The organism is Asticcacaulis sp. (genome assembly GCF_047605585.1).
In the GTDB taxonomy this organism is placed as follows: Bacteria; Pseudomonadota; Alphaproteobacteria; order Caulobacterales; family Caulobacteraceae; genus Asticcacaulis.
In genome coordinates, this window is sequence record NZ_JASGFK010000009.1 from 1 (window position 1) to 55,680 (window position 55,680).

Genomic DNA, 55,680 nt, shown 5'->3' on the forward strand with positions numbered 1-55,680 from the left:
TGATCACCACTTCGAACTTTGTTACCGTCATTTTTTCTCTTAACTTGACCCAAGGTCTGGCTTGCCCGAAGGCGATCATGACCGTAAGGTCGCCGCCGGCTTACAGCAAAACAAGGAGTTGGCCATGTCCGATCTTGAAACCATTACACAAAGAATCAGCGCGGCTGTCGGAGAAAATTCCGGCCTGGGCAAAATCATCAAGGTCGACTTCGGTGATGCCGGCAAGATCCTCATCAATGGGGCCGTTGTGCCGAATACCGTGACCAACGATGACGGCGAGGCCGATACCACCATTCAGATCGCCATCGATGACCTGATCGCCATGTCCAAGGGCGCGCTCGACCCGATGATGGCCTTCATGATGGGCAAGATGAAGATCCAGGGCGATATGGGCGTCGCCCAGAAACTGGCTCCCTTGCTCAAGGGCGCCTAGGGGCAAGCCCCTGGAACCATAACTTGATAGCGTTAGATCCAATAAGCTATCGGGTATCGGGTGCAGGGCCTGTGGCCCTGCTAACCCGGCCCCTGAGTATTCGGGGGTGACTTGCCAACCACGCGATCCGCCACGAACGGATTGCTCTGGCGCTCGATATTGAAACTCGACATCGGTCCGTGCCCCGGCACGAAACGCACATCGCCCAGCGGCCAGAGCTTTTGCGTGATCGAATGGATCAGGTCGGCATGATTGCCGCGCGGGAAATCGGTCCGCCCGATCGATCCCTTGAACAGCACATCGCCGACCTGGGCAAAGCCCGACGGCGCATGATAGAAAATCACATGCCCGGGCGTATGGCCGGGGCAGTGGATAACCTCCCAGGTCGTTTCCCCCAGGGTCACCGTATCGCCGTCCTTCAGCCAGCGGTCGGTCGTGAAGGTGCGCATGTCGGGTATGCCGTAGCGCTGGCCCATGTCCGGGATGCTGTCGATCCAGAACTGGTCGTCTTCGTGCGGCCCTTCGATCAGCGCGCCGGTGCGTTCCTTCAACTCGGCGGCACCGCCGGCATGATCGGCATGGCCGTGGGTAATCCAGATCTTGTCGACCGTCAGCCCGCGGCGCCTGATCTCGTCGAGGATCGGGTCGAGATCGCCGCCCGGATCGATAATGGCGGCCTTACTGGTTTTCGTACACCAGACCACCGTACAGTTCTGCTGTAGCGGCGTGACAGGGGCGACAAACAGGCGGATGGGCGGTTCTTCGGACATGTAAACTCACAAAAGAAAAGGCTCCGGCACATATAGGCGCCGGAGCCTTGTTTGTCGAATGACGGCAGCCTATTTCAGCTTGTCGTCAACCCCGTGCGCGAAGGCTTCGCCGACGCTTTCCAGGGCTTCCTCGGTAACGTCGATGCCCTTGCCGAGCTTCGAATTCCAGTAACCGTAGAAGATGTAGATAAGAACGCCGATCACCAGGTAGCCGCCGAGGAGATAGATCGGCAGCATGTCACCTTTGGTGGCGCTGTGGATCATCGGGGCGAAGTTCTGCCAGGCCAGGAACAGACACAGGGCGATGCCGATACCGGCCGTCCAGACGCCGCCCGGCACCTTGAACGGACGCTCCATCTCCGGATGCTTGATACGCATATAGATGACGGACAGGCAGACGATCGAGAAGGCGACGGCGGTGCCGAGGCTGACCAGGTCTCCGAGCAGTGAAATGGGCAGGAAGGCGGCCGCGATAGCGATCACCACGCCGAGCAGGATCGTGCCAACCCAGGGCGTCCGGGTCTTGGGATGGATTTTAGAGAAGGCCCCCGGCAGCAAGCCGTCTTTGGACATGTTATAGAAGACGCGGGTCTGGGCATAGCACAGCACCAGCATGACCGAACTGAGGCCGGTCACGGCGCCGATCTTGATCATCAGGCTGATGGCGTTCAGATGGCCAGTGGGCGAGAAGGCAACCGGGAAATCAGCCCAGCTCAGGGCCATGCGATCGATAGCGACAGCGACCGGTGCCGGGCTTGCCAGTTCCTTGTAGGGTACAACGCCGGTCATGACGGCGGCGACGGCCATGTAGATCAGCGTACAGATAATCAACGAACCCAGGATGCCGATCGGCACGTCGCGTGAAGGCTTCTTGGCCTCGGCGGCGGCAGTGGAAACGGCTTCGAAGCCGACATAGGCGAAGAAGATGATGGCCGAACCGCGCAGGATGCCGCTCCAGCCGAACTCGCCGGGTTCGCCGGTCGGCGCCGGAATGAACGGTTGCCAGTTGGCCGGATTGATATAGGACACACCGACAGCGATGAAGGTCAGCAGGACGACGACCTTGATCACCACGATGATATTATTGACAGTTGCCGATTCGGAAATGCCGATGACCAGCAGCAGGGTGACCAGGGCAATGCCAATGGCGCCGACCAGGTTGAAGGTGCCGGTCAAAGGGAAGGTGGTGTGACCGGCCGCGCTGACTGCCTGGACTAGCGGCGTGGCCCACATTGGCGAATCCGCGCCATTGACGACGATATTGGGAAAATTTATCCCCAGTTCGTGCGCGAAACTGACAATGTATCCCGACCAGCCGACTGCGACGGTCGAGGCAGCGACACCGTATTCCAGCACAAGGAGCCAGCCCATGATCCATGCGCCGACTTCGCCGAGCGTACCGTAGGCATAGGTATAGGCGGAGCCGGAAACCGGCAGGATGGACGACAGTTCGGCGTAACACAGCCCGGCTACGGCGCAGACAATACCGGCGATGATGAATGAAATCATGATGGCCGGGCCGGCATTGGCCGAAGCCACCTGGCCCGTCAAAACGAAAATGCCGGCGCCGATAATGGCCCCGACACCGAGCGACGCAAGATTGAACGCACCCAGGGAGCGCTTGAGCGGACTGCGGGCAGCCTCCGCCTGAATCTTGTAAATCGACTTTTTCAGCACAAGCCGATCAATGAAATTGGTCATGCGACCCCTCGCAAATCTTATTGTTATGGCGCCTGGGCCTTATGCCACAAGCGTAAACGGGCCCTTTGGCGGCCCCCTTAATCTTGACGCTATCGTCATATTGTCACTTTGGCAACGGCTTATTAAGTCTGGCGGGCGGCTTCCCCCGGCGCGGGAATGTGCCGTTGCAGGTTGCGGAGCTTGAGTTCAGCAGGCTTTCTGTTACCAACAGCGGCATGTCTCAAACGCCGAAACTGCCCGTCGAAGAAATCTACGCACCGCTGAAAGCCTGGCTGGCGGAAAAGACCACGGCCCTGATCATCGCCCCGCCCGGCGCCGGCAAGACCACGGGCATACCGCTGGCCCTGCTCGATGCCCCGTGGCTCAGGGACCAGAAGATCATCCTGCTCGAACCCCGCCGGCTGGCCGCTCGCGCCGCCGCCGCCCGCATGGCCGAAACGCTTGGTGAGCCGGTCGGGCAGACGGTCGGTTTTCGGGTGCGCGGTGAAAGCAAGGTCAGCGGCAGGACGCGCATAGAGGTTGTCACCGAAGGGATTTTCTCGCGCCTGATCCTCGACGATCCGTCGCTGGACGGCATTGCCTGCGTGATCTTCGACGAGTTCCACGAACGCAGCCTGGATGCCGATCTCGGCCTGGCCTTCGCCCGCGATGCGCAAACCTTGCTGCGTGATGACCTGCGCCTGCTGGTCATGTCGGCGACGCTGGATGGCGACCGTGTGCTGAGCCTGCTGCCGGATGCGGGGCGCTTCGAATCCCTCGGGCGCAGCTTTCCCATCGAAACCCACTATCTCGGCCGCAATCAATCCTTGATGATGGAGCAGGATATCGCTCGCCATGTGGCGCGGCTGTCTTCCAAACTTCGGCCCGAACAGGCGGAAACCATGCTGGTCTTCCTGCCGGGGCAGGGCGAAATTCACCGCGTTGGCCGCTTCGTGGACGAGATAGGTCTGTCGCCGCATATCGACCTGTGCAAGCTCTATGGCGCCATGGATTTCAAGGATCAGGCCCGGACCTTGGCGCGCAATGCTCAGGGCCGGCCCAAGATCGTGCTGGCCACCGCCATTGCCGAAACCTCACTGACCCTCGACCGCGTGTCAATGGTTGTCGATTGCGGCCTGTCGCGGCTGGGACGCTTCGATCCGGCGCGCGGTGTTACCCGTTTCGTCACCGAACGCGTCTCCAAGGCCTCAGCCGATCAGCGCCGCGGCCGCGCCGGACGGACCCAGGCGGGTGACGCCTATCGCCTGTGGGATGCCGAACAGGACCGCTCCCTGATCCCCTTCGCCAAGCCTGAAATCCTGGAAACCGACCTGTCGCAACTGGCGCTGTCCCTGCGACTGTGGGGCGCCAAATCGACCGAGGGTCTGGCCCTGCTTGATCATCCACCCAAGGCGGCGATGGACGAGGCGGTTAAGCTGCTACAGGCCTTGGCGGCACTGGATGCCAACGGCGACATGACATCCCATGGCAGAGCGGTCGCGCAATTGCCGATGGCGCCGCGACTGGCCCATATGCTGATCCGCGCGGCGGAAAGCGGTGCGGCCGAGCAGGGGGGCAACCTGGCCGTGCTGCTGTCGGAGAATGGTCTGGGCGGCAAATCGACCGATCTCGATGCCCGACTGGAGGCCCTGTCACGCGATAAGTCGCCTAAAATTCATCAGGCGCGCAGTCTGGCGCAGAACTGGGCGCGGCAGGCGCAGGGGCTGGTCAGGGCCACCGGAAAGGCTGGTGGGCGCATCCTGTCGCATCACCTGCTGGCGGAATGTTTCCCTGAGCGCATCGCCAAGGCGCGCGGGAAAGCCGGGGAGTTTGTCATGGCCAATGGTCGCGGCGTCTATGTCGACGAGCATGACCGGCTGGCGCGTGAGCCTTTCCTGGCCGTCGGCGATCTTGGCGGTGGCGCCGGGCGTGACCGTATTCTGCTGGCGGCGCCTTTGGGCGAAGGCGAGATACTGACGCTGTTCGACGACCGGTTGGAACGAACGACCGTACTGGAAAAGAGCAATGGCCGCTTTCGTGCGTTTGATCAGGTGCGGCTGGGTGGTCTCGTGCTCTCCAGCAAGCCGCGCGATACGATTCCACCGGAATTACTGCTTGAAGCGGAAGCTGAGGAAATCAAACAAAAGGGATTGAAAGCGCTTAATATTCCGGAAAGCGCACAAAGCTTCAGAGCGCGTGTCGCTTTCCTGCGCAGTCAGGACGATACATGGCCGGATCTGTCGGATGAGGCGCTTCTCTCTGGATTGGCCGACTGGCTAGGGCCCTATGCCGCCGGCAAGTCTATGCTCTCACTGAATGGGGGAGTCATTTCGCAGGCCCTGCACGCCATTCTCGATTATGACCAGCAACGTGCGCTGGACAAACTGGCCCCGGAAACTCTTAAGATGCCGACCGGTTCGAATATTCGCATCGATTATGAAGCCGAAGGCGGGCCACGTCTGGAGGTGCGGGTACAGGAACTTTACGGTACGACCCTGCATCCGGTTATCGGCCCGAACCGGACCCCGATTACGCTGTCTCTGACCTCACCAGCGCACCGCCCGATCCAGATCACAAAGGATTTGCCGGCCTTCTGGGAGGGTTCGTGGGCTGAGGTGCGCAGCGAGATGAAGGGGCGCTATCCGCGTCACGTCTGGCCGGAAAACCCGCGTGAGGCTGATCCGACCACCCGTGCCAAGCCGCGCGGCACCTAGAGGTAATCCTGAAGCGCCTGTTCGCCGTATAAGGGGCAAAGGAGCGCGCTATGATCACCGTCCACCACCTCGACAATTCCCGTTCGCAACGTATTCTGTGGCTGCTGGAAGAACTCGGTCTGCCGTACGACATCAAGGCTTACAAACGCGGACGGAACATGTTGGCGCCGCCTGAACTGAAGGCCATACATCCGCTAGGCAAGGCTCCGGTCATTACAGATGGCGCCCTGGTCGTGGCGGAAACCGGCGCCATCATGGATTATATCCTGACCACCTATGGCCAGGGCAGGTTGGTGCCCACCATCGGCAGTGAGGCCCGTTTTCACTATACCTACTGGATGTATTATGCCGAGGGCTCGGCCATGACGCCGCTTTTGCTCAGGCTGGTAACGAGCGGCATACGCAGTCGCCCCCCCTGGCTGATCCGGCCGATTGCGGCAGGTATCGCCAATTCGGTTGATGACCTGCTGGTTACGCCGAACCTGAAGGTGCACATCGATTTCTGGGAAGATACGCTCACCCGGTCGCCATGGTTCGCGGGAGACACCTTCAGCGCCGCCGATATTATGATGAGCTTTCCGCTGGAAACCGCCGCCAGTCGTGCCGGCGCTTCCGTGAAGCCGCATATTATGGCCTGGCTGAAGACTATCCACGCAAGGCCAGCCTATTGCTTGGCGCTGGAGCGGGGTGGCCCGTACATCTACGCTTAAATGGTGATGCAACCGGCGAAGGTGAAGCCGATGAGCGGAAGGACGACCAGTTTCAGAATCAGGTTTTTCATGGCGATACTCCTTGTGAACGAGGCATCAGGCTAGTTGGGCCGTCATATATTGTAAATGACAAAGGCGCCGCTTTTAGCGGCGCCTTACGACATCGGGTTTATTCAGGCCCGTTTTTTTAACAACCTCTCTCAACGGTTGTTAGAATAGGTAAAATGGTCCGAACCGCTGCGGTCGATGATGATGCAGCCGGAGAGGCTGGCAGCCAGTACGGCGACGCAGGCGAGCTTGAGTGCGATGGATTTCATGTAAAGTCCCCTTTTGAAATGAAAAAATTAGAAGGCCAAGTTTAGAAGGCCAAGTTTAAAAGGATTGCGAACCACTGACCGTGTCGGCCGGCCTTTCATCGGCGGGCGGCGGCGACTTGTCGGAATGGTAGGTATGGTCCGGCGAAACATACATGATGCAGCCGGTCAGAGACAGGGTCAGGCAGGCCGCTACCGTGGCCAGGCAGGTCAGTTTGATAAGAGTGGGTTTCATGTCTATGCCCCTTAAAGGCGCCGGATGCGCCGCGTATGTTCAGCTTATGAATGCCTGTATGAATGGTATATGAACCACTTCCACCTTAATTCTTTTTAATAATCAGCCGGTAATCGCAGTTTCCTGCTGTTCCTTCGCCCAGCGGCTGGCCAGCGGCGTGCAGATCAGCAACTGCAGCGGATGGTAGATCATGATCGGCAGGAGGATCAAGCCCAGGCCGGAGGCATGGCCAACAAAGATCAGCGACGCCATGGGTACACCGGTGGCCAGACTCTTCTTGGTGCCGCAGAAAACCACGGCGGAGCGGAAGGTTGGCGCAATGCCGCCCCGGTCGCACAGCTTCCACAACAACAGTAGCACACCGAAGAACAGGATCAGGGTGGCGGCAATGACCATGAGCATGATGAGCGGGCGGGTGGTACCCCAGATATTGAGCGCGAAAGAATCGCAGAAGGACGTGTAGACCAGCAGCAATATGGTGCCGCGATCGGCCATCTGCGCCAGTTTTTTGTGACGATGCAGCCAGTCGCCGATCCAGCGGCGCAGCAGCTGGCCGATGATCATCGGCAGCACCATCCATTTGAATAGATCGATGAAAACTCCCGTCACATCAAGATGATGACCAGAGGTCTTCAACAGGAGACTCATCCACAGCGGCGTCACCACAATGCCGATCAGGCTGGAAATAGTGGCATTGAAAACCGCCACGGGCACATTGCCGCGGGCCGCCGAGGTCATGGCCACCGAGGAGGAGACGGTGGAAGGCAGCGCGCAGAGATAGAAGAAGCCGAGTTGCAGGTCCGGGCTGATCCAGTGGCCGGCCAAGGCCAGAAAGACCAGTCCGATAACCGGGAAAAGCACGAAAGTGGCCCCCTGGATGATCAGGTGCAGCCGCCAGCGCATCACACCGTCTTTGAGCGCCTTGAAGGACAGCATGGCGCCGTTCAGAAAGAAGATCAGGGCGATCCCCAGCTTGGTCAGCAGTTCCGGATGCAGCCAGCCGCCCTGGGCGCCGGGGCCGGGAAACAGGGCCGCCAGGAGGATGGCGATGACCATGCCGGTGAGGAAGCCGTCTATTTTCAGCTTGCCGATTGTCAAAGGCCCGCCGCCGCATAGATCATGATGCCGGTGGCGACTGACAGGTTGAGGCTGTCAGCGCGGCCCTTCATGGGTATCTTGACATTGGTGTCGCAGGTGGCGGCGATTTCCGGCGTCAGGCCGGATTGCTCGGTGCCCATAACGATCAGGGTCGGCCGCGTATAAGGGGCGGTGCGGTGATTATGCGTGGCGGTGAGCAGGGTGCCGACCACCGAGCCGGTCCAGCGGCCGCGGTCCGCCAGAAAGGCCTCGCGCGTGCATTTGACGATGGGCAGGGCGAAGACCGAGCCCATAGTGGCGCGCACGGTCTCAACCGAGAACGGGTCGACGCAGTCGCCGATCAGGATGACGCCGCCAATACCGGCCGCATCGGCCGTGCGGATGATGGTGCCGAGATTGCCGGGATCGCGCACCTGCTCAAGTGCGACCCAGACATCGTTGGATTGCGGGTCGATATCATCCAGGCTCTTGATCACCTGCGCGAAGACCGCGACGACCATTTGCGGGTTATCCTTGCGCAAAATTTTCTCAAGAATTTCGCGTGTTACCTCCAATACCTCACCCTTCGCCTTCAGGGTCTCATCGATGGCGCGCTTCAGCAACGGATGCTGGTCCGCATCTTTACCGTAGACGAGTGTCAAGGGCGCGAAGCCCTGGTCGAGCGCGTCGATGATGATCTTCAGGCCCTCGGCCAGGAACTGACCGGTCGCCTCGCGCTCCTTGCGCATATGCAGGGCGCGGATATCCTTGACCGTCTGATTGGTCAGAGAGGTAATCTGCTTAATCATGCATCCACCTCGCGAAGAAGCTCAGGCCAATCTCACGGGGCGCTATATCCGCCGGCTTCATGCCCTTGGGCGGCTTTATGTCCTCGATCAGGGTCAGCTCGCCGTAATCGACACGGCCTCCACGTTGGGGCCCAACCGCTTCGGCCATCAGATGCGCCAGAGCCGGCCCGGAAACACGGGCGGCATAGGCATTGAGCAACAGGAATGATGCCTCGTCGCTCAAAAGCTGAGCGCACAGATTCACCATCTCCGGCAGGTCTTCGAACAGCCGCCAGACTTCGCCGGTCGGGCCGCGGCCGTATTTCGGCGGGTCGAGGATGATGCCCTCATATTTCGAACCGCGCTTGACCTCGCGCTGGACGTATTTGCGGGCATCCTCGCAGATCCAGCGGACCGGCGCGTCACTCAGGCCGGATAGCGCCGCGTTTTCGCGCGCCCAGGCAACGGCCTTTTTCGAGGCATCGACATGGGTGACACGAGCGCCGGCAGAGGCGGCCACCAGGCTGGCGACGCCGGTATAGCCGAAGAGATTGAGCACACGCGGACCATCAAGCTTGGCGATGGCAGCCTTCTGCCAGGCCCAGTTTGCGGCCTGTTCCGGGAAGAAGGCCAGGTGACGGAAATTGGTAAAGCGGCCATGGAATTTCACCTTATCCCACGAGAGCGTCCATTGCTCGGCCGGGCGGCGCGAAAAGCGCCAGTTGCCTTCGTCTTCCTCGCCCTGCGGATCGAAGATGGCGTCGGCCTTGTCCCACAGGTGCGGATATTTCGGTGTCCACCAGCATTGCGGTTCCGGGCGGATGACGAGGTAGTCGCCATAGCGTTCCAGCTTGCGGCCGTCGCCGGAATCCACCAGGGCGTAATCAGCCCAGGCTTGGGTGCGCAATATGGTCGGGGTATCGGTAATGATCATGCCCAAGGCCATAAGCGCAAGCCTGGCCTTCGTAAAGGGGCCGGGGCGCAAAAACCGGCGTTTCCGTATCGGGCGCATGCTCGGTCTTGTCCCAATGGAAGGGCTTGGCAATCAACTGGTAGGAAGCGAACAGGGCCGCTACCGATTGGAGGCACCAGTAAAACGGCGCGCCGATAATATCGAGGGCACTCAGCTGAATCCCGGCTCGGCGAGCACCAAGCGCCAGGGCGATCTGTCCGCTGAGCGTGCCGAAGAGAAAAAGTGTCAGATCGAAGCCGTTCAATACGAGCAGGGGGTGCGCCGGATCCGCGATCTGCTGCAGCCCGGCCAGCAGCAGGTCGGCACAGATTAAAAAGGTGAAGGGCGCATAAACCAGGGCGGCAGCGATGCTTAACCCCACGCCAAGACACAGACCCGTCCAGACGTGCGGCTGGAAGCCGGTGGCCAGGCGGGTATGCACGCACAGGGTTTGCATATACCCCTTAATCCAGCGCGTGCGTTGCGGCAGCCATATCCGGCTCAAAGTGGGCGGCGTTTCCACAGTCGGGGACATAATCAGGCCGGTGCGGTAACCCAGCCGGGCCAGACGAAAGCCCAGGTCGGCATCCTCGGTGACGTTGAAGGCGTCCCAGCCGCCGGCCTGGCGCAGGATATCGGCCCGGAAGTGATTGCTGGTGCCGCCAAGCGGAAAGGGCAGGCGCAAGGCATTCAGCGCCGGCAGCAGGATATCGAACTGGACGGCGTATTCGGCGGTAAATTGCCGGGCGATAAAGCCTTGGCCGCCGGCGGGGCGCAGGGGCGCCTGAAGGCAGGCGAGATCTGTCGCTCCAGCAGCAAAGGCCCTGGCGGCTTCGCGCAGTTGCTCCGGCGCTGGCCGGTCCTCAGCATCATAGATGACGATCAGATCGCCGCATGCCTGTTCGAGGGCATGGTTGAGCGCGCGCGGCTTAGTGCGCGGAGTGCCGGGCGGCACCCGGACCACGCGGGCATAGGCTGGCAGTTGGCAGGCCTCGAAGGCGGCGAGGGTTTCCCGATCGTCGGCTTCCAGCGCGAACAGGATTTCGAGACGGTCGCGCGGATAATTCAGCGCCATCAGGGCGCGCAGCAGTTGCGGCACAATCCCCGCCTCCTGATAGAGCGCGACGATGACGCTGTACGCCGGCAGGTTTTCATTAACGGCGATTCCCGCGCCGGTTTGTCGGGGTGGGCGGACAAAACTGGCCGCCAGCCGGAACAGGGCGTTGGCCATGAAGGCGCTCCACCCCAGCCAATAGAGACCATTCAAAAGCCCTGAAGGTGCGCGGAAGATGAGGAAAGTGCCCACCAGGATCAGGAAAACAAACGCGCAAATCTGCCCCCGGCTGAGACGTATGCGAGCGGATAGGCTTGTCGGCAGGGGTACGATCTTCTCTGGCCTGCGCCAGGGTAGACTGGCACCTGATGACGTGTGCGGGAAAACCTGCTTAAAAGGCATCTCAGCCGAATCCGGTCGCAGCCATTTTTCGGCAAAGGCCTGACGCAGGTGATCGCTTTTAAGATGTGGTTTCATTTTGAAACGCCCCCAGGTAATATAAGGCGCATTTTTTTGACTTCGGATGAACCAATCAGGGGTAGGTGGCGGTTAGAAAAATACCTCCCTTGGTTGTGCTTTGGCGGCACGCTGTGCCTTGTGCTGACAGGTCTGGTCGTGTGGGGACTCCGAATGGCGGCCGCGCCCGATCCGATGATGAAGACGCAGCGCCCGCTACGCGTGGCGTCACTCGATGGCTGCGCTGATCAATATGTGCTGGGGTTAGTGCCGCGTGCTCAGATCGTGGCGGTCTCGGACCGGGCGGGTCTGCCCGATTCCTACTTCCGTGAGCGGGCGGCTAGCCTGCGGCGGACACAGCCGCGCCTGGAAACCATACTGGCCCTAGATCCCGATGTCGTGGTGCGCACCTGGGGCGGCGATCTCGACCTTATCAAGGCGCTGGAAAAGCATCATATCCGGATCGTCAATATCAATGACATCACCAGTTACGATCAGGCCAAGCCGGAACTATTCCGGGTCGCCGCCGAACTGGGCCAGCCGGCCGGCGCCGGTATCGAGGCGCATCGCTTTGACTTGGCCATGGCGGGCATAAAGCCCGTGGGCGCAGGTCGCACAGTGCTCTATTATACACCGGGCGGTTACAGCGCCGGTCCTGACACCATGATCGGCGACATGCTGCAAAGGCTGGGTTTCAAACTGGAGACTCAGACTAAGGGTTTCTATTATCTGTCGCCGGAGGTGCTTTTGAGCCTGAAGCCTGACGTTTTCGCCCTGGGGTTCTATGACGATCATTACGCCATGCGCCGGGTGCCGGGCCGCAATCCGCTTGTGCGCAAGAAGATCGCCGAGTCGCCGAACTTCACCCTGCCGCGCCAGGCCATCAGTTGTTCCGGCTGGTTCACCGCCTATGACCTGAAGGAACTGTCGCAATCGCCCCTGACTGGCAGTGGCGGCGAGCAGGTGGTGCCATGAGGCTGTCGCTCAGAGTCCTGTCCATCATACTGGGCGTCTCGATCGCCGTCCTGCTGGTCATACTCATGTTGTTCGGCGATGTGAGCCTAAGCGGAGATATGTGGCTCGATGCCCTGGTGCGCTGGAAATCCCTTCCGGCCGAAATCGTCTGGGGCATCCGCCTGCCGCGCAATCTGGCGGCCGTGGGGGTGGGGGCCATGCTGGGCATGAGCGGGGCGCTGATGCAGGGCCTGCTGCGTAATCCGCTGGCCGAGCCGGGTCTGCTGGGCGTCTCTGCCGGCGCCGGTCTTGGGGCAGCATTTGCTATCGTTTTTGGCTTTGGCCTGGTGCCTTTCGCAGTAGAAGGCGCGGCCTTGGCCGGTGCAGCGGTTGTTGCCGTTATATTGATTGTTTTTGTTCAGCGTTTCCCGCAGCGTCAATCGTTGATTCTTTTGGGTGTGGGTCTGTCCAGCTTGTGCGGCGCCCTAATGGCGCTTGTGCTTAATCTGGCGCCATCACCCGTGACAAGATCTGAAATCCTTGGGTGGACGATGGGGTCTGTGCAAAACCGGAGTGGGTTCGATGTGGTGGTTTGCCTGGTTGGGCTCGCGGTCGCTAGTAGCCTGACATTCGGATTGGGCAAAGGGCTGCGTTTCCTGACTCTTGGCGAGGAAACCGCCCGCTCGATGGGGGTGGACATGACCCGCCTGACCCAGGTGATCGTCATCGGTTCCTCACTGCTGGCCGGATTGTCAGTCTCGGTGGCCGGCGTGATCGGCTTTGTCGGCCTGGCCGCGCCGCATTTCGTCCGTGCCTGCGGGATCAGGGACCCGTACCTGCTGATCTGGCCCTCGGCCCTGACCGGGGGGCTGCTGGTGCTGGTGGCCGATGGCCTGGTCAGACTGATGCCACCGACCGCCGACATCCATCTGGGTGTCCTGACCTCGCTGATCGGTGCGCCCCTGTTCGCCATCCTGGCCTACAAGAGCGCCAGAAGCTGGATGCAGGACTGATGCCCAACCTCGTCATTCAAAATGTGAATGTAAAACTTGGCAAGGAAACCGTGCTGAGAGACATTTCAGCCGAACTGGCGCCTGGCAAGCTCTATGTGCTGGTCGGGCCGAACGGCGCCGGCAAGACGACCCTCCTCAAAGCCATGGCCAGCCTGTTGCCGTTGCAATCGGGCATGATCAGCTATAACGGCCTCGACCTGGCGGTACAGCGGCCCGGCGTGCGCGCCGAACATATCGCCTACCTGCCGCAGGAACGTGGCATCGCCTGGAACCTCTCGTGCGTCGATGTCGCCGCCCTGGGGGCGCAGCATCTGGCGCCGGATCTGGCGCGCCAGAAGGCCTTTGCCGAACTGCAAGGACTGGGCCTGCAGGAAGTCGCCGATCGCGGCGTCTTTGGCCTCTCCGGCGGGCAAAGGGCGCGGGTCCTGCTGGCACGGGTACTGGTCAGCCGTGCGGATGTCCTGCTGCTCGACGAACCCCTGATTGCCCTCGATCCGGCCTGGCAAAGGCAGGTGCTGGTCAGGCTGAAACAAAGGGCCGAAGCCGGCCAGACCGTCATTCTCAGCCTGCACGACCTTCATCTGGCGGCGCAGTTCGCCAATACGGTCCTGTTGCTCAATGGTGGCCAGCTGGTGAAGATGGATACGCCGGAAAATATCTTCACCGCACGCCTGTTATCCGACGTCTTTCATCTAAAAGGCGAGCTGGTGTCACAGGACGGTCAGACTGTCCTCCGACTGGAAAGCCTGCCTCTGCTTTAGTCTTTCTTCTTTTTCTTCGACGCCTTCTTGGCCGGTTCGGCCTTCTTTTTCTTGGCGGCTTTTGTTGTCTTGGTCGTGGTGACGGTCTTTTTGACCACCGGCGCCGGCGCGGCCACCGGGTTCGGCACAGGCGCCATGGTCACCGATGCAGGTGCGATGGCGCCGGGCGTCGGGGTTCCGGTCAGCTGTGCGGCCGCAGCGGCATTGGTGGTGATGCCCTTGTTATAATCGGCATAGCTGATCGGCGCATCAGGTGAAGCGACATCGCCGAATTCAGGCCCGGTGAAAGGTCCGATCGGGCCGGGGAAACCGCGCTGCACATCGGCCATGGCGGTGAGCGGCGCCGTACCGCCATTCAGGCGGGCGCGATAGATGCGCATGTTTTCCGTCACGCGCATCATGTAGTTTCGGGTTTCGGTGAAAGGATGGCATTCGATGAAGGACAAGGGATCGGCCGCCGCGCCGCGCGGATCGCCGCAATCATTGACCCAGGTCTGCATCCGGCTGGGACCGGCATTATAACCGGCGGCCGCCATGATGTAGGAACCGTCGAACTTGTCGACCAGCTCACCCAGGTGATACTTGCCGAGCGTCATGTTGTATTCCGGCTCGTAAAGCGCCGCATCGCCGCTGTAGCCGATGCCGAGGCGATTGGCGACCGCCCGTCCGGTGGAAGGGATCAGCTGCATCATGCCGCGCGCATTGGCGCTCGACCTGACACTCGGATCGAAGCTCGATTCCTGACGGGTGATGGCCAGCACGAAGGCGGCCTCCGGTCCCTGCACATTGGGCACCGAACGCAGGGGATAGCCGCGCTCCGGCAGGTAGAAGCCGCGCTGCATGGAGACGCGCGCAACCTTCATGGCCATGAGTTGCGAATCGTATTGCCCGACCAGATCGACCAGCAGGGCCTCTTCCTCGGCATTGGGCATGACATCGTCGAGATGCAGCACCAGGGCGCGGAACAGGTCAAGCTCCCCGGCCTGGCCGAGCAGGCGCGCCGCCTTGATCATCTCGCGGCCTTCGAAGCGGGCGCGATCTGCGGCGCTTGGCACCGGGTCCTTGCCGAGCGTGATGGTCTTGATGCCGGCCTTTTCCGCCGCCATCTGGCCGTAAAAGGCATAGATGTACTGACCGCCCTTTTCATAATAACGCTGGGCCAGGGTGGCGTCGGCATCGATACCGTTCAGCGCTGGATGATTGCGGGCTTCATAGGCCCGGCCCAGCCAGTAATTGGCGCGCCCCTGCGTTATCGGCGAGGTGCCGGCGGTAGACAGCGCCTGGAAGTGCTGAATGGCGGCATCTATATCGTTCAGCTTTACCAGGGCCATCCAGCCGGCGAAGAATTCCGACTCGGCCATGCTCTCGCCGGGATCGAAACCGGTATTATTCATAGCGTCATAGGCGGCGCGATAATTGCGCGCCTTGAGCGCCGCCTTGAAATAGGCCAGGCGAAGGCCGTAGAGCTGGCTGGCCGCTTCCGGACTGGCTGAGGCGGGCGGCAGGTCGGGCAGCAGCTGGAAGCCCAGCGCCTCCAGTCCCTTGCCATTCAGGTACTTGGCGCGAGCGAAGGCCAGGGCCGGATTGTGTGGATCGCCGGCCAGGGCCGCCTGATAAAGCCCGTCGGCAGCCGCCGAACTGGTGCGCATGGCGACGACGGCATTGGCGACATCGGCATCATGCTGGCCGGCATAGACGGTCATGTCACGGATCGCCTGCGAATTGGCGTTCTGGTAGTTCAGTTCCAGGCACAGTAACCGCGCCCTGTGGTCGTCCTGAGTGAGATAGGTGCCGAAGGCCTGGTAGAAATTGGCCTGGGCAATGGAATCAAACACCTTTGTCCGCCACCAGCTTTTCGCCAGGGCGCGGGCATCATCGGTGCGCGCCAGGTTGCCATAGGCTGAGATCAAGGCCGAGGCGCCTTCGGTGGTCTGCGGTGGCGCGCCCTTGAACCAGTCGACGATCTGCTGTGCCGTCATGCCGGACAGGCCGATCAATTTCTCCGCGGCGATCTGGCGTTTGCTTTCGCGCGGCCAGCCCCACAGGTCGCGCCGGGCGGCATCGAGCGCGGCGAAGCTATAGATATTGCCGTCATTATTGATGATGGTCCAGGTGACGATTTTGCGCGCCACCGGATTGCTGAGGCCGGCGGCCAGCGAATCGGCCTGGGCGAAATTGCGTGACTTGACCGCCGCCAGGGACTGTTCCAGCAGGTCCATGTCGTTGCCGGAAAGGCCGGACGGAATATAGGGCCGCGCCGTATCGGGCATGGGCGTCGGCATGGTGGCTTGCGGCACGCCGTTCACCTCCGGCGCCGGATCGTCCTGGGCGGCCACGGGGTGCAGGGTGCCCAGGGTGAGGGCGCTGGCGCCCGCGATCAAAAGGGTCTTGCGAAGAAAGGGATGGAGCTTATTTATTTGGCGGTCAGTCGGGGTCATAAGGGTCCTGTCATTGGGCCAAAAAAGGTATGGCCGAACTATAGGCGATAGTTTCTTTTTAGAAAGCCATTGCGGCGGATGCTTTGTGTATCTATGGCTATTTTTACATATTCCCAAGCCACAGATGGCCGAAAAGCCACAACTTTCCGTGTTTGCGGTGAGACGAGAGTAGACGAATGACCGATATATCTGCCCAGCCCCTGTTTCATGGTGTGATTACCGCCCTGGTGACGCCGTTCAAGGACGGTGAGGTGGATTATGCGGCTTTCGAGAAACTGATCGAGCTTCAGATCGCCGCCGGCGTGCATGGCGTTGTGCCGGTCGGCACCACGGGTGAAACCTCGACCCTCAGCATGGAAGAGCACCGCAAGGTGGTCGAGCTGTGCGTGCGCAAGGTGGCCGGACGCATCAAGGTCATTGCGGGCGCGGGCTCGAACAACACCGCCGAGACCCTGGAACTGGCGCATCATGCCAAGGCTGTCGGCGCCGATGCGGTGCTGGTAGTCGCGCCCTATTACAACAAGCCCTCGCAGGAAGGTATCTATCAGCATTTCAAGGCCTTGAACGACTCGGTTCAGATTCCGGTTCTGCTCTATAATGTACCCGGCCGCACGGTGGTCGACATGAGCAATGACACCATTGCCCGCCTGGCGAAGCTGCCCAATATCGTCGGCATCAAGGACGCCACCGGCGATCTGGAACGCATCAGCCAGCAGCGCCTGCTGATCGAGGGAGATTTCTCTTACATCTCCGGCGATGACCCGACCCTGCTTGGCTATCTGGCGCATGGCGGTCATGGTGTGATCTCGGTCACCTCCAATGTGGCGCCGGCTCAGGTCGTGGCCATGTACGAGGCCGCGGCACAAGGCGCCTTCGATACGGCCCGCCAGTGGCAGGACAAGCTGATTACCCTGCATAAGGTGCTGTTCGCCGATTCTTCGCCATCGCCGACCAAGTACGCCATGAGCCGTCTGGGCATCTGTACCGATGAGGTGCGTCTGCCGATCGTCGCCTGTTCGCAGGGCGTGCGGCCACTGGTCGATCACGCCATGGTTTTGGCGGGGCTTGAGGTGGAGCCGGCCTGATGGCGGAACTGACCACCAGCAAGACGATCGCCGATAACCGGCGGGCGCGCTTCGACTATTTCCTGGAACAGAATACCGAGGCGGGCATTGCCCTGACCGGCACGGAAGTGAAATCCCTGCGCTCCGGCCGGGCCAATATCGCCGAATCCTATGTCAGCATCGAGAACGGCGACGAACTGTGCCTGATCAATGCCGATATTCCGCCCTATGGTCACGCCAATCGCTTCAACCATGAGCCGCGCCGGCCGCGCAAGCTGCTGCTGCACCGCAAGGAAATCAGCCGCTTCATGATCGCCATCCAGCGCGAGGGCATGACCATCATCCCGACCCGGCTCTATTTCAATGACAAGGGCATGGTGAAGCTGGAAATCGCCCTGGCCAAGGGCAAGAAGAACCACGACAAGCGCGAGGCCACCGCCGAACGCGACTGGGCGCGGGATAAGGCCAGACTTATGCGCGACAAGGGTTAGTCAGCAAGGTTAAGAGAGCCACGGAAAGCACGGACAGTCGTGCTCTGCACGTCACACGGAAAAACACGGAAATTCTTAGCGTATCAACCGTGAGGGCGGCCTGGCCGTCTAAAAGAAAGAGCTTGTTCGCAATCTATAATTTCTGATCCTTATCCGTGTTTTTCCGTGTCGCTGCCTGTAAGGGCAGCGCTTCCGTGCTTTCCGTGGTGAACCTTACCTAAAGCACGCCGGGAAAGGCCCCGCCGTCGATCAGAAGGCTCTGGCCGGTAATATAGCCGGCCTGAGCCGAGCAGAGAAAGGCGCAGGCCGCCCCGAACTCATCCGGCTCTCCAAAGCGTTTGGCCGGGATGGTCTGCCGGCGCTCGTCGCGGATGATCTCGATATCGACGCCGCGCTGCTCGGCATTGCGTTGCTGGCCCGATTGCAGACGATGGGTATCGAACGAACCTGGCAGAAGGAAGTTGATGGTGACATTGGCATGGGCCACGCTGCGCGCCACACCCGCCAGGAAGCCGGTCAGGCCCAACCGCGCGCCGCTCGACAGGTCGAGACCGCCCAGCGGCATCTTGACGGAACCGGAGGTGATGTTGACGATGCGCCCGAAATGCCGCGCGACCATGCCGTCGATCACCCGCTGCACCAGCTCGATCGGCGTCACCATATTGCCGGTCACGCCTTCCAGCATGGCGGCGCGGTCGATCTGGCGGAAATCGCGATAGGGCGGACCGCCATTGTTATTGACCAGGATATCGACCTGCGGCACAGCGCTGATCAGGGAGTCTTGGGTCTCTTTCTGGCTGACATCGCCTGCCACCGGGATCACCTCGGCGCCCGTCAGCGCGTGGATCTCGGCCGCCACCCGTGCCAGTTTTTCCGAATCACGGCCATTTATCACCACCAGGCAGCCGGCGCGCGCCAGTTCGATGGCGCAGGCCTTACCCAGACCGTTGCTCGAGGCGCAGACAAGGGCATGGCGCCCCTTCAGTCCCAAATCCATGAATTAAATCCTGTGCTCCGAAATCGACAGCAGATTGCCGTCCGGGTCCTTGAACCATGCCACCTTGTCACCACTGGGGGCGGTCCAGATCCCATGCGCGGTTTGCGCCTCGCCGAGCCAGTCGTAAAGCTCGAATCTGATATCGAGCGCGGTCAGGGAGAAGACCTTGTCCTCGATATGCGTCACCTGGAAGCCGAACACCGTATAGGGCGCCACATAGAGCTGGGGCGGCCTGGTCAGCCGGATCAGGGTGGAGCCCGAGCGCATCACCAGGGCGTATTCATCCTGACTGAAGACCGTCAGGCCGAGCACGTCCTCGTAAAAGGCCCTGGCCTTGTCGAAATCACTGACGGCGAGGAAACCCATCGGTGTGGCGTCGCTTAAAGGGCGCGAGCCTGTTGCGACGGGGTTGTTGAGGTTGAGACCAAGCATGAGCGCATACTCCGCAAATCATACCGCTCATACTGACCGCATCCGGCGTAAAAAATCAAACCGGTATCAGATGCCGTCGTCGTAATCGTCAGCGCCAACGAACTTGGGCGCATTGCCATGGCTGGTGCGCGGCCGACCGACCACGGAGGCGAGGTCGGCGAGGTCGACGAAGGTATCGGCCTGGCGGCGCAGTTCGTCGGAGGTCATGGGGGGCGACGACTTGACGGTCGAGACAACAGTGACGCGCGCGCCCTTGCGCTGGACGGATTCGAGCAGGCGGCGGAAATCGCCGTCGCCGGAAAACAGTACCAGATGATCGGCGTGATCAGCCATTTCCATCATGTCGCAGGCGATTTCGATATCCATGTCACCGCGCCAGCGCTTGCGACCCTGGCTGTCGGTATATTCTTTGGCGGTCTTGGTGATCAGGGTGAAGCCGTTATAATCCAGCCAGTCGACCAGCGGCCGGATGGGCGAATAATCGTCGCCTTCCACCAGGGCGGTGTAATAATATGCGCGTACAAGAATCCCACGTTTACGGAATTCGTCGAGCAGCTTGCGGTAGTCGATGTCAAAATTCAGGGCCTTGGCGGCTGAATAAAGATTGGCACCGTCAATAAAAAGGGCGATACGATCAGTCGGATAAAAGCTCATAGCTCTACGCTATCCTGTAAATGTGCAGTTAAAATGGCAGGCAAAGATAAGAATATGTCCGTTTTTATTGCTTACGGTTCCAACCTGTTGTCCGCCCCCGTCACTGCATCGCAGGCTTTCGCGTCGGTTGTCAAGGCGTTGCAGGAGAGGGGACCGGTTGTGAACAGAATTTCACGGTTGTGGGTCTCAAAGGCCTGGCCCAATCCCGATGACCCGCCCTACGTCAATGCTGTCTTGCAAATTAAAACTGATATTCAACCTGCTGAATTAATGTTACTTTTGCACGAAATGGAGCATGAATCCGGCCGCGTGCGTGATGGCCGTCTGAACGCGCCTCGTGTGCTCGATCTCGACCTGATTGCCTATGATGATGTGGTATTAGACGGTGAAAACGGTCTTATTTTGCCGCATCCACGCGCAGCCGAACGCGCATTTGTGATGGGACCGATGAGCGATATCGCCCCGGACTGGCTGCATCCTATATTAAGGCAAACTGCGGCTAATCTTTTCAAGTCTGCAACAATTGGCGTGGATGCTTATCCGCTATAGGTATTCACATGCCGAAATCTTACGCTGCGGAAGTCGCTGCCGCTTCCTGACGTGTCGCCCGCTGATCGATCCAGACATACAGACCGACCCCAGTCAGCACCAGTAGCGTGCCGGCGATATCGGCCAGGCTGATATGCTGGCCGAGAATCAGGCCGCTCAGCACCAGGGTGAAGATCGGGTTGATGAAGCTGATGATGGCATTGGCCTGTGAGGAAATCCGGCTCAGGGCGAAATTGGTCAGATAGCTGGGCAAAACCGTGGCGCCGATGGCCAGCCCGATCACCAGGGTCAGCAGGGGCGGGGTCATGTGGATATCGCTCAGCTTATGGACCAGCAGGAAATGGATGCCGGTCACCAGGGCCGCGCCGCTCATAGCCCACGAGGTAAAGAGTGAAGGCCCCATGCGCTTGATCAGCGGCTTGGCCAGCAGCAGGTAAAGCGCGAAAGCGATGGAGGATACCGTACACCACAGCGCGCCGATCACCACTGCGGAACCCTGGGTGTGCATATCGGTAACGAACACCAGGCCCAGACCGATATAGCTGATGATGAAGGCCCAGACCGCCTTCAGGCGCATTGGCTGCTTGAAGAACAGGGCGCCGAACAGAATAACGAACAGCGGGTAGGTAAAGAGGATCAGGCGCTCGAACTGCGGCGACAAGGTCGTCAGGCTCTCGAAGTCGGTATAGCTGGCCAGCCAGTAGCCGAGCGCACCGACACCAAGGGCACGCAGATACAGGCCGGGATTGCGGTCCAGCGGCGGCAGGTCGTGCGTGCCTTTTGCCTTGCCGCGCAAAAAGGTGAGGACGCCAAACAGGATAAAGAAAGGGGTCGCGACGGATAATCTCAGCGCCATCAGCGCCGAGGCATCGACATGATAGTTATAGGCCAGTTTGATCCAGATGCCCTTGCTGGCAAAGAGAAACGCACCCAGCATGGCCAGGATGTAGCCGCCCCAGGTCAGTAGCCAGGCGGGGGAGGAAAAACGTTTCTGTTCGGGGGCGTTGGGCATTTCGGAGCCTTGGAAAGGGCGCCGTCCGGTTTTTCAAGCGCCCCGTGGATCGGGAAGGGGCGCGATCGGGTGATCTGACGCCTTAGGATTTCTTGCGCAGGGTAATGCGCACGGACTTGCACGCCCAAATAAGCTTGGACATGATGTCGATGTGCGTCAGCGCGAAGGAATTGGCGAAATTTGTGATCATGGGCGGGCACTTAGAGAGTTTGTATAAAAGACGCAACTGGAAAAAGCGGTTTCAGCTGTCACGTTCGGTTACGCTGTGTTTGGGGCTTAGTGTTTTGGGGGGTGTTCTGGCGTCGCCTGTTCAGGCGCGGCCGGAGACCGTTTCCGGCGCGGCATACGTCATCGATGGCGATACACTTGTCATTCGCAAGCGGCATATCCGGCTGTTCGGCATCGATGCTTTCGAGCGTGATCAGACCTGCGGCCGCTATCGCTGCGGCATCGCGGCGCGCAAGGCCCTGCACGATCTGGTAGACGGGCAAATGGTCCGTTGTGAGAAAAGGGATATCGACCCTTATGAACGGATGGTTGCGGTTTGCAAGTTGCCTTCAGGTGCCGATCTCGGCGGCGAAATGGTGCGCCGCGGACTGGCGGTGGCCTATCGCCATTTCAGTACGCAATATATCGATGAAGAGGCCTATGCCAGATCGCATAAACGTGGCGCCTGGGCCTATGGCTTTGAAAGCCCGCTGCAATATCGCCGCGAGCATCCTCATTCTTAGCTACTGTTCCTGGCGGCCCGCACCGCCTTGCGCCACAGGCCTTCGGGCACGGCCGGCGCGGTTTCGCCCAACTGGCGCAGATCTTCCAGGATCACGCTCAGTTGCGGTACGCTCTCCGGCAGGTTCAGGCGCAGCATTTCCAGCTTGCGGCGCAAGGAGGAATAAGCGCTGGCGGCATTGAAATGGCTCTGCGACCGTTCACCCCAGCGCTGTACCGCCTGAAGGATCGAAATGACCGACACCGCGCCGCCGAGCATGAACAGGCCGGCATTCAGCACATCGCTGTGCGGTTGGTAGAAGTTCTTGTAGAGCACAGGCAGGGCCGCCAGCACCGACACCATAAACCCGCCAACGAGGGTGGCGATGGTGGTGATGCGGTTGAGCGTATCCATGCGATTGGTCGCCGCCCAGTGGGCGTGGGCCGAATGGCGCACGCGCGTCTCGGTTTCATGCAGGATGCGCATGAAGTCTTCAGTCAATATTGTGTGCTGATCGTCCCCCATGGCGATAGCTTAGCCGTGATGGAAGGGCGAGACAAGTTACGGCTGTTTAGGGACCAGCCGAACCTCATAGAGGTTGGGCCACAGCTTGCCGGTGACGAACAGGCGCTTGGCCTTGGCATCATAAGCAATGCCATTGGCCACGGCATTGATATCCATCGTCTCGTCCTGGGTTTCCGGCAGTTTGTCGAGCTCGATGATGCCCGTAATCTTGCCGGTTTCAGGGTCGATACGAGCGATATCGCGTGTGCGCCACACATTGGCGTAGATCTGGCCGTCGATCCATTCCAGTTCATTGAGCTGATCGATGGCGCGGCCATTGAGCGTCACCGCTATGGTGCGCGTGGTTTTCAGGGTCACCGGATCGAGAAAGCGGATCGTCGATGTGCCGTCGCTCATGATCAGGTTCTTGTCATTACCGGTCAGGCCCCAGCCTTCGCCGGTGTAGAAGAAACTATGCTTGAGCTTGAAATCCTTGCCGGACCAGACAAAGCCAGCGCCGCCGGTCCAGGTCAGGCTGACGATATGGTCGCCCCAGGGCGCGATGCCCTCGCCGAAATACTTCTTGTCGATGGTCGTCTGGCGCATCACCTTGCCGGTGGCCAGATCCACCTGACGGATGAAGGACTGGCCGTTGCGCCCGGTGCTCTCGAACAGGCTGCCATCGCGATAATAGAGGCCTTCGGTGAAGGCCTCGGTATCGTGCGGATAGGTCTTGATGACCTCGACCGAATAGACCGGCACCGCCGCCCGCACGGACCCTGACACCAGCCCAAAGGCGAGGCAGATCAGGGCGAGCGGGCGGATGATGCGCATACGATAGTCCTAGAGGGCGTTTGCCGCCGAGAGTACCGCCTTTATGCTGGCGGTGGCAACATCGTGATCGATGCCGACGCCGAAAATCGTACGGTCGCCGGCCTTGCATTCGACATAGGCTACCGCCTGGCTTTCCGTGCCCTTATGCAGGGCATGTTCGGCATAGTCGACGACTTCCAGGCCGAGGTCATAGTGGGCGTTTAGCCCACGGACAGCCGAGGAAATCAGGCCATTGCCGTGGCCCACCACCGAGGTCTCGATTCCGTCCTTTATAATTCGTCCGACAAAGGTCCGCTTCGCGTCCGAACGCACCGGGCCGGCGTGTTCGTACTCGATCAGTTCGTATTTCTGGGCGCCCGTCAGGTGATAGGACGACTGGAAGGCGTCCCAGATGTCGCCGCCACTGACTTCCTTGGCGGAGGCATCGGTGATTTCCTGGACCTTGCGCGAGAAATCGACCTGGAATTTGCGCGGCAGCTTCAGGCCGTGGCTCTGTTCCAGTATCCAGGCGATGCCGCCCTTGCCGGATTGCGAATTGACGCGGATGACCGCCTCGTAGCTTTCGCCGAGATCGGCAGGGTCGATCGGCAGGTAGGGCATTTCCCAGTAGCCGTCATTGCGCTTTTCGTGCGCCGCGAAGCCTTTCTTGATGGCGTCCTGGTGGGAGCCGGAGAAGGCGGTGAAGACCAGTTCGCCGGCATAGGGGTGGCGCGGATGGACCGGGATATTGTTGCAGTGAACGACCGTGTTCACGACTTCGCGCATATTGGAGAAGTCGAGTTCCGGCGAAACGCCCTGCGTATAGAGATTGAGCGCCAGGGTGACGAGATCGACATTGCCGGTACGCTCGCCATTGCCGAACAGGCAGCCTTCGATGCGGTCGGCGCCGGCCAGCAGACCCAGTTCGGCCGCGGCGATGCCGGTGCCGCGGTCATTGTGCGGGTGCAGGCTGATGATCACGCTGTCGCGCTTGGAGATATGGCGGCAGAACCATTCGATCTGGTCGGCATAGATGTGCGGACCGGCAACCTCGACCGTGGCCGGCAGGTTGAGGATCAGCGGGTTCTGCGGTGTCGGCTCGACCACCTTGATCACCGCTTCACAGGCTTCCAGCGCGAATTCCGGCTCGGTGGCGGTGAAGGTCTCCGGGCTGTACTCGAAGCCCCACTGGGTCTGCGGCTGTTTCGCGGCTTCCTCGCGCAGCAGGCGCATGCCCTCGACCGACAATTGGACAACTTCTTCTTTGCTGCGGTTGAAGACCACGCGGCGGAAGAGGGGGCTGGTGGCGTTGTACAGGTGAACGATCGCCTTCTTTGCCCCGCGCAGGGATTCGAAGGTGCGCAGGATCAGGTCTTCGCGCGACTGGACCAGCACCTGGATGGTGACATCGTCCGGCACCAGGTTTTCGTCGATCAGCTTGCGCACGAAGTCGAACTCGGTCTGCGAGGCGGAGGGGAAACCAACCTCGATCTCCTTCAGGCCCACCTTCACCAGCAGGTTGAAGAACATCATCTTCTTTTCGACGTCCATCGGATCGGCCAGCGCCTGATTGCCGTCACGCAGGTCGGTCGAAAGCCAGCGCGGCGCCTTTGTGGTCGTCTTTGACGGCCAGGTGCGGTCGGACATGTCCAGACCTAATTCGAACGGGCGGTACTTGGTGGCGGGATTGGACAACATCATGGGTAAAAACCCTTACTTTTCAAATGAGCGTAATCGGGTGACGCGCTTGATCTCGGCTTACAGGCCAAATCACGAAGACTGGCGCGGGCCTGCAAGCTGGTGCGAATTCGCGCGGTATGTAGCAGAAGAGAGAGCATGATCGAAACCCGAAACGGGAGGGAAGGCCAAAAAAGTCGCGCGGAGAACACCTGATCGCTATCAAGCGAGCAGGGTGCCAATAAGGTGCGCGAGAATGGCTTTGGACGTGATCATGGCGCGCCTTTTGTCACGCGCGGGACATCGTGTCAATGCGTCACTGGGCGTCACTGGGCGTCATTGGCGCGCTACTTCTTCTGTTCTGCAGTGTCGACCGTTTCTGTCATGACGGTGTCAATATCGATTTCAATCCTGGGTGCCTCGCCCTTGTTGGTCTTGAATTGCCCACGAAAGCCATCCTGTCCGCAATAAGCGATAATTGTGCCGTTTGTCTGAGGAAATATGCAGTTCGCGCCCTCGCGGGTGCCGGTTATGGCGCCGGTCGAAAAGGGTCCCGTCGTCTGTGAGGTCAGGGTGACGTTCGGGCCGTCGATCTGCAGAGTAATATCGATATCGCCATCGACCTTGATGGCTTTACCGCCGCCAATAATGAAGTTGAGGCGTCCGTTCTTGATTGATGTATGATCGGGGGTCTGCGTTACCGCGCCATGATAGCTGCCGTGGTAAATGACTTGGCCACTGAGGTGATCGCTGAACGGCTTCTGCGTGTCCGGTGTCTGGGCGGCGGCCGCCGCGACCGCAACGGTCATGACAAGAAAAGCATTGATCGCAACAGTCAAAAAAGATCTGATTTTCACACTGTCCTCTTAAGCTAAAACCTTACCTGTGTCATTCCCTGAATAAGGAATGCCTTGTCTTTTCGCCCGACACGCGCTATTGGCACCGGTTCATGACTCTTTTGTCTTCGCCCAATGGCCGCCAAACCCTGTGCTGGCCAAGCGAAGACCTTACTTTCCCTGAGGTGCCTGATGGCTCGCGTCACCGTCGAAGATTGCGTCGAAAAGATCGACAACCGTTTCAACCTCGTCCTGCTGGCCGCCCATCGCGCCCGCGCTATCTCGTCGGGTTCCTCCATCCTGGTCGAGCGCGACAACGACAAGAACCCGGTCGTTTCCCTGCGCGAAATCGCCGATGGCGTTCTGGAGCCCGGCACCCTGACCGAAAGCCTGATCGCCTCGCTGCAACGCGTCGATGAGCGCACCGAAGCCGAGGAAGAGGCCGAAACCCTGGCCCTGCTGGCCGATCCGTCGCACCAGCAAATGTCGGAATCGGAACTGATCCGCGCCCTGCAATCCGACCGCGACGGCGGCCAGGAAGAGCGCTACTAAGCGCGCGACTGGACTTTACGGCATCACTTATTATTTAAAAGGCTCAGGGTCATCCTTGAGCCTTTTTTGCTTGTGTAAATCTGCACTTGTGAGAGACTTTTTAACCCCCTTGGCTGTTATTCTAAGGGGTGGTTTAGCGTAGGACTACGGCATGTCGGCGGAAAGCGAACGGTTACTGGACAAGGCAAATGAGACGGATAACGCGTCCGTTGCCGTATCCGTGCCCGGTGTGCAGCCGGAGCCCGCCGCGCCCGCGCCCAACCGTCCGAAATTCCTGCGCCAGATCGAGCTGATCGACCGCGTGGCCGCCTATGACCCAACGGTCGACGAGGCCATGCTCAACCGCGCCTACGTCTATGCCATGAAGATGCACGGTGCCCAGCTGCGCGCCTCTGGCGATCCCTATTTCGCCCACCCGATCGAGGTGGCCGGCATCCTGACCGACTACAAGCTCGACGCTTCGGCCATCGCTACGGCCCTGCTGCACGACACCATTGAGGATACCCCGGCGACGCACGAGGAAATCGCCGGCAAGTTCGGCGAGGAAATCGCCAACATGGTCGAGGGTGTCACCAAGCTGACCCGCCTGGAACTGCAGTCGGAATATACCAAGTCGTCGGAAAACCTGCGCAAGTTCATCCTGGCCATTTCCAAGGATATCCGCGTCCTGCTGGTCAAGCTGGCTGACCGCCTGCACAATATGCGCACCCTGCATTTCGTGGCGCCGGAAAAGCGCGAACGGATCAGCCGCGAAACCCTGGAAGTCTATGCACCGCTGGCCCGTTCCATTGGCTGCAACCGCTTCGCTACCGAACTGGAAGACCTGGCCTTCACCTATATCAATCCGCTGGCCCATCAGGCGATCATCCATCGTCTGGAGGAGATGCGGAAAGAGAAGGGCGCCACCATCGCCGCCATTGCCCGCGATGTCGCCGCCAAGCTGGAAAAGCAGGGCATTTCGGCGCGGGTCATGGGGCGCGAGAAATCGCCCTATTCGATCTGGCGAAAACTGCAACGTAAGTCGGTCGGTTTCGCCCAGCTGTCGGACATCTATGCCTTCCGCGTCGTCGTGTCCAATGTCGAGGAATGCTATCGCGCGCTCGGCATTATGCACCGTGCCTGGCCGTGTGTGCAGGATCGTTTCAAGGACTTCATCTCGACACCGAAGTCCAATAACTACAAATCCCTGCATACCACCGTGGTCGGCCACAAGGGTACGCGCATCGAGTTGCAGATCCGCACCGAGGAGATGGATCGCGTGGCCGAAGAGGGCGTGGCGGCGCACTGGGGCTATAAGAATCAGGCCTATGGCTTCGACGAGGAAGCGGCCACACGCGATGGCGGCCGCAACCCGATGAATTCTCTGCGCAATATCGTCAATATCGTCGAAAATGGCGGTGACAGCGAAGACTGGGTCGAACACGCCAAGATGGAGATGTTCCTCGATCAGGTGTTCGTCTTCTCGCCAAAGGGCCGCCTGATCTCCCTGCCGCGCGGCGCCATGCCGCTCGATTTCGCTTTCGCCGTCCACACCCAGGTGGGGGAAACCGCCATCGGTTGCCTGATCAATGGCGAACACAAGCCCCTGCGTACCGTGTTGCAGAACGGCGACCAGGTGGAGATTCTTACCGGTCTGGAATCGCGCGTCAATCAGGACTGGTTCTCGCTGACCGTCACCGGCAAGGCGCGCTCGGCCATCCGCCGCCACCTGCGCCAGCGCGAGGCGGGCGACTTCATCAAGCTTGGCCGCACGGCGGTGGAGCGCGCGGCGGCCCAGGTCGACAAGGCTTTGAAGGACATCAGCTGGCGCCCGGCCTTCGAGCGCTTCAATGCCAGCAGCGAGGACGATCTGTTTGAACTGGTGGGCCGCGGCAAGATCTTCCCGGCCAAGGTGCTGGAAGCCATTTTCCCCGGCATGAAGCTGCCCATGGTGCTGACTACCGATACCCTGACGCGCATCAGGGATGGGGCCGGCGGTGGCGCCTTCGTCCGCGGCAGCGCTTTGCGCGAAAGCCAGACCGTCCTGTTCTCGAAGTGCTGCTATCCGGTGCCGGGGGATCGCATCATCGGTATTGTTGAGGATGATGGCGTCCACGTCCATTCCATCGAATGCGAAAATCTTGAGGCCCTGGAAGCGATGGACGGCGAGAAAGACCGCTGGATCGATCTGCACTGGACGCTGAACGCCGAGAAAAACACGCTCTCGGTGGCGCGCCTGCGGGTCAATATGCAGAACAAGCCCGGCGTGCTCGGTCAGGCCTGTACGCTGATTGGCGAGGCCAAGGGCAATATCGTCAATATCAGTATTGCCAACAAGCCGATGGATTTCCTCGATGTCGATTTCGATATCGAAGTGCTGGATGCCCGCCACATCACCAATATCTCGGCTGCCCTGCGCACCTCGCCGATGATCGAAAGCGTGGATCGTGTGAGGGGGTAGATGGCTGTACTCAATGTCACTTTACCTGATGACATGCCTGAGGATAGCGAACAGGCTATACTTCTTCTGAAGAGTTTAGGTTACGGCAAGATTGCGTGCATTAAGGCTCTCAGAGAGAGATATGGAATGAGTTTGGCCGATGCAAAAAAGCAGGTCCATTTCAGTCCGGCCTGGGAGGAGCGGCGTGAGGATGACGAGCGCTTTCATGCCAAATTGGAAAAAGCCGCTACTGAATTAGGGTGGATCGCAAAGGAATAGGAAAAACTTCGGTAAGCCTGTTCCCAATCCTTGTCGAAGGCGTTAAACAGCCGCTATTCGATAAAGGATTTCCGCCCCATGACCAGTGAAGACGTAATCAACGAGTTCCGCGCCGCCAATGCCCTGCGTGAGGGCCATTTTGTGCTGTCGTCCGGCCTGCACAGCCCGATGTTCCTGCAAAAGAACCTCGTCTTCATGAATGCCGATCGCTGTGAACGCCTTTGCAAGGCGCTGGCGCAGAAGATCATCCAGCAGGTCGGCGAAGTCGATCTCGCTATTTCACCGGCCGTTGGGGGGATCATCCCCGGTTACGAAACCGCGCGTCATCTCGGCGTGCCGTCGATGTATGTCGAGCGTGAAGGTGGTGAATTTAAATTGCGCCGCGGGTTCCATGTCGAGCCGGGCCAGAAGGTGGTCATGGTCGAGGATATCGTCACCACCGGCCTGTCGTCGCGGGAATGTATCGCCGCCATCCGGGCCGCTGGCGGGGAAGTGATTGCGGCCGCCTGTATCGTCGATCGTTCCGGTGGCAAGGCCGATGTCGGCGTGCCGCTGATTGCCCTGGCTTCGCTGGAAGTGCCGGCCTATCCTGCCGATAACCTGCCGCCCGAACTGGCCGCCATTCCGGTCCAGGACCCCGGCAGCCGTCGCCTCGCCAAGGCTTAGGCGCCATGCACGACCGTATCCGCCTGGGGTTGAATGTCGATCACGTCGCCACGGTGCGCAATGCACGCGGCGGCCATGCGCCCGATCCGGTGCGAGCGGCGCAACTGGCGCTGAAATCCGGCGTCGATGGTATCACGGCGCACCTGCGCGAGGACCGTCGTCATATCCTCGATAAGGACGTCAAGGCTTTGAAAGAGGTCTGCGACACCTTTGGCCGCCCGCTCAATTTCGAGATGGCGGTCACGGATGAGATGGTCGGTCTGGCGTTGAAAATGAAGCCCCATGCCGCCTGTCTGGTGCCGGAACGCCGTGAGGAGCGTACCACCGAAGGCGGGCTGGATGTGGTCGGGCAGCTGGAGGCGGTCGGCGCCGCCGTGGCGAAATTCAATGCCGTCGGTATCCGTTCGTCCCTGTTCATCGCGACCGATCCGGCCCAGATCGATGCGGCGGCAAAGGTGAGGGCGCCCGTCGTGGAGTTTCATACCGGCGCCCTGTGCGATGCCTTTCGTGAGCAGGAAGACGTCATTTTCAATAATGAACTGAACCGTTTGCACGCCGCTGTTGAACAGGCGCATGATCTGGGCATAGAGGTTCATGCCGGCCATGGCATCGATTATGACACCGTGCCCTTCATCGCGCGCATTCCGCACATCCGCGAACTGAATATCGGTCATTTCCTGATCGGCGAGGCCATCTTCACCGGCTTGGAACCCGCCCTGCGCCGGATGCGCGAGCTGATCGACCTGCACCACAAGGGCGTCATCGAGTGATATTGGGCATCGGTGTCGATCTCTGCGATTCCCGGCGCATCGAAGCCTCGATGCAACGCTTCGAAGGCCGCTTTCTCGATCGTATCTACACGCCGGGCGAACAGGCGCATGCCCGCGCCGCCGCCAAGCCGGGTTTAAGTTTTGCCAAGCGCTTTGCCGCCAAGGAGGCCGTGGCCAAGGCCTTCGGCACCGGCGTGCGCGGATTTCTGTTCGTCGATATCGAGGTGGTGTCCGGTCATCTGGGCAAGCCGCACATCATCCTGCATGGCGGTGCGGCCGAGGTTCTGCGCGGTCTGGTGCCGGAAGGCCGCACGGCGCATATACACCTCAGTCTCAGTGACGAAGACCCGTATGCGACGGCCTATGCGATCATCGAAGCCTCTTGATTCTAAACAAGGTTTAATCTGACCGAGAGGCCGTAAACCAAAAGAGCCTTGTGCTTGCCATAATCTGTGGTTAGGTGACGAAACAATACGGTTACACTGAAGGCACTTTGGGGGCTCTCCTTATGGCGAAAAGCGACGATACAGCGAACGAGACGATTGCCGCGGCGGCCAATACCGCCGCCAAGGTCGATCACGAGACGGTCGCCACGCCGGAAGCGGAAGCTGAGGAAGAGGTCGATACGCGCGACGCCAAGCAGGTCGCGGTCGACGAGGCCAAGGAAATCTTCAGCGTGGTCGCCGTGGCGCTGATCCTGGTGATGATCCTGCGCACCTTCCTGTTCCAGCCCTTCACCATCCCCTCGGCCTCGATGGAGCCGAACCTCTATGAAGGCGATTACATCATCGTCTCCAAATGGGATTACGGCATCTCGAAATATTCCTTCCCGATTGCCCTGCCGTTCATCAAGGGCCGCATCATGAACCACGCGCCCAAGCGCGGCGATATCGTGGTCTTCAAGCTGCCGCGTGACAACAAGACCGACTATATCAAGCGCGTGATCGGCCTGCCGGGCGATACCGTGCAGATGCGTCAGGACCAGCTCTACGTAAATGGCGTCGCCGTTCCGGCCACCGAAATCGGGCCGGTCGAGGCCAAGGGCTTCGAGCCGCGTTACGCCACGGCCTATCGTGAAAGCCTGCCGGACGGCCGCACCCACCTGATGCAGGACATCGTCAAGGACGGCCGCGCCGATGATACCGGTGAATTCGTTGTTCCCGCCGGCAACTACTTCATGATGGGCGACAATCGCGACAATTCGCTGGACAGCCGCTTCTCGCCGGATGACCCTTACGAGCCCGGCGTCGGCTTTGTGCCGGAAGCCAATCTCGAAGGCCGCGCCGTGCTGATCCTGATGTCGTGGAAGGAAGGCTCGTCGCTGTGGAAGCCATGGACCTGGCTGAACTTCCACTGGGACCGCTTCTTCAAGTCGCTGCACTAAGCGGGCGATGACCGTTCAGATCCGCGAGGCTGTGTCGTCTGATCTGGATGGTCTTCTTGCGCTTTATGCGCAACTGCACCCTTCCGATCCGCGCTTGCCTAGCGATATGGCAGCGCGGATTTTTACTGAAATGCAGGCGAGGGCAGGACTGTCCGTTCTGATGGCGGTTGTCGATGGGCAGTTGGTTGGCTCAGTGACGCTTGTTATTGTGCCCAACCTGACGCGCGGCGGCGCGCCCTATGCCCTTGTCGAAAATGTCGTGACCGATGATGGCTATCGGCGTCAGGGTATTGGCCGGGCGTTGCTGGTGGAAGCCGCCTGGCGCGCCGAGGCGGCAGGGTATTACAAACTCATGCTCCTGACCGGTCGCACGGAACCGCATGTCCAGGCCTTCTATAAACAGTGCGGGTTCAGCCAGAACAAGGTTGGCTTCCAGATTCGCTTTGGCGGCCGCTGAAGGCCCAGTGTACAAACAACGCAATCCTTTGCCTTTGGCGATGGCTTGATGTAAAGCCAGCGCATGAACATCCGCGTATCGCCATCGAAAGAGTCGAACCTGCGCCTGAAGGCTATTGACGCCCTGCAGGCCAGGCTCGGCTACAGCTTCCGCAATCCGGAACTGCTCGAACTGGCCCTGACCCATGCCTCGGTGGCCGAAGGTGCACGCAAGATGGCTGATAATGAACGCCTGGAGTTTCTGGGCGATCGCGTGCTCGGCCTGATGACCGCCGAAACCCTGATGGAAGCCCTGCCGGAAGCCAGCGAAGGTGAACTGTCGCGTCGCTTTCATACCCTGGTCAGCCGCGAAACCTGCGCCGATGTTGCTCGCCAGATCGACCTCGGCCCGGCCCTGCGCCTGGCCGCCGGCGAAACCAAGAGCGGCGGTCGCAGCAATCCGACCATACTCGGCGATGCCTGCGAGGCCCTGATGGCGGCCGTCTATATCGATGGCGGTTATGAGGCGGTCCTGCGCTGCTTCAAGCCCCTGTGGGTCAGGGCGGTGAAGGAGAGCGGCAATGTCTCGCGCTCCAATCCAAAGTCCTATCTGCAGGAATGGTCGGTGGCGCACGGCATGGGCGCGCCGGTCTATACGCTGGTCAGCCGCAAGGGGCCTGATCACGCGCCTGTCTTCACCATAGAGGTCCGCATCGACGACCTGACACCTCAATCGGCCACCGGCAAATCCCGCCAGGAGGCCGAAAAGGCCGCCGCGCTTGGCCTTATCGAACGAGAAAAACTGAATTGACCGAACCTGTAACCCGCTGCGGATTTGTCGCCATCATCGGTGCGCCGAACGCCGGCAAGTCGACGCTTGTCAACCAACTGGTCGGCACCAAGGTGTCCATCGTCACCCAGAAGGTGCAGACGACGCGCTTCCCGGTGCGCGGTATCGCCCTGCATGACGACTGCCAGATGATCCTGGTCGATACGCCGGGCATCTTCAAGCCGCGCCGCCGGCTGGACCGCGCCATGGTCAAGTCGGCCTGGAGCGGCGCCGAGGATGCCGATTGCATCGTACTGCTGGTCGATGCCGCCGCGCAGTTAGCCGTCAACCACCCGACTGGTGACATCAAGGCAACCGGCGCCGATCACAAGGCGGTCGAGGATGTCGACATGATCGTCAAAGGGCTGCAGGATAACAAGGCGAAGGCGATCCTGGCGCTCAACAAGATCGACCTGATGAAGAGCGAGAACCTGCTGGCCATCGCCGACGAGCTTTACAAGACGGGCGTCTTCGAGGACGTACTGATGATCTCGGCCGAGAAGGGCCATGGCGTCAAGGACCTGCGTACCCTGCTGGAAAAGAAGATGCCGGAAGGCCCGTGGCTCTATCCGGCCGATCAGGCCGCCGATGCGCCGGTGCGTATCCTGGCCGCCGAAATCACCCGCGAAAAGCTGTTCCTGCGCGTGCATGAGGAACTGCCCTATGCCGCTGCCGTGGTGACGACCAAGTTCGAAGACAAGCCGGACGGTTCGGCGCGTATCGAGCAGACCATTTTCGTTGAACGCGACAGCCAGCGGTCGATCGTTCTGGGTAAGAACGGCCAGACCCTGAAGTGGATCGGCATGAAGTCGCGCGAGGAACTCGGCAAGCTGCTTGATCGTCAGGTGCATCTGTTCCTGCATGTGCAGGTCGAGGAAAAGTGGAGCGAGGATCGCGCTCTGTATGCTCAGTTCGGGCTGGAATACGAGTCCTGATGGAATTTGAGGACGAGGCCATAGTCCTTGGTGCCCGCAGCCACGGCGAAACGGGCGCCATTGTCCATGTCCTGACCGAAAACCACGGCGTCTATGCTGCCCATATCGCCGGTGGCGCTTCGCGGCGGATCAAACCGCTGCTTCAGCCCGGCGCCCGCGTCCTCTTTGCCTATCGCGCCCGCCATGCCGATCAGCTCGGCGCCGCCACCCTGGAGGCCGCCGGGCCGTCGCCGGACCTGCTTGACGACCCCATTGGGCTTCTGGGCCTGCAGTGCGCCTGCCTGATGACGCAGAAAATCCTGCCTGAACGAGACCGCCAGCTCGGCATCTATCATGCCCTGTCGGCCCTGATGGGTATGTTCGCCTTTGAAGACATCTGGCCTGCCGTCTATGTCCGCTATGAGGCTGGTTTACTGGAGGCCCTGGGCTTCGGGCTCGATCTCGGCGCCTGCGCCGTCAGTGGCGAACACGACGACCTGGTCTATGTCAGTCCGAAATCGGGCAGGGCGGTCAGCCGGTCCGCCGGCGCGCCCTATCATGACAAGCTCCTGCCGCTGCCGGGCTTCATGCTGTCATCACAGGGCGGTCTGGCCGAGGGCGATATAGTGAAAGGTATGGAGCTGACGGGCTTTTTTCTGGAGCGCCATGTCTTCCATCCGCATAACAAACCCCTGCCGGACATCCGTCTGCGTCTGAAAGACAGCCTGTCAAGATAGGGTCTTGGCGCGACTCACCTCAGTCCTTAAACAGGACAATACGGTTTGGTAACGGATATGTGTCATAACTTCGTTACATTTCTGGGGTTTCGATGCTGTCATACAGTGAGCAGGAGATATTAGCCGCCAATGTCAATCCGGCCACCGGACTGGCAACCGACTACCTGAACCTGTTCAACGAAGCCATCATGCTATTCGAAATGGGCCTCGATATGCCGGACATGGCCGAGGAACTGGCCGACTGGCATCCGCGCGGCTATATCGAGCACTTCGAAAAATCCGGTTTTGAACTGAAGGATGTAGTGATCGCGGCCTACGAGCACGCACCGGCCGATATCCGCGGCGAATTCGATGCCGCCTGCGAACGCGCCCTGACGATGTTCGATACCTCGATCCGTGTCCTGATGACCGCCAATCTCGAAGATCCGGCGGCCCATGCCGATCTCAGCGACCGCCTGCGTGACATGAAGGGCCTGGTGGTGGAGATGGATTCGCACATCCATGGCCGCAGCCCGGCGCAGAAGAGCCTGCAGAGCGAAGTCGACGCGCTGTTTTAGACGCAAGGTTTTTTGCGCGTCTTAATCTGAAAATAACGCCGCTCTGATAGGCTGCCAGCTCAACTGGTAACTGCCTGCCGTCCTGTATGCCCCGTAACCGAAACGTCGTTCAAAACACGAAAAGCCTGCCAGCAGAAGCGCCGCTTTCCGCGCCTACGCCAGACATGATCGTGCGCATCGCCCAGGGGCTGCTGATCAGCGGCCGTGGCATGGCGGTTTTCGCGCCGGACGACAGCATTTGTCTGGCCACGGAAGGGTTCAGGGCGCTTTACGACATGCAGCCGGGCCCGCAAACCTTCGACAGCCTGATGCGCCATTGCTGGCAAACCGGTCGCGGCCCCCGGATCGAAACCCAGGACATCGACGCCTGGCTGGCGAAAGCGAAAACCAGGCGACGCAGCGAGCCGGTGCGTGAATTTGAAGTCGATATGGTCGATGGCCGCTGGTTCTGGATTAGCGAGGCGACCCTGCCGGATGGCTGGATGATACTGTCGGTGGCTAATATCACCTCGGTCAAGCGCCGCGAATTCCGCCTGACCACCGATCGTGACGCAGCGATCACGGCCGCCGAGACCGACCACCTGACTGGCCTGTTCAATCGGGGCGCTACCATGAAGCGCTTCAATGCGCTGGTGGACCATGCCACCGGCACGAATGATATATTCTCCGCCGTGCTGATCGATCTCGATCATTTCAAGTCAATCAATGACCGGTTCGGCCACGATGCCGGCGACCAGGTGCTGGTCCATTTCGCCACCTCGGCGGCGGCGGCCCTGCGCGAACGCGATATTATCGGCCGGGTTGGCGGCGAGGAGTTTCTTATCCTGATGCCAGGCGCCAATCTGAAGCAGTCCTGCGCGGTTATCGAACGCCTGCAGGCCCATCTGCGCGACCAGAGGATAGCCTTTGGCGGTGTGACCCTGCGCTATACCTTTTCGGCCGGGGTCGCCCAGTGGTATCGCGGTCTGTCGCCGGACCAGCTCTATCGCGAGGCCGACCAGGCGCTCTATGCCGCCAAGGATGCCGGGCGCAACCTGATCGGCCGGGCGGGCTGAACTGCACTTCGCCGGATTAAACCGTGAACAAGTGAATGCGTGGCCGGGCAGGGTCTTGTCTTGACTCCTTGCAGGCTTTAGCCTGCGCGCATGAGTACTGACGTGATTCCCGACGACGCCGGTGGGCGTATCATTGATGAGCCGATGGGCGATGCGCTTTCGCGGCGTTATCTGGCCTATGCGCTCTCCACTATCAGTTCCCGCGCGCTGCCGGACGTGCGCGATGGCATGAAGCCGGTTCACCGCCGCGTGCTGTACGGTATGGGCAATATGCGCCTCAGCCCGGAAGCCGCCGCGCGCAAATGCGCCGCCGTGGTCGGTCTAGTCATGGGTACCTTCCACCCGCACGGCGACGCCTCGATCTATGATGCGCTGGTCCGTCTGGCGCAGGATTTTGCCCAGCGCTATCCGCTGGTCGAGGGCCAGGGCAATTTTGGTAATATCGACGGCGATAACGCCGCCGCCATGCGTTATACCGAATGCCGCCTGACCGTGGCAGCCATGCTGCTGCTGGAGGGAATCAACGAGGATTCGGTTGATTTCCGCGCTACCTATGACGAACGCGATGAAGAGCCGGTCGTGCTGCCGGCAGGTTTCCCCAACTTGCTGGCCAATGGCGCCCAGGGGATCGCCGTCGGCATGGCGACCTCGATCCCGCCACATAATGTCGGCGAACTGATCGATGCCTGCCGCAAGCTGCTGACCAAGCCGGATACCACCACCGAAGAGCTGATGGAATTTATCGCCGGTCCGGATTTCCCGACCGGCGGCATCTGCGTCGAATCCAAGGCGTCGATCCTTGAGGCCTACAAGACCGGTCGCGGTTCGATTCGCACCCGTGCGCGTTATGAGGTCGAGGACCTGGGGCGCGGCAACTGGCGTATCATCGTGCGCGAAATTCCTTATCAGGTGCAGAAGTCGCGCCTGATCGAGCAACTGGCCGATCTGATCGAGAACAAGAAAGCGCCGCTGCTGGGCGATGTACGTGACGAATCCGACGAAGAAGTCCGCCTGATCCTGGAACCCAAGTCGCGTAACATCGAACCCGAAGTGATGATGGAGAGCCTGTTCAAGATCTCCGATCTCGAAACACGCTTTGGCGTCAATATGAACGTGCTGGACGCCACCGGCACGCCGCGCGTCATGGGGCTGAAGGACTGCCTGGTCGCCTTCCTCGATCACCGTCGTGTCGTGCTGATCCGCATGTCGAACTGGCGCCTGGAACGCATCGAAAAGCGCCTGCACCTGCTCGATGGTTTGATGATCGCCTTCCTCAATCTCGACGAGGTGATCCGTATCATCCGCGAGGAGGAAAAGCCGCGTGACGTGCTGATGGCGCGTTTTGCCTTAAGCGAACTGCAGGCCGACTATATTCTCGATACCCGTCTACGCCAGTTGGCGCGACTGGAAGAAATGACCATCACCGACGAGCACAAGAAGCTCTCGGAAGAACGCGATGCGCTCAAGGAACTGCTTGGCAGTGAAAAAATGCAATGGAAGCGCATCGACCAGCAACTGGTCGAGGTACGCAAGAAAATGCTGTCGCCGCGTCGCACTACCTTCGCCGATGCACCGGTCGGCATCGAGGTGTCTGCCATCGAATCCTACCTGCCGAAGGAACCGATCACGGTCATCCTGTCGGCGCGCGGCTGGATTCGTGCCGCCAAGGGTAAGGTGGAGGACCCGTCTGAGCTGAAGTTCAAGGAAGGCGATGAGCTGGCGCATCTGGTGCCGGGCTTCACCACCGACAAGCTGCTGATCCTGACCACCGATGGCCGTTTCCTGACGCTGGGCTGCGACAAGCTGCCTTCAGGACGCGGCAATGGAGAGCCGCTGCGCCTGATGCTCGATATCGAGGAAAGCGCCAAGATCGTCAACGTCTTCATGATGAAACCGGGCCAGAAGCGTGTCATGGTGTCCAAGAATGGCTACGGCTTCGTGATGAACGAAGAAGATGCGGTCGCCAACAAGCGCGCCGGCAAGCAGGTGCTGAATGCCGATGGCACAGAGGCCTTTGCCGCCCTGGCTGTGACGGGGGATCACATCATGATCCTCGGTGAAAACAACAAGCTGCTGGTCTATCCGGTGTCAGAACTGCCGGAAATGGCGCGCGGCAAAGGCGTCAAGCTGCAAGGTTACAAGGATGGCGGTGTGAAGGACATCGCCGTATTCGACATGGCAGCCGGCGCCCAGTGGTACGATGGTTCGGGTAAGGCGCGTGACTTCAAGGATGTGAAGGACTATGTCGGCAAGCGCGCCGCCGTAGGCCGGATCGCCCCGCGCGGACTGAGAAAGCTGCGCCTCTAGTTTTGTACCTCCCCATCTTCGATGGGGAGGGGAACCTGCCCGCCCTAAATGTTAGTAGTGGGGTGTCTTGCTTGTTCCGCCCCGGGCTCAAGCCTCCGGGTCGATCTCCTGCCAGCCCATGTCCGTCAGGCCTTCCAACGGTCGGTAGCGCGCCTTGTAATCCATCTTCGGGCTGTTCTTCACCCAGTAACCGAGATAGACATGGTCATAGCCGGCGCGCCCGGCCTGATCGATATGATCGAGGATGATGTAGCGGCCCAACGAACGCGCCATCAGGTCCGGATCATAGAAACTGTAGACCAGCGACAGCCCGTCATTCAGCGCATCGACCAGCACGCAGGCGACCAACTGACCATCCAGCCGGTATTCGATCATGTGCGTGCGGACCAGCGTATCTTCGACCATGGCCACCAGATCTGGCCAGCTCATATCCATCATGCCGCCATCGGGATGGCGCGCCTTCAGGTAGCGTTGCAGCAGGTCGAACTGTTCGCGACTGGCCTCGGCTTCGACAAAGGCCTTGGTCAGGTCAGCATTGGCCCTGACCACGCGCTTGTCCGATTTTGACAGCTGGTAGCGTTTGACCGGAATGCGCACGCTCTGACAGGCGCGGCAGGTCTGGCAGGCGGGGCGATAGGCGATATTCTGTGAGCGGCGGAAACCGATGGCCGACAGCTGGTCGTTGACGCTGATTGCTTCGAGCGGCGGCAGGTGTACGAAGACCTTGCGCTCTTCCTGACCGGGCAGGTAAGGGCAGGGACCGGGAATGGTCAGATAGTATCTGAGCTTTCGACCTGGAAAGTGTTCGCTCATCTTACGCCGTACAAGTCCCTGTATCTGCGGCGGAACATACCGCCCTTACAGTTGAACGCAAATTTCCCCGAACGGCAAGCGCAAATCCCGGCTTATCGTATCAAAGCGACTCTACTGCGGCAGAACGGGCGCTTCCCGCAGCAGAACGATGGCGATCCGGCGGTTACCGGCCAGGGACGGATCGTCCGGATAGAGCGGTTCCTTCGCCGCCTTGCCGGAGACCATGGCGATACGGTCCTGATCGACGCCCGCGGCTTGCAGAATGGCGCGTGCCGCATCGGCGCGACCGCTCGATAGCGACCAATCCTTCGGATTCTGCCCGGCCTGGCCCGGCGAGCCCGAGGTGTGGCCGGTGATCGAGATGCGGTTCGGCAACTGATTGATCACCTTGGCGACGGCGCGCAGCAGGATCTTGGCCCGGTCATTCGGCTGGGTCGAATTCTCGTTGAACATCGAGCGGCCTTCCTGGTCGATCAGCTGGATACGCAGGCCTTCCGGCGTCTGGTCCACCAGTATGTTCTTCGATAGCTCGGTCAGTTCCGGCATGTCCTGCAGGGCCTGACGCAGGGATTCGGCCGCGCTCTGGAAGGACTGCTGTTCGCGCTTCTGAGCGTCGGAATCCTCAGGCGTGTCGGCTGCGGCGCCGGCGCCCTTGGTTTCGGTTGCCGTGCCGTCGCTGTCCTGGGTTTCGGGCGGCTTGGGCGCCATCTGTTCGATGAAGGACATGGTGCCTTCATTCTTATCGCCATCCTTGCCGAGCGCCTGGCCGCCCAGAATGCCGCCGGAGCCGGAGGTCGATTGAGACACATTGGCCGGTGCGAAATAGTCGGCCACGCCGCGTTTTTGTTCGGGCGAGGTGGTGTTGATCAGCCACATCAACAGGAAGAAGGCCATCATGGCCGTCACGAAGTCGGCATAGGCCACCTTCCAGGCGCCGCCGTGGTGTCCGCCACCGACGACCTTCTTGACTTTCTTGATGACGACGGGGGCGTCGCGGCTGGCCATGAACACTTACTTTCGCAGAATCTGGTCGCCAGACTATCTGCGACAGGGTTAACAGCCTGTTTAGAGTTGCCCCCATGGCGACGGCGCGGGCAAAATCATCTGGTAAAATTCATCTGGCAAAAACGCGCATCAGCGATTGCTTTGCGCGGCGGTGTCCATTACGTCCTAGCGCATGACCTCGAACACCGCCGACCCGCTGATCGATAAAAAGGCCCTGCGCCATGCCATGGGCGGTTTCGCCACCGGCGTCTGCGTGATCACGGTGGCCGATCCGGACCATGTCGATGGCCATGTTGTCGGCATGACCGCCAATTCTTTCAGCTCGGTATCGCTCGATCCGCCGCTGGTGCAGTGGTGCCTCGATCTCAAGGCGCACCGTTATGATCTCTATGCCGGCGCGCAGACCTTCGGCATCAATATCCTCAATGGCGATCATGAAGACCTGTCGCGCCGCTTCGCCAGTGGCAGCGCCCATATCGTGCCGGAAGAGGGCGTGACCTGTCCGCACGACCCGCTGAAACTGAATGATGTCATCGGCTTTTTCGGCTGCGAACTGTATGAATCACGTATCGTCGGGGATCATCTCGTCATCGTCGGCGAAGTCCAGTCTTTCGAGACCGACCCGGAGGCAAAAGGCCTGACCTTTTTTCGGGGCAAATATGGTCAGATCGGCCAGTAGTTCAGATATCAGGAGTGCGTTATGAAGCTGTGTTTTGCCGGTCTGGGAATTATGGGCGCGCCGATGGCAGGCCATCTGGTCAAGGCCGGTTACAAGGTGACGGGGTTCAATCGCTCGCATCAGAAGGCGCTCGACTGGGCCAAAGAATACGGTATGCACGCCGAGGCTACCCTGGGCACGGCCCTGATGGGGGCGCAGGTCCTGATCCTGTGCGTCGGCCGTGATGAGGATGTTCGCCAGACCGTTCTGAACGCGATCTCGCATATGAAACCGGGTTCGCTGATCATCGATCACACCACCACATCCGCCAAACTGTCACGTGAAATGGTAGCGTTATGTGCTGAAAAACACATTACTTTTTACGATGCGCCGGTTTCGGGCGGGCAAGCCGGGGCCGTCAATGGTCAGCTGTCGATCATGGTGGGCGGCGATGCGGCGCGCTACGCCGAAGTCGTTGAACTGACCAGGCCCTATACCAAGTCGATCACCCATCTGGGCGAGGCGGGTGCCGGCCAGATGGCCAAGATGGCCAACCAGATCGCCATTGCCGGCGCGGTCCAGGGCGTGGCCGAGGCCCTGCATTTCACCAAATGCGCGGGCCTTGATCCGGAGCTGGTGTTCAGTGCCATTTCGGCGGGTGCGGCCGGATCCTGGCAGATGTCGAACCGCTGGGCCACCATGGCGAAGGACGAATACGACTTCGGTTTTGCTGTGGACTGGATGCGCAAGGATCTGGGTATCGCACTCGATGAAGCGCGGGCCAATGGCGCACACCTGTCGGTGGCGGCGCTGGTCGATCAGTTCTATTCGGAAGTCCAATCCATGGGCGGCCGGCGCTGGGATACGTCCTCGCTCCACGCCCGTCTGGAAGCGCGGCGCCAAAAACGCAAATAGCCGTTAGTTCGCGGCGCGTTTCTCGACATAGCGTTGCAGGGTGCGGCTGTAGCTGTCGTCAAACTGCACCAGCGTGATATCATCGAACGGCCATTCGACCTCGTCGGTCTGCCAGTTGCCGCCGGGATCGATCGCCTTGATCACCACGCAATCGGCCTCGATCGCATCGACCGTCCCGACTTCGGCACCATCCTCAGCTGAGACGACAACGAACTTTTCCTTGAACTGCAAGGACTTGAACAGGTCGTTCCAGCCACCGAGCCGCACCCAGCCATAGCGCTTGGTGCGCTTGACGCTGTTAAAGTCGAGAATCTTCATCTGGTCGTCGTGATAGTCCGAAATCTCGATGGCCTCAACCTGTTCGACGGGTGCAACCAGCGCGCCGACATCCTGCCATTCATGGATCGCCTGTAGCAGGACCAGCGCAGGACTAAGGGCGATGATAAAGCCTTCATGCTCACCATCGGCCAGGGTCAGGCGCACATAGGTGCCGGCATTGAGGGCCTTTTGCAGGTCTTTGTAGATGTCCATGATCAGGCCTTTAAAAGTTCGGCAACGTGCTTGGCGAAATAGGTCAGGATGCCCGAAGCGCCGGCGCGCTTGAAGGCCAGCAGGGTTTCCATCACGCCGCGATCGTGGTCCATATAACCCTTCTCGACGGCTGCCTTGATCATCGCATATTCGCCGCTGACCTGATAGACGAAGGTCGGCACCTTGAAGGTATCCGATACGCGCTGAACGATATCGAGATAGGGCAGGCCGGGCTTGACCATCACCATGTCCGCGCCTTCGGAGATATCGATGGCGACCTCGCGCAGGGCTTCCTCGGTATTGGCGGAATCCATCTGGTAGGTCTTCTTATCGCCCTTCAGCGCCTTGACGCCGATGGCATCACGATAAGGGCCATAGAAGGCCGAGGCATATTTGGCGGCATAGGACATAATCATGGTGTCCTGATGGCCAGCGGCTTCCAGAGCGGTGCGGATCGCACCGATGCGGCCGTCCATCATGTCGGACGGCGCCAGAATATCGGCGCCACCGGCGGTCAGGGCCAGGGATTGCTGCACGAGCATGTCGACCGTGGCGTCGTTATGGATCTTGCCGTCGATCAGCAGGCCGTCATGGCCGTGATCGGTATAGGGATCGAGCGCGATATCGACCAGCAGGCCGATATCCGGCACGGCGGCCTTGATGGCGCGGCAGGTCTGGACGATCAGGCCTTCCGGATCGATGGCGGCCTTTGCATCGGCGGTGCGAATCTTCTCATTCAGGTGAGGAAACAACGCTATCACATTGATTCCGAGCGCCTTTGCTTCGCGGGCTTCCTTCACGGCCTCGGCAATGCTCAGGCGATCGACGCCCTGCAGTGAACCGATAGCCTCGCGCGCCTTGTCCTGGTCGTGGACGAAGATCGGCCAGATCAGGTCCGAGACGTGCAGGCGATTTTCCGCCACCAGATCGCGTATCCACGGGCTTTGGCGCAGTCGACGCGGCCGGCCGGCAGGATAGGGGGCAAGGATTGGATTGAAGGTCATGGCGTACTCTTAAGAAAGGGGATCCACAGATTACACAGATTGGCACAGATTAAGATGGCGCTTCGCGCCTCTCAAACTATTGGCCGTGATATAGGCCATTGGCCAGTAATTGCACGAATTAATCTGTGTAACCTGTTGATCGATCCTTTTTCCTCGGCAGTCGACAAAGCGCGTTTTGGTTGTAAGTTAGGAAGGGGCTTTGGCTGGGGGAGTTATGAAAAAGCGTCGAATTCTGCTGACCGTAATATGCCTCACGATTGGATTTGCGGCTTTATTCATGCTGAATGCGTCGTTCAGGCAAACGAGCATTTTGATCGGGCTGCTCATCTATACAGAGATCACAAAACCGAATGATGCCGTCACACGTACTATTCGTGATGGCAGCCATGAATGGGGAACGGCGATTGCGCTGACGCCGAAGCCTTTCAAGACGGGTGATGCTGAAGGCGACGTCCTTCAGCGGTTATCAAGGGCAAAGTACACGGTAGATTCGGATAAAACCTTTTCCTGGCGAAAGCCCAAGCAATTTCCCCCCGGCAGTCAATTTTATGAGCGGTCAGTCGAAGGACTGCCGTGCTCACTCCATTTTGAGGTTGTTGTTAGGTTTGACAATCAGCATCGCCTGATTGAAGCTTGGGGTACGGAAGATGAGGCGGGGTGTCTGTAGTCAGGATAGCGTCGCTGCCATATCCTTTAATGTCTCGACCGTATTCAAATTGCGGGCGGTCATATCCGCCTTGATGGCGCGGGCGAGCTTTTCGGCCATCTTTGAGCGGCCAATGCCTTCCGGTGCATAGAGATACATCACTTCATCTGTGATTTCATAGGCTTCGCTGTCGATCTTCAGGCTGTCGAGCAGGTCGCGGTGCACCTTCTCCGGCGGTGCCTTAAAGAAGAAAACATGCTGCGCCTTGCCCTGGTGTTCGCGGTCCCGATAGGGGTTTTCCGCCAGCACCTTTTCCAGATGCGACAGCGTGATCAGAAAGATCGACGGCCGGAAACCGAAATTTGTCTCGACCAGATCACCCATCAGCTTTTCCAGCGTGGCCTGATCAAGATCGGAACCGAGCAGCACATTCCCGCTGGCGATATAGGTCTTCACGTCGCTCAGCCCCGCCGCCAGCATGACTTTTGTCAAATCCTTCATCGGCAGCTTGTTATTACCGCCGACATTGATGCCGCGAAACAGGCATATCCAGATTTTCGACATGGCGTCCTCCCCCTTGCTGCGACAATGTGCGCAGCCACTCTTAAGTAAAACCGCTGGAATTTGAAACGGATTTGCCGCAATGTCATTTTGAATATCTCCGGCGGGTTATTTTACCCCCGGATGACTTGATCGGCCCTGACGGAAGCGCTATTTCGTCAACAGGATACGCGGCGAAAGTGTCGCCGTCGGAGTGTGATATGAACTATAATGCCGCTTTCGAGGCCGCTGTAGAAGCTGTTCGCGCCGAAGGGCGCTATCGCGTGTTCGCCAATCTGAAGCGTCACGTCGGCCAGTTTCCGCGCGCCACCTGGATCAGGGAAGACGGCAGTGAGCAGGACGTTACCGTCTGGTGTTCCAATGATTATCTCGGCCAGGGCCAGAATCCGGTCGTCATGGACGCCATGCACCAGGCGATCGACGATGTCGGGTCCGGTTCGGGCGGCACGCGCAATATCTCCGGCACCACCTGGTATCATAACAACCTCGAAGCTGAACTGGCCGACCTGCACCAAAAGGAAGCGGCCCTGGTCTTCACCTCCGGCTATGTCGCCAACGAAGCGACCCTGACGACGCTCTACAAGATCCTGCCCGGCCTGATCATCTTCTCGGATGAACTGAACCACGCCTCGATGATCCAGGGCATCCGCAATGGTCGTGGCGAACGCCATGTCTTCCGCCACAACGATCTCGAACACCTCGAAGAGCTGCTGAAGGCGGCGCCGGCCAATGCGCCAAAGCTGATCGCCTTTGAATCGGTCTATTCGATGGACGGCGATATCTCCGACGTCCGCGGCACCGTGGCCCTGGCGAAAAAATACAATGCCCTGACCTATATCGATGAAGTCCATGCCGTTGGCCTCTATGGTGAACGTGGCGCCGGCGTCGCCGAACGTGATGGTATCATGGGCGAGATCGACATCATCGAAGGTACGCTCGGCAAGGCGTTCGGCATGATGGGTGGTTATATCGCCGGCACCTCGGCCATGGTCGATGCCATTCGCCTGTGGGCTTCGGGTTTCATCTTCACCACCTCGCTGCCCCCCGCCGTCATGGCCGGCGCCGCGGCTTCGGTGAAGTACCTGAAGGAACATAATGAGCGCCGCGTCGCCCATCAGGAACGCGCACAAAGCCTGTTGAAGAAACTGCGCGCCAAAGGCATCGCCACTTTCCCGACGCAGTCGCATATCGTGCCGGTGCTGGTAGGTAACGCCAAGCACTGCAAGATGGTCTCGGACATGCTGCTCAATGATTTCGGCATCTATGTCCAGCCGATCAACTACCCGACCGTGCCGAAGGGCACCGAGCGCCTGCGCTTCACCCCGTCGCCGGACCATACGGACGAGATGATCGATCACCTGGTCGAGTCGATGGACAAGCTCTGGACCATGTGCAACGTGGCCCGCCTGCCGGCGGTAGCCTAATCTTTCACGGATAACCTTTTCTGTGAGCGGCTTGTCACAAAGACAGAGTCGCGACACAATAGCTTATGTCCGAAATCTATCTCGAAATGCAGCGCAAGGGGCCTTACCTGAAGGTCACGGCGATTGACGCCGATACTGCGGAAGAGGTTTCGGCCATGGGGCCGGTCAACGATCCGGAAGGCGTCAAGCGCCTGGCCGTGCTCAAGCTGAAAAACAAGCTGGCCGAAAAGCGTGGCCAGGGTAGCAGCGCCAGCGGACAGAAGCCCGACACCTCCGGGCGCGGCAAGCTGGTTTGACGGTTAATCCTCTTAAAAACCTTGCCTCGTGCTGGCTATAAGCGTAAACGCTCCCCATATCCCCCTTATCCTTCCTCCAGCACAGGAATCGCTCCCTTGAACGCACCCGCGAACGCCGGCTCATTCATCCCGCAAGGCTTCTTCAACAACGACCTCGCCACGCAAGACTCCGAAGTCATGGCGGCCATCAAGGGCGAGCTGCATCGCCAGCAGGACCAGATCGAGCTGATCGCCTCGGAAAACATCGTCTCCAAGGCCGTTCTGGAAGCGCAGGGCTCCGTGCTGACCAACAAGTATGCCGAGGGCTATCCCGGCCGCCGTTATTACGGCGGTTGCGAATACGCCGATGACGTTGAGCGCCTGGCCATCGAACGCGCCAAGCAACTGTTCAACTGCGCCTTCGCCAACGTCCAGCCGCACTCCGGCGCCCAGGCCAACCAGGCCGTTTTCTTCTCGCTGCTCCAGCCGGGCGACACCTATATGGGCATGGACTTGGCCTGCGGTGGTCACCTGACGCACGGCTCCCCGGCCAATCAGTCAGGCAAGTGGTTCAATGTCGTGCCCTACGGCGTGACGCGCGACACCAACCTGATCGACATGGAACAGGTCAATGACCTGGCCCAGCAGCACAAGCCGAAGCTGATCATCGCCGGCGCCTCCAACTATCCGCGCCATATCGATTTCAAGCGCTTCCGCGAGATCGCCGATTCGGTCGGTGCTTACCTCTTCGTCGACATGGCCCACTATGCTGGCCTGGTCGCGGGCGGCGTGTATCCGGATCCGCTGCCGCATGCTCACATCGTCACCACCACCACGCACAAGACCCTGCGCGGTCCGCGTGGCGGCCTGATCCTGTCGAACGACGAAGCCATCGGCAAGAAGATCAACTCGTCGGTCTTCCCTGGCCTGCAGGGCGGGCCGCTGATGCACGTCATCGCCGGCAAAGCTGTGGCCTTCGGTGAGGCCCTGCAACCGGAATTCAAGACCTACGCCAAGCAGGTTGTCGCCAATGCCCGTGCGCTGGCCGATACCCTGGTGTCGCGTGGCCTCGCCATCGTCACCGGCGGCACCGACAGCCACGTCATGTCGGTCGATCTGCGCCCGAAGGGCCAGAACGGCAAGGATACGGAAGCGGCGCTGGAAGCGGCCTTCATCACCTGCAACAAGAACGGCATTCCGTTCGATGACAAGCCCTTCACCATCACCTCGGGCGTCCGTCTCGGCACGCCAGCCGGCACCACCCGCGGTTTCCGCGAGGCCGAGTTCATCACCATTGGCAATCTGATTGCCGATGTCGTCGATGGTATGGCGGCCAATGGCGGCCAGCCGGATCTGGCCGTTCAGGAAAAGGTCCGTGCTCAGGTGCTGATGCTTACCAAGCAGTTCCCGATCTACTCCTAATCTTGTCGCGCAATAATTCCGAAAAGTGCACAGCCTCTTTGCAGGGCACTTTTCGGATTGCGCTTAGAGGCTCCTGAATGCGTTGTCCCTTCTGCGGAAACCTTGAAACCCAGGTGAAGGATTCCCGCCCGTCGGAAGACGGCGCGGCGATCCGTCGCCGCCGGTCGTGCTCGGAATGCGGCGGACGTTTCACCACGTTCGAACGTGTGCAACTGCGCGATCTGATGGTGGTCAAGCGCTCGGGACGACGCACGCCTTTCGATCGCGAAAAGCTGGAGCGCTCCATTTCGATTGCGCTCCGCAAGCGGCCGATTGATCAGGACCGCGTCGACCGCATGGTGTCGGGTATTGTCCGTCAGCTGGAAAGCATGGGCGAGACCGATATCCCGTCCGATACGGTCGGCGGTCTCGTCATGGAGGCGCTCAAGTCGCTCGATGTGGTCGCCTATGTGCGGTATGCCTCCGTCTATCGTGATTTCCGCGAGACATCGGACTTCGCCAAGTTCCTGGGTGACGAGGGGCTTAACGAGACCATCGACGAGCCGCACGATATCAAGCAAGGGCTGGGCGAACAGGATATTTCCCCCAGTGACGATGCCTGATTGCCAATGATAGGTTATTGGCAATCAAGCTTTTTTCTTTTGCGCTCAGGTGCCGCGCGGGCTTACCTCGCAACGGCTCGGGCGGGCGGTCGCCCTTGTCGAACCTGTAAAGGTTCGGAATAATGCGCCCGCAGATCACCCTCAAACTTGCTACGACCCTCGATGGACGGATCGCCACAGCTTCCGGCCAGAGCAAGTGGATCACCGGCGAGGAGGCGCGTCGCGTCGTCCATGAACTGCGCGGTGGCCATGATGCCGTACTCGTCGGCATCGAAACCGTGTTGAAGGACGATCCGGAGCTGACCGTCCGGCTGCCGAATTACGAAGGCTATCAGCCGGCGCGGATCGTGCTCGATTCCCGCTCGCGCCTGCCGATGACGTCCAAGCTGGCCCAGACGGCGCGCGTCATCCCGACCTATGTGGTGACCACGACCGAACTCACTGGTGAAATGCAAGCCCTGGGCGTCAAGGCCCTGAAGGTGCCGTCGAAATACCAGCGCGTCGATCTGCAGGCCGCGCTCGAAGCGATTAGCGCGGCCGGGATCGAGCGGCTGTTTGTCGAGGGCGGCGGCGTGATTGCCACGTCGTTTCTGCGCGCTGGCCTGGTCGATCGCCTTGAATGGTTCCGTTCGGCCACCATCTTGGGCGGAGACGCCCGGCCGGTGTTCGGGCACCTGAATATTGAAGACATCAACCATATGGTGCGGTTTACCCGCCTGGGCGTCCAGTCGGTCGGTGATGACCTCTGGGAAACCTATGAACTGATCTGAGGACTGAACGTGTTTACCGGTATTATTTCCAGCATGGGGACGGTCGAGACCCTGATAAAATCGGACGCCGGCGTGCGCCTGACCATGCGGGTCGATTTCGACCTCGATGATGTCGAGATCGGCGCCTCGATCAGCCATGCCGGCTGCTGCCTGACCGTCGTTTCCAAGCAGGGCCGCAGCTACGATCTCGATGTCTCCAACGAGACGCTCAACCTGACCAATCTCGGACAATGGCAGGAAGGCTCGAAGGTCAATATCGAACGCGCGCTGAAGATCGGTGACGAGCTGGGCGGCCATATCGTTTCCGGCCATGTCGATGGTCTGGCGAAGCTGATCAGCGTCAAACAGGATGGCGACAGCTATCGACTGACCTTCGAGGCGCCTGCGCCGCTGCACCGCTTTATCGCCCCGAAGGGCTCGGTGGCGCTCGATGGCATTTCGCTGACCGTCAACGAAGTCGAAGGACAGACTTTCGGCGTGAACATCATTCCCCACACCTGGCTGCACACAACCTTGTCGAAAACGACAGTCGGTGACAGCGTAAACCTTGAGGTTGACCGCCTGGCGCGCTATGCCGCCCGTTGGTTTGAGACAGAGTAAGCCATCATGAGCCTGAACAAGATCACCAACGACCTGGGTACCAACCCGGATAACGGTTACGACAGCCCGATTTCCTCGATCGAGGATATCCTGGAAGACGCCCGCAATGGCCGCCCCTATATCCTGGTAGATGCCGAGGATCGCGAGAACGAGGGCGATGTGGTTATCCCCGCCCAGATGGCGACCCCGGACATCATCAACTTCATGGCCCGTTTTGCTCGCGGCCTGATCTGTCTGTCGATCACCGGTGAGCGCGCCAAGACCCTGCGCCTGCCGCCTATGGTCCATGATAACGGCGCCCGCAACGGCACGGCCTTCACCGTGTCGATCGAGGCCAAGGACGGCATCTCGACCGGTATTTCGCCGAAGGACCGTGCCCATACCATCGCCGTGGCCATCGATCCGACCAAGGACTCCCGTGATATCGTCTCGCCCGGCCACGTTTTCCCGCTGGTTGCCCGCGAAGGCGGCGTTCTGGTGCGCGCCGGACACACGGAAGCCGCTGTCGATATTTCACGCATGGCCGGCCTCTATCCCGCCGGCGTGATCTGCGAGATCATCAATGACGATGGCACCATGGCGCGCTTGCCGGACCTGGTGCCCTTTGCCCAGCTCCACGGGCTGAAGATCGGCACCATTGCCGACCTGATCGCCTATCGCCGCCGCACCGAGCGCTTTGTCGAACGCGTGCTGGAGCGTCCGTTCGAGAGCGAATGGGGGGGGCAGTTTCGCCTGATGGTTTACCGTAACCAGCTCGATGGCTCGGAACACCTGGCCCTGGTCAAGGCGCAGCCATCGCCCAGCAAGCCGACACTCGTGCGTATGCACCAGCTCGATATCGCCTCGGATGTGCTGGGCGGGCAGGGTGGCGCCTTCCGCAGCAGCTACGTGCAAAAAGCCATGCAGGCCCTGGCGGACCACAATGGTCCGGCCGTCATGGTGTTGCTGCGCGACCCGGATCCGAAGGTCCTGTCGAACCGCTTCGGCTCGGACGAAGGTGCGGCGCAGAACCAGCGCGGCCTGCGCGATTATGGCGTCGGCGCCCAGATCCTGCTCGATCTCGGCGTGCGCGATATGATCGCCCTGTCCGGCACCCGCCCGAAGCCGGCGGCGCTGGAAGGCTACGGGCTTTCCATCATCGACTGGCAAACCCTGTAGATTTTGCTTTTTCGCGAAGGCATAAGGGCGTATTGACCTGCCTTCCACGCCTATTTTGAGGACGACTCGCCTTGACCCTAGAGACACCGCTTCGCATCCTGATCGTCGAAAGCCGCTTTTACGACGATATCGCTGATGAGCTTCTGGCCGGCGCCAAAGACGCCCTCGAAGCCCTGGGTGCGGAATATGACGTGGTCACCGTGCCGGGCGCCTTCGAAATCCCGGCCGCCATCGCCATGGCGGAAGATGCCGCCCACCGTCCGGCCGGCCGCGCCTATGATGGCTATGTGGCGCTCGGCTGCGTCATTCGTGGCGACACCACCCACTATGACTATGTCTGCAACGAATCCGCCCGCGGCCTGATGGACCTCAGCTACAAGCAGCGCCTGGCCATCGGTTACGGCATCCTGACCGTGGAAGACGAGGAGCAGGCCTGGGTCCGCGCCCGTCGCTCGGAAGGCGACAAGGGCGGTACGGTCGCCAAGGTCTGTCTGACCATGATATCCTTGCGCAAGAGCCTGATGGACGGTACGCAATGAGCGATGCCAGCCCCAAACCAACCAGCACGTCGACCAGCCTGAAGGCGGTCATCGATCAGCTGAACGCCAACGAAGCCGAATCCAAATCGCTCTCCAACAAGGAAAAGCGCGCCCGCACAGTGGCGCGCCTCGTCCTGGTCCAAGCGCTCTATCAGCTCGATCTGACGGGCGCCGGTGTCGAGACCGTCATCAAGGAATTTTCCGACTACCGCTTTGACGGCGATCTCGATGGCGAGCCCCTGGCCGCCGCCGACGAGGCTTTCTTTGCCGAGGGTGCCCGCACCATCGTCAAGGAACAGGCTGTCATCGATCCGTTGGTCATCAACCGCCTGGCTTCGGGCTGGCGCATCGAACGCCTCGATCCGACGGTGCGCGCCATCCTGCGCGCCGGCACCTGGGAGTTGAAGTTCCGCGCGGATATTGGTCTGCAAGTGATCATCAACGAATATGTCGAGATCGCCCGCGCCTTCTATGGCGAGACCGAGGCCCGGTTCGTCAATGCGGCACTGGATGGCATTGCGGCGGACGTACGCTCACAAAAATAGCACTAAACAGGCGAAATTTCGCGTAAAATCTTGTCGCATTCTCGCTGATTGCGTGCATGATGCCGCCGGACGCAAACGGCTCTCAAAGACCGTTTGCACAGCGGGCGACCGCCCGTCGCCGCCGATGCGGCGCGCTATACGGCGTTTGAGCTAAAAATAAGCGTGAGGGCTGTTCATGGGCGAGCACGACGAATTTTCCATCATCGATCAGCTCTTCAAGCCGCTGGCGGGCCTGAGCCGCGAGGCGAGGGGCCTTGTCGATGATGTTGCCGTTATTGCCGGCGATCCGGAACACGATCTGGTCGTCAATACCGATGCGCTTGTGGCCGGTGTGCATTTCTTCGAACACGATCCGCTCGATCTCGTGGCGCGCAAGCTGATGCGCGTCAATCTGTCGGATATCGTCGCCAAGGGGGCGAAACCCTATGGCTACCAGTTGCTGACAGCCTGGCCGCGAGGCACGGCCTATGCCGAAAAGGCCGATTTCGTGCGCGGACTGAAGATCGACCAGGATCGTTTCGGGATCAGCCTGTTCGGTGGCGATACGGTATCCACCGAAGGCCCGCTGGTCGTTTCCATGACGATGTTCGGCAAGGCCCCGGCGGGGAAGACCTTGTCGCGGCTGGGCGCGCGGGCCGGTGACCGGGTCCTGGTCAGCGGCTATATCGGTCAGGGCTATCTCGGCCTGAAAGCCCTGCAGGGCCAGCTGCTCGGCATGTCGCACGAAGACATCAACGAGGTTATCAGCGCCTATCATCTGCCGGAAATCCGCCTGGACTTGATCCAGGCCCTGCGCGATCATGCCCGCAGCGCCATGGATATTTCCGACGGTCTGCTGGCCGATGCCGATCATCTGGCGCGCGCCAACAAGCTGGTGATCCGCCTGGATGTCAACAAGGTGCCGACCTCGCTGTCGGCGCGGGCAGCCATTGCCTCCGGCATCAGCCCGGTTGCCCTGTTTACCGGCGGCGACGACTACCAGATTCTCTGCACGGCCGACGAAGTCAGTGCGAAGGCTCTGATTCTGGCTGGATTTTACGATATCGGCGCCTGCATCGGCCTGGCCGAAGAGACTCAGCCGGGCGCGGAACTGTGGTCGGACGGGCGCCAGCTCGATGTCGCGGTCAAGGGTTTCCGCCATCCGCTGTAGGCCGCTTTCAGAAAACTTATAAATGTCCGGCTGCTTCCATAGGCCGGCCGTATTGCCAACGTCACATTTTGCGCTTAGCCCTTCGAAGTCGCACGCACAGACCGCGACATATCTGAGGAGGTTACCTACCATGAAAACGATAGTGAATGCCGGCCTGGCCCTGACCTTGGTGGCGGGTCTCATGCTGCCCGGCCTGGCGTCGGCTCAGGACCGCGACCTGCGCGGCTATGACGGTTACTGCTATGCCAAGAAAAAGGAAGCGCAGACCAATGGCACGGTGATCGGTGCCGTTCTGGGCGGACTGGTCGGCAGCCAGGTGTCCAAGCACGAACGCGGCCTGGGTGCCGCCGGTGGCGCGGTCATCGGTGGCGTGATCGGCAACAATGTCGGCAAGTCGAGCGTCAAGTGCTATAACGGCGAATACTATTCCTATCAGGGTTCCTATTACGATCCGGCGCCGCCGCCGGCCGGCTACTCTGTCGTCTATTACAAGGAGCGTCCACCGCAGGATCGCTATCAGCACGTCTATTACGACCGCTATCACCACACCGCGCCGCCGCCCTATGCCTATGGCGATGCCTGGCGCAATGATGACGGCAACCCCAATGGCTGGCGTGACAAGGACGGCCACTGGCATGACGGTAAGCGCCGCCATTAATCTGATAAAGCCCTCCGGCGATTCCGGAGGGCTTTTTTCTTCAGTCGTTATCAACCAATCTGCGCGATAAAAGGGGCATGATCCAAGCCCTGCACCGCCGCCGCCTCATTACTGCCGCCCTTGCTGCGGCAGCCAGCCTGGCCAGTCTTCCGGCCCGGGCCAGCGAAGGTGAGGCGAAGAAGGCCGGCGACCCCTCGGTTCAGCTCGGTGCCGTGGCCATTCCGGTAACGGTCAACGGACGGCTGGCCAATTATCTCTTTCTCAGCATCCGCATCAATCTGAACATGGCGGCCAACGAGGCCAAGTTGCGCCAGCAGGAACCGTATTTCCGCGATGCCCTGGTGCGGACGGCCTCGAAGATATCCTTCGGCCAGCCCGGCAAGGACTATCTGCTGGATGAACCGCGTTTCAAGCAGGTGATGATGGGGGAGTGGGCCAAGATCGCCGGCCCTAATGCCATCAAGTCGATCGATGTGCTGACGCAAAGTCCCAAGCGCCACCCCTATTAGGCGAAGTTCGGGCGTATTATTCGCGTCATTTGTGCTGCGGTGCGTCCGTTGTAAGGCGCTGAATTTACAGGCGATAAGTATTCGGCCACCTGCATTGCAACATTCAAGGCCAACAAGTCCTTGAATTATAATGAGTTGCGGCAATATATGCCTTGAAACTCAAATGAACATTTGGCACTCTCCCCAGTAATCATCTGGCAAGCTTCTGTTTTTGGGCTTGTTTTTTGAGGTCCCGATCCGGGCGGCAGTCTGCTGCGCGCTCTCATGATATAAAAACACAGGGGTTGCATTATGAATATTGCTTTGATGCTGGCCATTGCCGCCGGCATACTTGGACTATTGTATGGTGTCGTTCAGACCCTCGGTCTGATGAAAGCCAGTACCGGTAATGCGCGTATGCAGGAAATCGCCGCGGCCATTCAGGAAGGGGCCGCCGCCTATCTGAAGCGTCAGTACACCACGATCGGCATAGTCGGCGTGGTGATTTTTATATTGGCCTTTATCTTCCTCGGGCCGCTTTCCGCCATCGGCTTCCTGATCGGCGCGGTACTTTCGGGCGCGGCCGGTTATGCCGGCATGCTGATCAGCGTGCGCGCCAATGTCCGCACGGCACAGGCCGCCTCCGAAGGCCTGGCCAAGGGGCTGAAACTGGCCTTTAACGCGGGGGCCATCACCGGGCTGTTCGTGGCGGGTGGAGCGTTGCTCGGCGTGTCGGGTTACTATGCCTACCTGACCGAAGTGCTGCACAAGACGGCCCATGACCGCGACCTGATCAATGCCCTGGTTTCGCTGGGCTTCGGCGCGTCGCTGATCTCCATTTTCGCCCGCCTCGGCGGCGGCATCTTCACCAAGGGAGCGGATGTCGGCGGCGACATGGTCGGCAAGGTCGAGGCCGGAATTCCGG

Annotated in this window: 61 protein-coding genes (1 of these 61 only partly in view); 40 read left to right on the top strand and 21 right to left on the bottom strand. The window is 60.2% G+C overall.

Annotation, left to right across the window (positions count from 1 at the left end; all coding sequences use genetic code 11):
• Positions 1–124 precede the first annotated feature (124 nt).
• Positions 125–433 carry an SCP2 sterol-binding domain-containing protein gene (locus QM647_RS16530; RefSeq protein WP_414996655.1) on the top strand — a complete coding sequence of 103 codons (309 nt, stop codon included), beginning with the start codon at positions 125–127 and terminating at the stop codon, positions 431–433.
• A gap of 80 nt (positions 434–513) precedes the next feature.
• Here QM647_RS16530 and QM647_RS16535 read toward each other — a convergent pair whose 3' ends face one another.
• Positions 514–1,203, bottom strand: coding sequence for an MBL fold metallo-hydrolase (locus QM647_RS16535; RefSeq protein WP_414996656.1), 690 nt, complete (start codon positions 1,201–1,203; stop codon positions 514–516).
• A 69-nt stretch (positions 1,204–1,272) separates the two neighbouring features.
• Positions 1,273–2,904 (bottom strand): amino acid permease, encoded by a 1,632-nt coding sequence (locus tag QM647_RS16540; protein ID WP_414996657.1) that lies wholly within the window; start codon positions 2,902–2,904, stop codon positions 1,273–1,275.
• Positions 2,905–3,119: 215 nt separating this feature from the next.
• Here QM647_RS16540 and hrpB point away from each other — a divergent pair, with 215 nt between their 5' ends.
• On the top strand, positions 3,120–5,597 hold the full coding sequence (hrpB, locus tag QM647_RS16545) for an ATP-dependent helicase HrpB (RefSeq protein ID WP_414996658.1): 2,478 nt from the start codon (positions 3,120–3,122) through the stop codon (positions 5,595–5,597).
• 50 nt (positions 5,598–5,647) lie between these two features.
• On the top strand, positions 5,648–6,307 hold the full coding sequence (locus tag QM647_RS16550) for a glutathione S-transferase family protein (protein ID WP_414996659.1): 660 nt from the start codon (positions 5,648–5,650) through the stop codon (positions 6,305–6,307).
• A 372-nt stretch (positions 6,308–6,679) separates the two neighbouring features.
• Here the strand turns inward: QM647_RS16550 and QM647_RS16555 are convergent, their stop codons facing one another.
• From QM647_RS16555 to QM647_RS16575, 5 genes are all read right to left on the bottom strand, one after another.
• Complete coding sequence (locus tag QM647_RS16555) at positions 6,680–6,856, bottom strand: hypothetical protein (protein ID WP_414996660.1); 177 nt, start codon at positions 6,854–6,856, stop codon at positions 6,680–6,682.
• Between the two features lie 102 nt (positions 6,857–6,958).
• Positions 6,959–7,954 carry a bile acid:sodium symporter family protein gene (locus QM647_RS16560; protein WP_414996661.1) on the bottom strand — a complete coding sequence of 332 codons (996 nt, stop codon included), beginning with the start codon at positions 7,952–7,954 and terminating at the stop codon, positions 6,959–6,961.
• On the bottom strand, positions 7,951–8,742 hold the full coding sequence (locus tag QM647_RS16565; RefSeq protein ID WP_414996662.1) for a TrmH family RNA methyltransferase: 792 nt from the start codon (positions 8,740–8,742) through the stop codon (positions 7,951–7,953). Before QM647_RS16565 ends, QM647_RS16560 begins: the two co-directional genes overlap by 4 nt.
• Positions 8,735–9,655, bottom strand: coding sequence for a class I SAM-dependent methyltransferase (locus tag QM647_RS16570; protein WP_414996663.1), 921 nt, complete (start codon positions 9,653–9,655; stop codon positions 8,735–8,737). The genes QM647_RS16565 and QM647_RS16570 overlap by 8 nt, the downstream gene beginning before the upstream one ends.
• Positions 9,606–10,904, bottom strand: coding sequence for a glycosyltransferase (locus QM647_RS16575; protein ID WP_414996664.1), 1,299 nt, complete (start codon positions 10,902–10,904; stop codon positions 9,606–9,608). Before QM647_RS16575 ends, QM647_RS16570 begins: the two co-directional genes overlap by 50 nt.
• 453 nt (positions 10,905–11,357) lie before the next feature.
• Between QM647_RS16575 and QM647_RS16580 the strand changes: the two genes are divergently transcribed.
• Genes QM647_RS16580 through QM647_RS16590 form a run of 3 tightly spaced genes read left to right on the top strand, consistent with a single transcriptional unit; the run spans position 11,358 to position 13,911 of the window.
• Entirely contained in the window at positions 11,358–12,158 is an 801-nt protein-coding gene (locus tag QM647_RS16580; RefSeq protein WP_414996665.1) for an ABC transporter substrate-binding protein, read from the top strand.
• Complete coding sequence (locus QM647_RS16585) at positions 12,155–13,150, top strand: FecCD family ABC transporter permease (RefSeq protein ID WP_414996666.1); 996 nt, start codon at positions 12,155–12,157, stop codon at positions 13,148–13,150. The genes QM647_RS16580 and QM647_RS16585 overlap by 4 nt, the downstream gene beginning before the upstream one ends.
• A complete protein-coding gene (locus QM647_RS16590) occupies positions 13,150–13,911 on the top strand; it encodes an ABC transporter ATP-binding protein (protein WP_414996667.1) in 762 nt (253 codons plus the stop codon). Before QM647_RS16585 ends, QM647_RS16590 begins: the two co-directional genes overlap by 1 nt.
• On the opposite strand, the gene QM647_RS16595 is transcribed toward QM647_RS16590, so the two are convergent.
• Positions 13,908–16,349 (bottom strand): lytic transglycosylase domain-containing protein, encoded by a 2,442-nt coding sequence (locus tag QM647_RS16595; RefSeq protein WP_414996668.1) that lies wholly within the window; start codon positions 16,347–16,349, stop codon positions 13,908–13,910. The two genes, QM647_RS16590 and QM647_RS16595, sit on opposite strands and share 4 nt — an antisense overlap.
• Positions 16,350–16,525: 176 nt before the next feature.
• Here QM647_RS16595 and dapA point away from each other — a divergent pair, with 176 nt between their 5' ends.
• A complete protein-coding gene (dapA, locus tag QM647_RS16600) occupies positions 16,526–17,434 on the top strand; it encodes a 4-hydroxy-tetrahydrodipicolinate synthase (protein ID WP_414996669.1) in 909 nt (302 codons plus the stop codon).
• On the top strand, positions 17,434–17,904 hold the full coding sequence (gene smpB, locus QM647_RS16605) for an SsrA-binding protein SmpB (RefSeq protein WP_414996670.1): 471 nt from the start codon (positions 17,434–17,436) through the stop codon (positions 17,902–17,904). The genes dapA and smpB overlap by 1 nt, the downstream gene beginning before the upstream one ends.
• A gap of 217 nt (positions 17,905–18,121) precedes the next feature.
• Here the strand turns inward: smpB and QM647_RS16610 are convergent, their stop codons facing one another.
• The 3 genes from QM647_RS16610 to QM647_RS16620 form a co-directional block, all read right to left on the bottom strand.
• A complete protein-coding gene (locus QM647_RS16610; protein WP_414996671.1) occupies positions 18,122–18,901 on the bottom strand; it encodes an SDR family oxidoreductase in 780 nt (259 codons plus the stop codon).
• Positions 18,902–18,904: 3 nt separating this feature from the next.
• The gene (locus QM647_RS16615) at positions 18,905–19,333 is read right to left on the bottom strand and encodes a VOC family protein (RefSeq protein WP_414996672.1); all 429 of its coding nucleotides are present in this window, start codon (positions 19,331–19,333) and stop codon (positions 18,905–18,907) included.
• A 66-nt stretch (positions 19,334–19,399) separates the two neighbouring features.
• A complete protein-coding gene (locus QM647_RS16620; RefSeq protein ID WP_414996673.1) occupies positions 19,400–19,987 on the bottom strand; it encodes an NYN domain-containing protein in 588 nt (195 codons plus the stop codon).
• A 33-nt stretch (positions 19,988–20,020) separates the two neighbouring features.
• Between QM647_RS16620 and folK the strand changes: the two genes are divergently transcribed.
• A complete protein-coding gene (gene folK, locus QM647_RS16625; protein ID WP_414996674.1) occupies positions 20,021–20,536 on the top strand; it encodes a 2-amino-4-hydroxy-6-hydroxymethyldihydropteridine diphosphokinase in 516 nt (171 codons plus the stop codon).
• 19 nt (positions 20,537–20,555) lie between these two features.
• Here the strand turns inward: folK and QM647_RS16630 are convergent, their stop codons facing one another.
• Positions 20,556–21,548: a DMT family transporter gene (locus QM647_RS16630; RefSeq protein WP_414996675.1), complete on the bottom strand. Its 993-nt coding sequence runs from the start codon at positions 21,546–21,548 to the stop codon at positions 20,556–20,558.
• Positions 21,549–21,652: 104 nt separating this feature from the next.
• On the opposite strand from QM647_RS16630, the gene QM647_RS16635 reads away from it, so the two are divergent.
• Complete coding sequence (locus QM647_RS16635; protein ID WP_414996676.1) at positions 21,653–22,279, top strand: thermonuclease family protein; 627 nt, start codon at positions 21,653–21,655, stop codon at positions 22,277–22,279.
• Here QM647_RS16635 and QM647_RS16640 read toward each other — a convergent pair.
• The 4 genes from QM647_RS16640 to QM647_RS16655 all read right to left on the bottom strand — a co-directional run bounded on the left by QM647_RS16640 (position 22,276) and on the right by QM647_RS16655 (position 26,108).
• Entirely contained in the window at positions 22,276–22,782 is a 507-nt protein-coding gene (locus tag QM647_RS16640) for a hypothetical protein (RefSeq protein ID WP_414996677.1), read from the bottom strand. The genes QM647_RS16635 and QM647_RS16640 overlap by 4 nt on opposite strands.
• A 36-nt stretch (positions 22,783–22,818) precedes the next feature.
• Positions 22,819–23,595 (bottom strand): glutaminyl-peptide cyclotransferase, encoded by a 777-nt coding sequence (locus QM647_RS16645; RefSeq protein WP_414996678.1) that lies wholly within the window; start codon positions 23,593–23,595, stop codon positions 22,819–22,821.
• Positions 23,596–23,604: 9 nt separating this feature from the next.
• Complete coding sequence (gene leuA / locus QM647_RS16650; RefSeq protein WP_414996679.1) at positions 23,605–25,275, bottom strand: 2-isopropylmalate synthase; 1,671 nt, start codon at positions 25,273–25,275, stop codon at positions 23,605–23,607.
• A gap of 323 nt (positions 25,276–25,598) precedes the next feature.
• Complete coding sequence (locus QM647_RS16655) at positions 25,599–26,108, bottom strand: hypothetical protein (RefSeq protein ID WP_414996680.1); 510 nt, start codon at positions 26,106–26,108, stop codon at positions 25,599–25,601.
• A gap of 171 nt (positions 26,109–26,279) precedes the next feature.
• On the opposite strand from QM647_RS16655, the gene rpoZ reads away from it, so the two are divergent.
• The 14 genes from rpoZ (at position 26,280) to parC (ending at position 38,991) form a co-directional block, all read left to right on the top strand.
• Positions 26,280–26,639 carry a DNA-directed RNA polymerase subunit omega gene (rpoZ, locus tag QM647_RS16660; protein ID WP_414996681.1) on the top strand — a complete coding sequence of 120 codons (360 nt, stop codon included), beginning with the start codon at positions 26,280–26,282 and terminating at the stop codon, positions 26,637–26,639.
• A gap of 151 nt (positions 26,640–26,790) precedes the next feature.
• Positions 26,791–29,079 carry a RelA/SpoT family protein gene (locus QM647_RS16665; protein ID WP_414996682.1) on the top strand — a complete coding sequence of 763 codons (2,289 nt, stop codon included), beginning with the start codon at positions 26,791–26,793 and terminating at the stop codon, positions 29,077–29,079.
• On the top strand, positions 29,080–29,337 hold the full coding sequence (locus tag QM647_RS16670) for a ribosomal protein L7/L12 (RefSeq protein ID WP_414996683.1): 258 nt from the start codon (positions 29,080–29,082) through the stop codon (positions 29,335–29,337).
• A gap of 78 nt (positions 29,338–29,415) precedes the next feature.
• Complete coding sequence (gene pyrE / locus QM647_RS16675) at positions 29,416–30,003, top strand: orotate phosphoribosyltransferase (RefSeq protein ID WP_414996684.1); 588 nt, start codon at positions 29,416–29,418, stop codon at positions 30,001–30,003.
• A 5-nt stretch (positions 30,004–30,008) separates the two neighbouring features.
• A complete protein-coding gene (locus QM647_RS16680) occupies positions 30,009–30,773 on the top strand; it encodes a pyridoxine 5'-phosphate synthase (protein ID WP_414996685.1) in 765 nt (254 codons plus the stop codon).
• Positions 30,770–31,159 carry a holo-ACP synthase gene (acpS, locus tag QM647_RS16685; RefSeq protein WP_414996686.1) on the top strand — a complete coding sequence of 130 codons (390 nt, stop codon included), beginning with the start codon at positions 30,770–30,772 and terminating at the stop codon, positions 31,157–31,159. Before QM647_RS16680 ends, acpS begins: the two co-directional genes overlap by 4 nt.
• Before the next feature lie 122 nt (positions 31,160–31,281).
• Entirely contained in the window at positions 31,282–32,157 is an 876-nt protein-coding gene (gene lepB / locus QM647_RS16690; protein WP_414996687.1) for a signal peptidase I, read from the top strand.
• 7 nt (positions 32,158–32,164) lie between these two features.
• A complete protein-coding gene (locus QM647_RS16695) occupies positions 32,165–32,614 on the top strand; it encodes a GNAT family N-acetyltransferase (protein WP_414996688.1) in 450 nt (149 codons plus the stop codon).
• Positions 32,615–32,677: 63 nt separating this feature from the next.
• Positions 32,678–33,403, top strand: coding sequence for a ribonuclease III (gene rnc, locus QM647_RS16700; protein ID WP_414996689.1), 726 nt, complete (start codon positions 32,678–32,680; stop codon positions 33,401–33,403).
• Complete coding sequence (gene era / locus QM647_RS16705; protein ID WP_414996690.1) at positions 33,400–34,356, top strand: GTPase Era; 957 nt, start codon at positions 33,400–33,402, stop codon at positions 34,354–34,356. Before rnc ends, era begins: the two co-directional genes overlap by 4 nt.
• Positions 34,356–35,072 (top strand): DNA repair protein RecO, encoded by a 717-nt coding sequence (gene recO / locus QM647_RS16710; protein WP_414996691.1) that lies wholly within the window; start codon positions 34,356–34,358, stop codon positions 35,070–35,072. The genes era and recO overlap by 1 nt, the downstream gene beginning before the upstream one ends.
• Positions 35,073–35,164: 92 nt before the next feature.
• A complete protein-coding gene (locus QM647_RS16715; protein WP_414996692.1) occupies positions 35,165–35,629 on the top strand; it encodes a hypothetical protein in 465 nt (154 codons plus the stop codon).
• An 86-nt stretch (positions 35,630–35,715) separates the two neighbouring features.
• On the top strand, positions 35,716–36,684 hold the full coding sequence (locus QM647_RS16720) for a diguanylate cyclase (RefSeq protein ID WP_414996693.1): 969 nt from the start codon (positions 35,716–35,718) through the stop codon (positions 36,682–36,684).
• 90 nt (positions 36,685–36,774) lie between these two features.
• Positions 36,775–38,991 carry a DNA topoisomerase IV subunit A gene (gene parC / locus QM647_RS16725; protein WP_414996694.1) on the top strand — a complete coding sequence of 739 codons (2,217 nt, stop codon included), beginning with the start codon at positions 36,775–36,777 and terminating at the stop codon, positions 38,989–38,991.
• 87 nt (positions 38,992–39,078) lie between these two features.
• On the opposite strand, the gene QM647_RS16730 is transcribed toward parC, so the two are convergent.
• Positions 39,079–39,804 (bottom strand): arginyltransferase, encoded by a 726-nt coding sequence (locus tag QM647_RS16730; protein WP_414996695.1) that lies wholly within the window; start codon positions 39,802–39,804, stop codon positions 39,079–39,081.
• Positions 39,805–39,915: 111 nt separating this feature from the next.
• Positions 39,916–40,809, bottom strand: a complete 894-nt coding sequence (locus QM647_RS16735; RefSeq protein ID WP_414996696.1) for a flagellar motor protein MotB — start codon at positions 40,807–40,809, stop codon at positions 39,916–39,918.
• 172 nt (positions 40,810–40,981) lie between these two features.
• Between QM647_RS16735 and QM647_RS16740 the strand changes: the two genes are divergently transcribed.
• Positions 40,982–41,488 (top strand): flavin reductase family protein, encoded by a 507-nt coding sequence (locus QM647_RS16740; protein ID WP_414996697.1) that lies wholly within the window; start codon positions 40,982–40,984, stop codon positions 41,486–41,488.
• 21 nt (positions 41,489–41,509) lie between these two features.
• Complete coding sequence (locus tag QM647_RS16745; protein ID WP_414996698.1) at positions 41,510–42,382, top strand: NAD(P)-dependent oxidoreductase; 873 nt, start codon at positions 41,510–41,512, stop codon at positions 42,380–42,382.
• A 3-nt stretch (positions 42,383–42,385) separates the two neighbouring features.
• On the opposite strand, the gene QM647_RS16750 is transcribed toward QM647_RS16745, so the two are convergent.
• Together QM647_RS16750 and hemB are read right to left on the bottom strand one after the other, a co-directional pair.
• Positions 42,386–42,913: a hypothetical protein gene (locus QM647_RS16750; protein WP_414996699.1), complete on the bottom strand. Its 528-nt coding sequence runs from the start codon at positions 42,911–42,913 to the stop codon at positions 42,386–42,388.
• Between the two features lie 2 nt (positions 42,914–42,915).
• Positions 42,916–43,917 (bottom strand): porphobilinogen synthase, encoded by a 1,002-nt coding sequence (gene hemB / locus QM647_RS16755; RefSeq protein ID WP_414996700.1) that lies wholly within the window; start codon positions 43,915–43,917, stop codon positions 42,916–42,918.
• Positions 43,918–44,131: 214 nt separating this feature from the next.
• Between hemB and QM647_RS16760 the strand changes: the two genes are divergently transcribed.
• Positions 44,132–44,584, top strand: a complete 453-nt coding sequence (locus tag QM647_RS16760; RefSeq protein ID WP_414996701.1) for a hypothetical protein — start codon at positions 44,132–44,134, stop codon at positions 44,582–44,584.
• Here the strand turns inward: QM647_RS16760 and QM647_RS16765 are convergent, their stop codons facing one another.
• Positions 44,585–45,127 (bottom strand): DUF1697 domain-containing protein, encoded by a 543-nt coding sequence (locus QM647_RS16765; protein ID WP_414996702.1) that lies wholly within the window; start codon positions 45,125–45,127, stop codon positions 44,585–44,587.
• Positions 45,128–45,324: 197 nt separating this feature from the next.
• Between QM647_RS16765 and hemA the strand changes: the two genes are divergently transcribed.
• The 13 genes from hemA to QM647_RS16830 all read left to right on the top strand — a co-directional run.
• On the top strand, positions 45,325–46,548 hold the full coding sequence (hemA, locus tag QM647_RS16770) for a 5-aminolevulinate synthase (protein WP_414996703.1): 1,224 nt from the start codon (positions 45,325–45,327) through the stop codon (positions 46,546–46,548).
• 65 nt (positions 46,549–46,613) lie between these two features.
• Positions 46,614–46,844, top strand: coding sequence for a DUF6898 family protein (locus QM647_RS16775; RefSeq protein WP_414996704.1), 231 nt, complete (start codon positions 46,614–46,616; stop codon positions 46,842–46,844).
• A 96-nt stretch (positions 46,845–46,940) separates the two neighbouring features.
• A complete protein-coding gene (gene glyA / locus QM647_RS16780) occupies positions 46,941–48,245 on the top strand; it encodes a serine hydroxymethyltransferase (protein WP_414996705.1) in 1,305 nt (434 codons plus the stop codon).
• Between the two features lie 77 nt (positions 48,246–48,322).
• A complete protein-coding gene (gene nrdR, locus QM647_RS16785) occupies positions 48,323–48,847 on the top strand; it encodes a transcriptional regulator NrdR (protein WP_414996706.1) in 525 nt (174 codons plus the stop codon).
• A gap of 122 nt (positions 48,848–48,969) precedes the next feature.
• A complete protein-coding gene (locus QM647_RS16790) occupies positions 48,970–49,617 on the top strand; it encodes a RibD family protein (RefSeq protein WP_414996707.1) in 648 nt (215 codons plus the stop codon).
• A gap of 9 nt (positions 49,618–49,626) precedes the next feature.
• A complete protein-coding gene (locus QM647_RS16795; protein ID WP_414996708.1) occupies positions 49,627–50,217 on the top strand; it encodes a riboflavin synthase in 591 nt (196 codons plus the stop codon).
• A gap of 6 nt (positions 50,218–50,223) precedes the next feature.
• On the top strand, positions 50,224–51,375 hold the full coding sequence (gene ribB / locus QM647_RS16800; RefSeq protein ID WP_414996709.1) for a 3,4-dihydroxy-2-butanone-4-phosphate synthase: 1,152 nt from the start codon (positions 50,224–50,226) through the stop codon (positions 51,373–51,375).
• A 71-nt stretch (positions 51,376–51,446) separates the two neighbouring features.
• The gene (locus tag QM647_RS16805; protein ID WP_414996710.1) at positions 51,447–51,914 is read left to right on the top strand and encodes a 6,7-dimethyl-8-ribityllumazine synthase; all 468 of its coding nucleotides are present in this window, start codon (positions 51,447–51,449) and stop codon (positions 51,912–51,914) included.
• Positions 51,911–52,459, top strand: a complete 549-nt coding sequence (nusB, locus tag QM647_RS16810; protein ID WP_414996711.1) for a transcription antitermination factor NusB — start codon at positions 51,911–51,913, stop codon at positions 52,457–52,459. The genes QM647_RS16805 and nusB overlap by 4 nt, the downstream gene beginning before the upstream one ends.
• 175 nt (positions 52,460–52,634) lie before the next feature.
• The gene (gene thiL / locus QM647_RS16815; protein WP_414996712.1) at positions 52,635–53,609 is read left to right on the top strand and encodes a thiamine-phosphate kinase; all 975 of its coding nucleotides are present in this window, start codon (positions 52,635–52,637) and stop codon (positions 53,607–53,609) included.
• A gap of 130 nt (positions 53,610–53,739) precedes the next feature.
• Positions 53,740–54,267, top strand: a complete 528-nt coding sequence (locus QM647_RS16820; RefSeq protein WP_414996713.1) for a glycine zipper 2TM domain-containing protein — start codon at positions 53,740–53,742, stop codon at positions 54,265–54,267.
• Between the two features lie 77 nt (positions 54,268–54,344).
• On the top strand, positions 54,345–54,776 hold the full coding sequence (locus tag QM647_RS16825; RefSeq protein ID WP_414996714.1) for a hypothetical protein: 432 nt from the start codon (positions 54,345–54,347) through the stop codon (positions 54,774–54,776).
• A gap of 291 nt (positions 54,777–55,067) precedes the next feature.
• Positions 55,068–55,680: the 5' end (the start) of a sodium-translocating pyrophosphatase gene (locus tag QM647_RS16830; protein WP_414996715.1), read on the top strand. The gene runs 1,550 nt beyond the window's last position; the window shows 613 of its 2,163 coding nt (coding positions 1–613); it begins with the start codon at positions 55,068–55,070; its stop codon lies beyond the right edge, outside the window.

Bases quoted from the DNA above. Each gene is read 5' to 3' on its own strand.
- QM647_RS16590 (WP_414996667.1), top strand. From the start codon at position 13,150: ATGCCCAACCTCGTCATTCAAAATGTGAATGTAAAACTTGGCAAGGAA.
- QM647_RS16825 (WP_414996714.1), top strand. From the start codon at position 54,345: ATGATCCAAGCCCTGCACCGCCGCCGCCTCATTACTGCCGCCCTTGCT.
- QM647_RS16635 (WP_414996676.1), top strand. From the start codon at position 21,653: ATGCGCACGGACTTGCACGCCCAAATAAGCTTGGACATGATGTCGATG.
- QM647_RS16790 (WP_414996707.1), top strand. From the start codon at position 48,970: ATGCGCCCGCAGATCACCCTCAAACTTGCTACGACCCTCGATGGACGG.
- QM647_RS16535 (WP_414996656.1), bottom strand. From the start codon at position 1,203: ATGTCCGAAGAACCGCCCATCCGCCTGTTTGTCGCCCCTGTCACGCCG.
- QM647_RS16760 (WP_414996701.1), top strand. From the start codon at position 44,132: ATGAAAAAGCGTCGAATTCTGCTGACCGTAATATGCCTCACGATTGGA.
- QM647_RS16550 (WP_414996659.1), top strand. From the start codon at position 5,648: ATGATCACCGTCCACCACCTCGACAATTCCCGTTCGCAACGTATTCTG.
- QM647_RS16765 (WP_414996702.1), bottom strand. From the start codon at position 45,127: ATGTCGAAAATCTGGATATGCCTGTTTCGCGGCATCAATGTCGGCGGT.
- smpB (WP_414996670.1), top strand. From the start codon at position 17,434: ATGGCGGAACTGACCACCAGCAAGACGATCGCCGATAACCGGCGGGCG.
- QM647_RS16775 (WP_414996704.1), top strand. From the start codon at position 46,614: ATGTCCGAAATCTATCTCGAAATGCAGCGCAAGGGGCCTTACCTGAAG.
- nrdR (WP_414996706.1), top strand. From the start codon at position 48,323: ATGCGTTGTCCCTTCTGCGGAAACCTTGAAACCCAGGTGAAGGATTCC.
- QM647_RS16730 (WP_414996695.1), bottom strand. From the start codon at position 39,804: ATGAGCGAACACTTTCCAGGTCGAAAGCTCAGATACTATCTGACCATT.
- QM647_RS16615 (WP_414996672.1), bottom strand. From the start codon at position 19,333: ATGCTTGGTCTCAACCTCAACAACCCCGTCGCAACAGGCTCGCGCCCT.
- thiL (WP_414996712.1), top strand. From the start codon at position 52,635: ATGGGCGAGCACGACGAATTTTCCATCATCGATCAGCTCTTCAAGCCG.
- rnc (WP_414996689.1), top strand. From the start codon at position 32,678: ATGAACATCCGCGTATCGCCATCGAAAGAGTCGAACCTGCGCCTGAAG.
- QM647_RS16530 (WP_414996655.1), top strand. From the start codon at position 125: ATGTCCGATCTTGAAACCATTACACAAAGAATCAGCGCGGCTGTCGGA.
- QM647_RS16670 (WP_414996683.1), top strand. From the start codon at position 29,080: ATGGCTGTACTCAATGTCACTTTACCTGATGACATGCCTGAGGATAGC.
- leuA (WP_414996679.1), bottom strand. From the start codon at position 25,275: ATGATGTTGTCCAATCCCGCCACCAAGTACCGCCCGTTCGAATTAGGT.
- nusB (WP_414996711.1), top strand. From the start codon at position 51,911: ATGAGCGATGCCAGCCCCAAACCAACCAGCACGTCGACCAGCCTGAAG.
- hrpB (WP_414996658.1), top strand. From the start codon at position 3,120: ATGTCTCAAACGCCGAAACTGCCCGTCGAAGAAATCTACGCACCGCTG.
- dapA (WP_414996669.1), top strand. From the start codon at position 16,526: ATGACCGATATATCTGCCCAGCCCCTGTTTCATGGTGTGATTACCGCC.
- QM647_RS16540 (WP_414996657.1), bottom strand. From the start codon at position 2,904: ATGACCAATTTCATTGATCGGCTTGTGCTGAAAAAGTCGATTTACAAG.
- folK (WP_414996674.1), top strand. From the start codon at position 20,021: ATGGCAGGCAAAGATAAGAATATGTCCGTTTTTATTGCTTACGGTTCC.
- QM647_RS16575 (WP_414996664.1), bottom strand. From the start codon at position 10,904: ATGGCCAACGCCCTGTTCCGGCTGGCGGCCAGTTTTGTCCGCCCACCC.
- QM647_RS16640 (WP_414996677.1), bottom strand. From the start codon at position 22,782: ATGGGGGACGATCAGCACACAATATTGACTGAAGACTTCATGCGCATC.
- QM647_RS16555 (WP_414996660.1), bottom strand. From the start codon at position 6,856: ATGAAACCCACTCTTATCAAACTGACCTGCCTGGCCACGGTAGCGGCC.
- hemA (WP_414996703.1), top strand. From the start codon at position 45,325: ATGAACTATAATGCCGCTTTCGAGGCCGCTGTAGAAGCTGTTCGCGCC.
- QM647_RS16745 (WP_414996698.1), top strand. From the start codon at position 41,510: ATGAAGCTGTGTTTTGCCGGTCTGGGAATTATGGGCGCGCCGATGGCA.
- QM647_RS16735 (WP_414996696.1), bottom strand. From the start codon at position 40,809: ATGGCCAGCCGCGACGCCCCCGTCGTCATCAAGAAAGTCAAGAAGGTC.
- QM647_RS16645 (WP_414996678.1), bottom strand. From the start codon at position 23,595: ATGCGCATCATCCGCCCGCTCGCCCTGATCTGCCTCGCCTTTGGGCTG.
- QM647_RS16620 (WP_414996673.1), bottom strand. From the start codon at position 19,987: ATGAGCTTTTATCCGACTGATCGTATCGCCCTTTTTATTGACGGTGCC.
- QM647_RS16820 (WP_414996713.1), top strand. From the start codon at position 53,740: ATGAAAACGATAGTGAATGCCGGCCTGGCCCTGACCTTGGTGGCGGGT.
- pyrE (WP_414996684.1), top strand. From the start codon at position 29,416: ATGACCAGTGAAGACGTAATCAACGAGTTCCGCGCCGCCAATGCCCTG.
- QM647_RS16570 (WP_414996663.1), bottom strand. From the start codon at position 9,655: ATGATCATTACCGATACCCCGACCATATTGCGCACCCAAGCCTGGGCT.
- QM647_RS16665 (WP_414996682.1), top strand. From the start codon at position 26,791: ATGTCGGCGGAAAGCGAACGGTTACTGGACAAGGCAAATGAGACGGAT.
- QM647_RS16595 (WP_414996668.1), bottom strand. From the start codon at position 16,349: ATGACCCCGACTGACCGCCAAATAAATAAGCTCCATCCCTTTCTTCGC.
- hemB (WP_414996700.1), bottom strand. From the start codon at position 43,917: ATGACCTTCAATCCAATCCTTGCCCCCTATCCTGCCGGCCGGCCGCGT.
- QM647_RS16740 (WP_414996697.1), top strand. From the start codon at position 40,982: ATGACCTCGAACACCGCCGACCCGCTGATCGATAAAAAGGCCCTGCGC.
- QM647_RS16715 (WP_414996692.1), top strand. From the start codon at position 35,165: ATGCTGTCATACAGTGAGCAGGAGATATTAGCCGCCAATGTCAATCCG.
- recO (WP_414996691.1), top strand. From the start codon at position 34,356: ATGGAATTTGAGGACGAGGCCATAGTCCTTGGTGCCCGCAGCCACGGC.
- QM647_RS16720 (WP_414996693.1), top strand. From the start codon at position 35,716: ATGCCCCGTAACCGAAACGTCGTTCAAAACACGAAAAGCCTGCCAGCA.
- parC (WP_414996694.1), top strand. From the start codon at position 36,775: ATGAGTACTGACGTGATTCCCGACGACGCCGGTGGGCGTATCATTGAT.
- QM647_RS16680 (WP_414996685.1), top strand. From the start codon at position 30,009: ATGCACGACCGTATCCGCCTGGGGTTGAATGTCGATCACGTCGCCACG.
- QM647_RS16695 (WP_414996688.1), top strand. From the start codon at position 32,165: ATGACCGTTCAGATCCGCGAGGCTGTGTCGTCTGATCTGGATGGTCTT.
- QM647_RS16585 (WP_414996666.1), top strand. From the start codon at position 12,155: ATGAGGCTGTCGCTCAGAGTCCTGTCCATCATACTGGGCGTCTCGATC.
- QM647_RS16630 (WP_414996675.1), bottom strand. From the start codon at position 21,548: ATGCCCAACGCCCCCGAACAGAAACGTTTTTCCTCCCCCGCCTGGCTA.
- ribB (WP_414996709.1), top strand. From the start codon at position 50,224: ATGAGCCTGAACAAGATCACCAACGACCTGGGTACCAACCCGGATAAC.
- QM647_RS16580 (WP_414996665.1), top strand. From the start codon at position 11,358: ATGGCGGCCGCGCCCGATCCGATGATGAAGACGCAGCGCCCGCTACGC.
- lepB (WP_414996687.1), top strand. From the start codon at position 31,282: ATGGCGAAAAGCGACGATACAGCGAACGAGACGATTGCCGCGGCGGCC.
- QM647_RS16750 (WP_414996699.1), bottom strand. From the start codon at position 42,913: ATGGACATCTACAAAGACCTGCAAAAGGCCCTCAATGCCGGCACCTAT.
- QM647_RS16565 (WP_414996662.1), bottom strand. From the start codon at position 8,742: ATGATTAAGCAGATTACCTCTCTGACCAATCAGACGGTCAAGGATATC.
- QM647_RS16610 (WP_414996671.1), bottom strand. From the start codon at position 18,901: ATGGATTTGGGACTGAAGGGGCGCCATGCCCTTGTCTGCGCCTCGAGC.
- rpoZ (WP_414996681.1), top strand. From the start codon at position 26,280: ATGGCTCGCGTCACCGTCGAAGATTGCGTCGAAAAGATCGACAACCGT.